The following is a 57,671-nucleotide window of genomic DNA, read 5'->3' as shown; positions in this document are numbered from 1 at the left end:
AAGGGAGACTTGTGGGCTATCACGGTCGTCGGCCTTCCGGCCGCCGTCGTCGGCGGACGCCTCGGACATCTGCTTTCGGCGCCGGAGACCTACTTCGGCCCCGACGGCAGTCCCCTGCGGGCGCTGGCGGTCTGGGACGGCGGATTCAGCTTCTGGGGAGCCACCATCCTCGGCTTCCTCTCCGTCTGGGTGCTCACCCGCATCCAAGGCATCAGGTTCCGACCGCTGCTCGACTCGGTCGCACCGGGGCTCATCCTCGGCCACGTCGCCGGAGCCTTCAGCGATTGGTTCGACGGTCGCCTCGAACTGGTCACTGTGCTCACCGAATCGGCGTGGAACCTCATCGCCTGTGTTGTGCTCATCATCGTGTCCAAACGCCTCCGCCTCGGCTACGGACAGGTCTTCGCCCTGTATCTGTGCCTGTTCGGCGTCGGCCGCATTCTGCTCGAGGCCCTGCGGATCGGCACCCCCGCGGCCGAGGACGCGCGCCTGCTCCTCGGACTGCCGTTCAACGTGTGGACGGCCATCCTCGCTCTGCTCCTCGGCCTCGGCTGGCTCATCGTCTCCCGACTGCGTCACCGCACCTATGAGACCGGTGTTTACATGCACGGGTCCCGGACCCTGCTGCGCCGCCATCGCCGCGGAAAGCACACCTTTGAGATCAATTCACCCAATATCGCCGAGGCGGCCGAGACCTCCGGAGCTCCGCTGCCATCCGTGGCGCGGGTGGCCGACCCCGATGACCGCGCGAGCGCGGACGTGCCCGTCGCCGCGGCTGACACCGAGGCTGACGATATGGAGATCGAGCGCGAATCAGACATCGATCTCAGTGGTCGCCACAGCTTCGGTTTCTTCGGAGCCGTGACCTCGGCGATCTCGATCGTGCCCGATGTGCGCGGAAAATCGGTGCCTGCCTCCCACGAAGAGAAGCCGCGAATGTCCAACAAATGAGACGAATTGGTTCGCTGTTCGTTCCTTTGTCTGCTTTTTCTGAAATTGCACATGGTGTAAGTTAGGACTCCGGCTGTGAGTGTGATCTCACAGCCGGGTTCGGAAACGCTGTTTTTCGGACTCGTCCACACCGCAAGGGACAGCGCCGTCTTTTCGGGAAGCACTCAACATCGAGAAGGCAGCATATGAACCACAGCGCTCAGTCGACCCCCAAGACTACGGCCCCACCTGGCCGCATCGGGCTCTACGATCCGGCGCTCGAACACGACAACTGCGGCCTCGCACTCATCGTCCGCTACCGCGGATCTGCCGACCACGAGGTCGTCGAACAGGCCCTGACCGCTCTGCGCAAGCTCGAGCACCGAGGCGGCATCGGCTCGGACGAGGGCACCGGCGACGGTGCGGGCATCACTCTCCAGGTGCCCCATGACTACTTCGCCGAGGTGCTCGCCGCCGACGGCATCGACCTGCCCGAGCCCGGCGCGTACGCCGTGGGCGTGGGATTCTTCGCCCAGGACTACGGCCGCGATCTCAAGGCCGCAACCCCGCCGCTGTCGGAGAACGTCTCCCCGGACTTAGGTGCCGGCGCCGCGGCCGGCGACGAAAGCCAGGACGACCTCGTCGCCCGGATCGCCGCCGAGGAGGGCCTGCGCGTCCTCGCGGTGCGGGATGTGCCCCACGATGACAGTGTGCTCGGCGAAATCGCCCGATCGACCATGCCGCGGATGCGCCAGGTCTTCCTCGCTTGCGACGAGCGCTACCCGGCCCGTGACGACGCGGACCTCACCCGTCGCGCATACATCGTGCGCAAGCGACTCGACCACGCGGGCATCTACTTTCCCTCGCTGTCCCCGGCGACCATCACCTATAAGGGGATGCTCTCGACCGGTCAGCTCGCCTCGTTCTACACAGAACTCCACGACGAGCGGCTGACGTCGCGGATCGCGCTGGTCCACTCGCGCTTTTCGACGAACACCTTCCCGTCGTGGCAACTGGCCCAGCCATTCGGCACGATCGCTCACAACGGCGAGATCAACACCGTGCGCGGCAACCGCAACTGGATGCAAGCCAGGGAATCGAAGCTCGCTTCCGAACTCCTCGTCTCTCCCGTGCCCGAGACCTCGCGCAGCCTCGACCGGCTGTGCCCGATCGTGCCGCCCGGTGCCTCCGACTCGGCGTCCTTCAATGCCGTCGTCGAGCTCATGGTCGCCTCCGGAAGATCGCTGCCGCAGGCGATGCTGATGATGATCCCCGAGGCCTGGGAGAACAATCCGGGCATGGGCGAGGAGCGTCGGGCCTTCTACGAATATCATTCGCTGCTCATGGAGCCCTGGGACGGTCCCGCCTGTGTGGCCTTCACCGACGGCCGGCTCGCCGGCGCCGTCCTCGACCGCAACGGCCTGCGCCCGGCCCGGTACGTGATGACCGAGGACACGGTGGTGCTCGCCAGCGAGGTCGGAGTCGTCGATCTGCCCGAGTCCGAGGTCGTCGCCCGCGGCCGTCTCACCCCGGGCCGCATGTTCCTCGTCGACACCGAGTCCGAGCGCATCATCTCCGACACGGAGATCAAGAACCAGCTCGCCACCGACCACCCCTATTCCGACTGGGTAGACAGCTGCTCGAAGCGATTGAAGGATCTGCCCACCCGCGTCCACGTCACTCACCCGCAGTCCTCAGTCAGGCGCCGCCAGCGCACCTTCGGCTACACCGAGGAGGAGCTGCGAATCCTCATCTCGCCGATGGCCGAGACCGGTGCCGAACCGCTGGGAGCGATGGGCACGGACACCGCGATCGCAGCGTTCAGTCAGCGACCTCGTCTGCTCTTCGACTACTTCCACCAGAACTTCGCTCAGGTGACGAATCCGCCGCTCGACTCGATCCGCGAGGACATCGTGACGAGCATGGCTGCCGGGATCGGCCGAGAGGGCAATCTGCTCGAGTTCTCGAAGCCCGACTCCGCGCACATCCTGCTCGACCAGCCGGTCATCGACAACGACGAGCTCACGGCGATCGCGCACGTCAAGGGCAGCCACCTCGGCGTGGAGAACGCACACCCCTCCGTGATCCTCTCCGGCCTCTACTCGGTCAACGGGGGAGAGGACGCGATGGCCGAGCGTCTCGAGGCGCTGTGCGCCGAGGCGAGCGCGGCGATCGAGGCCGGCGCCGTGTTCATCATCCTCTCCGATCGGGACTCGACGGCCGATCTCGCTCCGATCCCATCGCTGCTGCTCACCTCGGCGCTGCACCACCACCTTGTGCGCGAACGCTCGCGGACGAGGGCGAGCATCATCGTCGAGGCCGGTGACGTCCGCGAGGTCCACCACGTCGCGACCCTCGTGTCCTTCGGGGCATCCGCGGTCAATCCGTACCTCGTCATGGAATCCGCCGAGGCGCTCGTCCGCTCGGACCGGATCCGGGGCATCAGCGAAGAGGCCGCAGTTGCCAACGTGCTCACCGCGCTCAACAAGGGACTGCTCAAGATCATGTCGAAGATGGGCATCTCGACCGTGCAGTCCTACCACGGGGCCCAGACCTTCGAGGCTCTGGGGCTGTCCGAGACATTCATCGACAAGTACTTCACCTCGACGCCGCACCAGCTCGGCGGCAGGGGCATCAGGGAGATCACAGCGGAGACGAGTGCCCGCCACGGGGACTCCTACCGCGATGATCACCCCCGACCCTCGCACCGGAACCTCAACGTCGGCGGGGAGTACCAGTGGCGTCGCGAAGGGCCGGAGCATCTGTTCAACCCGGAGACGATCTTCAAGCTCCAGCACTCCACCGCCACGGGACGCTTCGACATCTTCGGCCAGTACACGGCACAGATCAACGAACAGTCGCGCGAACTCATGACGCTGCGCGGTCTCTTCGACCTCGTTCCACGCGAATCGGGCCCGATCGACATCTCCGAGGTCGAACCCGCCGAGGAGATCATGAAGCGGTTCTCGACCGGAGCGATGAGCTACGGTTCGCTGTCCCAAGAGGCCCACGAGACCCTGGCGATCGCGATGAACCGGATCGGCGGCAAGTCGAACACGGGAGAAGGCGGCGAGGACACCGAGCGGCTCATCGACCCCGAGCGCCGTTCGGCGATCAAGCAGATCGCCTCGGGACGCTTCGGCGTCACGAGCCACTACCTCACCGAAGCCGACGACCTGCAGATCAAGATGGCGCAGGGAGCCAAGCCCGGCGAGGGCGGGCAGCTGCCAGGGACGAAGGTCTACCCGTGGATAGCGAAGACTCGCCACGCGACTCCGGGCGTCGGGCTGATCTCGCCGCCGCCGCACCATGACATCTACTCGATCGAGGACTTGGCCCAGCTCATCCACGACCTCGGCCGCGCCAACGCCAAGGCCCGGGTCCACGTCAAACTCGTGTCCGCGATCGGCGTGGGCACGGTGGCTGCCGGAGTGGCGAAAGCCGGTGCCGACGTCGTCCTCATCTCCGGGCACGACGGCGGAACCGGAGCGAGTCCGCTCAATTCGCTCAAGCACGCGGGCACTCCCTGGGAGCTCGGCCTCGCCGAGGCCCAGCAGACCCTCGTGCTCAACGGTTTGCGCGAGAAGGTCAGCGTACAGGTCGACGGTCAGCTCAAGACCGGCCGGGATGTCATCATCGCAGCCCTGCTCGGCGCGGAGGAGTTCGGGTTCGCGACCACGGCCCTCGTCGTCTCCGGCTGCATCATGATGCGCGTGTGCCACAAGGACACATGCCCGGTGGGTGTGGCGACCCAGAACCCGAAGCTGCGCGAGCGCTTCCACGGTCAGGCCGATCACGTCGTCAACTTCTTCACCTTCATCGCCGAGGAGGTCCGCGCCTACCTGGCGGCGCTCGGCCTGCGCAGCCTCGATGAGGCCATCGGCGCGGTCGAGCGGCTGAGCATCGACGAGGAGCGGGCGGCCGCAACGGGGCTCGACCTCGATCTCGACTCGATCCTCAAGGTCCCTGTCGACCTCCACGGCAGCTCCGACGTCGCACGCAAATGCGGCGAACGCGTCGACCGCGGCTTCGCCGACGAGCTCGACCTCCGCCTGCTCGAGCAGGCCCGAGACGCCATCTCGGAGGGCACGGAGACGACGATCACCTCGGCGATCGAGAACACCGACCGCTCGGCGGGCACCTTGCTCGGCCATCACGTCACTCTCGCCCACGGGCAAGCGGGCCTGCCGGAGCACACGATCCGGCTCGAGCTGCGCGGAACTGCCGGACAGTCCCTCGGCGCCTACCTGCCGAAGGGTGTCAGCATCGAACTCCACGGTGATGCAAACGACTATGTCGGCAAGGGCCTGTCGGGAGGAATCGTCAGCGTTCGGCCGCATGCGGAGAACCCCACCCGACCTGAACACAACGTCATCGCCGGCAATGTGCTCGGCTATGGGGCGACGGCTGGCAAGCTGTTCGTCTCAGGACAGGTGGGGGAGCGGTTCCTCGTCCGCAACTCCGGCGCCGAGGCGGTCGTCGAGGGCATCGGCGACCACGGCCTCGAGTACATGACTGGAGGTGTGGCCGTCATCCTCGGCGGCACCGGCCGGAACTTCGCCGCAGGCATGTCCGGCGGCACCGCCTATGTGCTCGACTTCAATCCCGCCCGACTCAATCCGAAGGAGCGGGCGGCCGGCGTCTTCCGTTTCACCGGTGTCGGCGTGGACGATATGGAGATTCTCGAGCGGCTGCTGCGTGAGCATGTCGAATGGACTGCCTCACCGCTGGCCGGCGAGCTCCTCGACGGACTGCGCCGAGGTCAGGACGTCCTCTCCCGCTTCACGAAGATCATCCCCGTCGCCTACGCGACGGTCAAAGACATCCAGGACGAGTTCGCCGCGGCCGGCAAGGCCGTCGACTCGGACGAGGCCTGGCACACGATTCTGGAGGCCACCAATGGCTGATCCGCACGGATTCCTCACAATCGAACACCGGGAGCTGCCGAAGCGGCGCCCCGTCCCGATCCGTCTCATGGACTACAAGGAGGTCTACGAGGCGGGTGATCCCGAGCAGCTGCGACGGCAGGCATCACGCTGCATGGACTGCGGCATCCCCTTCTGCCATCAGGGCTGTCCGCTGGGCAACCTCATCCCGGAATTCAACGACGCGATGTACCGCGGCGAGCTCCCCCGCGCCGTCGAACTGCTTCACGCGACGAACAACTTCCCGGAGTTCACCGGGCGTGCCTGTCCGGCTCCGTGCGAGAACGCCTGCGTCCTCGGCATCAACCAGCCGGCAGTGACTATCAAACAGGTCGAGGTCACGATCGTCGATCAGGGCTTCGACGCCGGTCTCATCCAGCCGATCATCCCCGAGCGGATCACAGGCCACACGGTCGCCGTGATCGGATCCGGTCCCACCGGGCTCGCCGCAGCCCAGCAGCTGACCCGGGCCGGGCATACGGTCGTCGTCTACGAACGCGCCGACCGCCTCGGCGGACTCCTGCGCTACGGCATCCCGGACTTCAAGCTGGAGAAGCACCACATCGATCGTCGACTCGATCAGATGCGTGCGGAGGGCACCCGCTTCAAGACTTCGGTCGAAGTCGGACGCGATGTCACGCTCGAGTCCCTGCGTTCGAGCTTCGATGCCGTCATCGTGTGCACGGGTGCGACGGTTCCGCGCGACATGCCGATCCCCGGCCGCGATCTCGACGGGGTCGAATTCGCCATGGACTACCTTGTGCCCTCGAATCGGGATCAGGCGGGCGACCATCGCGGGCCCCAGGCCGACTCGTCGGAGTTCATCGACGCCGCGGGCAAACACGTCATCATCATCGGCGGCGGGGACACGGGCGCCGACTGCCTGGGCACGGCCCTGCGCCAGAAGGCGGCCTCTGTGACGACCCTGGCGATCGGCGCCCAGCCGCCCGCCGAACGCAGTGAGAGCGATCCGTGGCCGACAGTTCCTCGCATCTTCGAAGTCCAGTCCTCGCACGAGGAGGGCGGAACGCGGAAGTACCTCGCCTCGACCACGCGCTTCGTCGGCGACGACACCGGCCGCGTGAGCGGGATCGAGGTCGCCGAGACCCAGTTCGTCGACGGCCGCCGGATTCCGACACCGGGCACCGAACACGTCCTTGAGGCCGATCTCGTGCTGCTGGCACTGGGATTCTCCGGACCGGAGTCGGACTCGTTCGGTCTCGACGTCGACGATTCCGGAGCCTTCACCCGTGATGACTCCTACGCTTCGGAGACCCCCGGAGTCTTCGTCGCAGGCGATGCCGGACGCGGACAGTCGCTCATCGTGTGGGGCATCGCCGAGGGGCGCGCCGCGGCCGCCGAAGTCGACCGGTTCCTCACCGGGTCGACGCGGCTGCCGGCGCCCGTCCGACCTGCCGACGAAGGGTTCAAATGCTAAGATGATGCATGTCAGACAATGAGAAGCGGCGGTGGTGCGGCACAGCGAAGTGCCGCACCCGCACCGCTCGTGACCAGCGCAGAGCGGTGGAAACGCCGGCTGAGACTTTTAGGTAGGGTGGAGCGTATGAGGCGTGCAAAGATAGTCGCAACTTTAGGTCCGAACCAGAACTCCTATGAAGAGATCCGCGAGCTCGTCGATGAGGGCGTCGATGTCGCCCGATTCAATCTGAGCCACGGAAAGCGAGAAGAGCACGAAGAGAAGTTCGCCTGGGTCCGCCAGGCCGCACTCGACACCGGCCGCCCCGTCGCCGTCCTGCTGGACCTCCAGGGTCCGAAGATCCGCGTAGGCACCTTCGCAAACGGCAAGGAAGAGCTCGTCGAAGGCGCCACGTTCACCATCACCAGCCGTGACGTCCCCGGCACCGCAGAACTCGTATCCACGACCCTGCCGACCCTGGCAGAAGACGTCTCCGTCGGCGATCCGCTGCTCATCGACGACGGGCGCCTGCGCCTGCGCGCCACCGAGGTGACCGATACCGACGTGGTCACCGAGGTCGAGATCGGCGGCACCATCTCCAACCACAAGGGCATCAACCTCCCCGGGGTCCCGGTCTCCGTCCCCGCGCTGTCGGAGAAGGACGTCGACGATCTCAAGTGGGGGCTGCAGCTCGGCTTCGATTGGGTCGCCCTGTCCTTCGTCCGCAGTCCCGAGGACATGAACGATGTCCGTGCGGTCATGGACGAAGTCGGAATCACCGCTCCTGTCATCGCCAAGCTCGAGAAGCCGCAGGCCGTCGACCAGCTCGATGAGGTCATCGACGCCTTCGACGGAATCATGGTCGCCCGTGGCGACCTCGGCGTCGAACTGCCGCTCGAGCAGGTGCCGATCGTGCAGAAGCGGGCCGTCGAGATCGCACGCCAGCAGGCCAAGCCCGTGATCGTCGCCACGCAGATGCTCGAGACGATGATCGATGCACCGCGGCCCACCCGTGCCGAAGCCAGCGACTGCGCGAACGCCGTCCTCGACGGCACCGATGCGCTCATGCTCTCCGGTGAGACCTCGGTGGGTGCCCACTGGGTCGAGGCGATCCGGACCATGAGCCGGATCATCAGCTCCACCGAGGAGCACGGCCTCGAACGGATTCCGCCGCTGGGCACCGTCCCGCACACGAAGGGCGGAGCCGTCACCGCGGCGGCCGTGCAGATTGCTCAGCAGCTCGATATCGACCTGCTGTGCACCTTCTCGCAGACCGGCGACTCCGTGCGACGCATGTCCCGCCTGCGTCCGGCCTGGCCGATCCTCGGCTTCACACCCGACCCGCAGGTGCGCCACCAGCTGGCGCTGACCTGGGGAGTCCGGCCGTACCTCGTGAAGACCGTGCGCCACACCGACCAGATGGCACGACAGGTCGACGCTGTGCTCCTCGCCGACGGAACGGCCCGCGAAGGCGACCAGAGCATCCTCGTTGCCGGTTCGCCCCCCGGGATCCCTGGCTCGACGAACGCCCTGCGCATCCACACCATCGGTGATGCCGCCAAGGGTGTGACGGCCGCATACCAGGACGCCTCGGACTCGGAAGAGGATCCGCTGGCCGGATATGGAGTCGTCGCCGAAGCGCCGATCACCCGTGAGGTGCCGGTCGTGCGCGAGGGCCACTCACCCCGACACTGACCGCACCCAGGCTCAAACGCCGGCGGTGCCTGCCCCATGACCGCGGGGCGGGCGCCGTCGGCGTCTCTGTGTCCGGGACCGAGCGTGGACCGATTCCAAACTGCGAGACAGATCACAAGTGGCCAGGGAATTTTGCAAATTGCTCAACAGTTGTGCTCTCTGTTGCCTAATCCTCCCTGCGGATCCCAAAAGGGGAGGACCCGCTAGGAGAGGAATTCAATGAGACTGCCCGCGTGGAGCAAGTCCTTCGGAGTGCAGGTGACCATCGCACTCATCGCCGGTGTCATCCTCGGGCTCATCGCCCGCTCATGGGGACCGGTCAGCGAAACGACTGACAACTGGCTCGGCCAGACCCTGGACACCATCGGCTCGTCATACGTCACCCTGCTCAAAGCCGCCGTCGTCCCACTGGTCATCACCGCGATCATCGCGAGCATCGGCAACCTGCGCAAGGTCACCAATGCCGCCAGGCTGGCGATGTCGACGCTGCTGTGGTTCGCCCTCACCGCCCTCATCGCCGTCATCCTCGGACTCATCATCGGCGTCGTCATGCAGCCCGGCGCCCACGCCGATGCCGCTTCGCTCAACGCCGGTGCACCCGACTCCCAGGGCAGCTGGCTCGGCTTCCTCACCGGACTGATCCCGGTGAACTTCCTCGGGCTCGAGGTGGCCACCGGACCGGATGAGTCCGGAGCGGTCACCTCCGAGGTCAACTTCAACATCCTCCAGCTCATCATCGTCTCCGGGGCCATCGGCATCGCCGCGGTCAAGGTCGGTAAGGCCGCAGAGCCGTTCCTCCAGTTCACCGAGGCGGCCCTGGCCGTGGTGCAGAAGGTCGTCTGGTGGATCGTGCGCATCGCCCCGATCGGCACGCTCGGCCTCATCGGCAACGCCGTGAACTCCTACGGCTGGTCCACGATGGGATCGCTGCTGTGGTTCGTCGTCGCCGTCTACATCGGCCTCGCGATCGTGTTCTTCATCGTCTATCCGGCCCTGGCTCGCGCCAACGGACTGTCGGTGCGCCAGTACTTCTCCGGAGTCTGGCCGGCCACTCAGATGGGCTTCGTCTCCCGGTCCTCGATCGGCACCATGCCCGTGACGCAGAAGGTCGCCACCGACAACTTCGGGGTGCCCCACTCCTACGCCGCCTTCGCCGTGCCCTTCGGCGCGACGACGAAGATGGACGGCTGCGCCGCGATCTATCCGGCCATCGCCGCCGTGTTCGTCGCACAGTTCTTCGGCATCGATCTCTCCCTCATCCAGTACCTGCTCATCATCTTCGTCGCCGTCATCGGCTCGGCCGCAACGGCCGGCACGACAGGTGCGACCGTGATGCTCACCCTGACCCTGTCGACCCTTGGTCTGCCACTCGAAGGCGTCGGACTGCTGCTGGCCATCGAGCCGATCGTGGACATGGGCCGCACCGCGCTCAACGTCTCCGGTCAGGCACTCGTTCCGGCCATCGTTGCCAAGCGGCATGAGATCCTGGACGTCGAACGCTACGATGCCCCGCGCATCAACGGCTACGTTCCGACCGAGGAGGACGCAGATGTCGACGAGACCCGCACCGAGGACGTCCGCAGTCATAGTTGATCTTCTCTCAGCCGCGGGGGTGGCCGAGCACGATGTCCTGCAGGTGACATCGCTGCTCGGCCGCCTCGTCGATGCAGGTGCCGCTCTCGGTTGGGTCTCAGCTCCGTCTGTCGAGGAGATCGCGGATCTCGTCGGCTGCCTGGCTGCGGGCACTGACACCGGGGATTCCGCTGCCGCAATCGCTCGCACCGGAACCGAGATCACCGGCTTCGCGTACTGGAATCGGTACGCTCGACCGACGTTCCGCCCCCATGTCGACATCGAAAAGGTGGCCGTCGCCCCGGACGCTCAAGGTCAGGGCGCGGGCAGGAAGCTGATGGAGGCGCTCATTCGGGCGGCACGTCATCACGGCACGGAGGTGGTCACTCTCGACCTGCGTGGAGACAATGCGGCCGCTATCGGTCTCTATGAATCCCTCGGCTTCACCCGATACGGACGACTCCCGGACTTCGTGGCGGTGGGGGAGAGGCGATACGACACGCTGCTGTACTCCCTCGACCTGCGCGCAAGCGGGTGATTTCGCGTGAACTGAACCCGTCACCATCTCTCTGAGGGCAAATCCAGGTCACCATCGGATACATTCCGCCGCACGAAATGTCCGATTGCGACCTGGATTCGGGAGTTGGAGCCGCCGTCACCCGGGGAAATGCAGAAGGCACTGTCGACATCATGGTCGACAGTGCCTTCGTCTGTACCGGATGCGGGACTCGAACCCGCACGTCTTTCGACAATGCATTTTGAGTGCACCGCGTCTACCGATTCCGCCAATCCGGCTCGTTACGAGCTGTCCTTTCAGGACCGCCTGTGCAACGGGAACGATTCTACTGCGCGCGCGGACCGATTGCACAATCGCCACCCGCCGAGGATGCCCTCCGGTGGCCACCGTCACCGCCCGTGGCCACCCTCACAGAATAAACTTCCGGGTCCGCTGGCCATGACGCTGAGCGCCTGGTCTAGACTGGTGCCGTGCTTTCAAACAGCGAAGAATCAACTTCAGACGAGTCCGTGCCGGTCCGCCGCGTAGTCGTGGCCGAAGACGAGGCCGTGATTCGTCTCGATATCGTAGAAATGCTCCGCGAAGTCGGCTATGACGTCGTCGGTGAAGCTGCGGACGGCGAATCCGCCATCCGCCTGGCTGAGGAGCTGCGCCCGGACCTCGTCGTCATGGACATCAAGATGCCCATCCTCGACGGAATCTCCGCCGCCGAGCGCATCGCCAGGGCCCGCATCGCCCCCGTGGTGCTGCTCACTGCCTTCTCGCAGAAGGAGCTCGTCGAGCGGGCCCGCGATGCGGGTGCCATGGCCTATGTCGTCAAGCCGTTCACCTCGGCCGACCTCATTCCGGCCCTGGAGATCGCGCTCTCGCGTCATGCCGAGATCAGCTCGCTCGAGTCCGAGATCTCCGATCTCACCGAACGCTTCGAGACCCGCAAGCTCGTCGAGCGCGCCAAGAGCCTGCTGCAGACCTCCATGGGTCTGAGCGAGCCCGAAGCATTCCGCTGGATCCAGAAGACCTCGATGGACCGTCGCCTGACGATGCGCGAGGTCGCTGAGACCGTGCTCAAGCAGATCGGCACGAAGAAGTAATCACCTCCCGGACCAGGCAGGTCCGAACCCGGAATCAGAGAAGGCCGGCGAATCCGAAATGGGTTCGCCGGCCCTCTTCTTCTGTTGTGGGTCTGTCGTTCTGCTTTCGCTGTGGACTTTCGCCGAGGAGGAGCCGTGCCTCAGCCCTTCGGCTCGGTCTTCAGGATCATGTTCGTGATCCGCACGATCGAGAGCAGCTTTCCCGCCTCGTCGGTCATCTTCACCTCATGGGAGACGATCGTACGTCCCTGATGGAGCACCTCGGCGCGTCCGGTGACCACACCCTCACGAGCGGCACGCAGATGAGTGGCATTGAGATCGACCCCGACGACGTTCTTGCCGCCGGAGAGCAGATACGAGTGCATCGAGGCCAGCGATTCGGCGAGAACGACATGGCCGCCGCCGTGGAAGAGACCCATCGGCTGCCGATTGCCGACGACCGGAGCCGTGGCCGTGACATGGTCGTGGGCGAGCTCGACGAACTCGATTCCCATCCTCTCGGCCAGCTCACCCCCTGACCCCGGCGTGCGCAGCTGCCCGAGCAGCGTGTCGATCTCCTCGGGTGTGGTGTGAGCGGTCAGGGACACGTCGGGACGCAGCATCGGTTCTCCTTCAAGTCAGCTTCGAACGCTAGGCTATGCCATGTGAGTCACTCAAACGAATCCCTCCTGCTCATCGACGGACACTCCCTGGCCTACCGGGCATTCCACGCCCTTCCGGTGGAGAACTTCTCCACCAGCACCGGCCAGACGACGAACGCCATCTACGGCTTCATCTCCATGCTCATCAACGTCCTCCGCGACGAAGAGCCCAGCCATGTGGCCGTGGCCTTCGACCTCGGACGCCAGACCTTCCGACTCGAGGAATACCCCGAGTACAAGGCCGGCCGGGCGAAGACTCCGCCCGAGTTCCACCCGCAGATCGACCTCATCAAGGACATCGTCACGGCGATGGGCATCCGGGTCGTGACGAAGGAGGGCTTCGAGGCAGATGACATCCTGGCGACGATGGCGAGGATGGGCACCGAGGCGGGCTCGTCCGTCGCGGTGATGAGCGGTGACAAGGATTCGTTCCAGCTCGCCACCGACAACGTGACGATCCTCTACCCGAAGCGCGGAGTCAGCGATCTCAACCGGATGACTCCGGCCGCGGTCGAGGAGAAATACGGGGTCAGCCCCGCGAACTACCGAGGACTGGCCGCTCTCGTCGGCGAGAAGGCCGACAATCTGCCCGGCGTGCCCGGAGTCGGTGACAAGACCGCCGCCAAATGGCTCACCGCTCATGGCGACCTGCCCGGAGTGCTGGAGAACGCAGAGTCGATCGGCGGAAAGGTCGGGGAGAAGCTGCGCGACCACATCACCGAGGTGGAGCGGAACTATCGACTCAACCGCCTCCTCGACGACGTCGACCTGGGGCTGGAATTCGATGACCTGGCGTGGGGCGAAGGCGACCCGACCGAGCTGTCGAGCCTGTTCGATCAGCTCGAGTTCCAAGCCCTCGGCAAACGTCTGGCCGCGATCTTCCCCGAAGCCGGCACCGAATCCGAGCCGGCACCGGCACGGGAGACGACCATCGAGACCGTCGACATCGACGCTCTGCTGACGAAGATCTCCGACCACGATGTGCTGGCGCTCGATTCGGATGCCACCTTCGAACTCGGCCATGGTCAGGCACGGACCCTCGCGGTCTCCGCCGAACCCGGGCAGGCGTGGGTCGTCGACCTCGCCGAGGCGGGGCAGAAAGCCGTCGGCAAGCTCGGCTCCGCACTGGGCGGGCATTCGCTCATCCTCCACAGCTCTAAGCTGCAGATCAAAGCGTGGGAGTCGATGGGACTGTCCGTGACCGATATCGCCGGGGACACGGCTCTCGCCGCCTACCTCCTCGTCCCCGATGCCCGTGCGTACGAGCTCGGGCAGATCTCCGCCGATCGCGCCGGAATCGACCTCAGCGAACCCGAATCCGATTCCGGGCAGCTCGCCCTCGACCTCGACTCGGATGCCGCAGTGACCACGCACGGCCAGCGCGCCGCCGCCCTTCTCGAAGTCCATGAGGTGCTCGCGAAAGCCGTCGACGATGCGAACATGACGCAGGTGTACCGCGAGATCGAGCTGCCGCTCGTGCCCGTGCTCGCGCGCATGGAAGCGACGGGAATCGCTGTCGACGAGGCCGGACTGTCGAACCTCATCGACGAATTCACCAAGCAGGCCGAGGCCAGCGCTCAGGAGGCCTACGACGCAATCGGCCACGAGGTGAACCTCGGATCTCCCAAGCAGCTGCAGACCGTGCTCTTCGACGAGCTCGATATGCCCAAGACCAAGCGGACGAAGACCGGCTATACGACGGATGCCGAAGCCCTGGCCGAACTGTTCGTCAAGACCGAACACCCCTTCCTCCAGCACCTGCTGGCCTACCGGGATTCGACGAAGCTCAAGCAGACGGTCGTCGGACTGCTCAAGACCGTCGCCGACGACGGCCGCATCCACACCACCTACCAGCAGACCGTGGCCGCCACCGGTCGGCTCTCGTCATTGGACCCGAACCTGCAGAACATTCCGGTGCGGACCGAATCGGGTCGCCGCATCCGGGAGATCTTCATCGCCGACCCCGAGGTGTCGGGCGGGACTCTGCTCACCGCCGACTACTCGCAGATCGAAATGCGCATCATGGCTCACCTGTCCGGAGACGCCGCGCTAATCCAGGCGTTCAAGGACGGCGAGGACCTCCACTCCTATGTCGGCTCGAAGGTCTTCGGCGTCGGCATCGACGAGGTGAACTCGGAGATGCGTTCGAAGGTCAAGGCCATGTCATACGGGTTGGTCTACGGTCTCTCCGCCTACGGGCTCTCCCGGCAGCTGGCGATCGGCGTCGACGAAGCCAAGGGGCTGATGGACCAGTATTTCGAGCGCTTCGGAGCCGTCAAGGACTACCTCGACGACATCGTCGAACAGGCCCGGGCGAAGGGGTTCACGGAGACCATCATGGGCCGCCGCCGCTATCTGCCGGCTCTCCACAGCGACCGCCGGCAGCTGCGGGACATGGCCGAACGCGCCGCACTCAACGCACCGATCCAGGGCTCGGCCGCCGACATCATGAAGATCGCCATGCTCAAGGTCGCCGAGCGGCTTGACGACCTGCAGTCGCCGATGCTGCTGCAGGTCCATGACGAGATCATCGTCGACGTCCGTCCCGACGAGATCGATGAGGTGAAGAAGATCGTCACCGAGGAGATGGGTTCGGCATTCGAGCTCGATGTGCCCCTGGACGTCAACGTCGGCACCGGTCGCTCCTGGCACGCCGCCGCCCACTGACCGGCTGAGGGCTATAGCGTTCCTCGTTCAAGGGCCAGCGCAGAAATCGATGCTGCCCGTGATCGATCAAGGCCGCGCCCACTTATCGCGGCGTGTACCTATCGCAATGCGAGCTGGCGCTTGAATGAGGTTGCTGCGCGCGGCGCTGCTTGACCGAGCGTTCGCCTCAGTGCGCGGCTGGGCGGCGCCTCAGTCCTTGTTCAGAGTGGTGGAGAAGATCACGGTGCCGGGCATGAGCGCCCCGCGCAGCGGCGACCAGCCGCCCCAAGCGGTCCGATTCTCTTCCGGCCATTCGGGTTCGGTGACCGAATCGATCGTGAAGCCGGCGTCGACGAGGAGGCTGACCCAGTCGCTCATCGTCCGGTGATGCTCGGCGTAGACCGGCTGACCGTCCGAGGACAGCTCGACGTACGGAGTGCGATCGAAATACGAATACTCGACGGTCAGCCCGGCCTCACCGGGGACGTCGGGGAACATCCACCGCATCGGGTGCGTCGTCGAGAAGACCCACTGCCCGCCGCTGCGCAGCACTCTGGCCACCTCGGCGAAGACGACTTCGGCGTCCTTGACGAAGGGCAGGGCCCCATAGGAGGAGAACGCACCGTCGAAGCTGTTCGACGCGAACGGCAGCTGCCGGGCATCGGCGAGGAGGAATGTCGGGGGAGTCGCCTCGGTGCTCAGGGGATTTTCGCGCTGCAGACGTGAGGCCTGTTCGAGCATTCCGGCGGAGACGTCGACGCCCGTGGTGATCGCTCCCTGTTCGGCCAGCCACCGGGAGCACTGACCGGCACCGCAGCCGACCTCGAGCACCTGCTTCCGGTCGACGTCGCCGAGGAGGCGGACATCGGATTCGTGAATTCCCTCCGGACACCAGATGAAATCCGATGCGCCGAGGAACGTGCCGTGTTCGGCCAGATACTCCTCGGCAGAGTTGTCCCAATAGCTGCGATTGGCCCGGACTGAAGCCTCTTCGTCGATGGGGAGATAGCCACCGCTGATGACCTCGGCTCCGTCAGTTCCTTCGCTCATGGTTCCTCCGTGGCCCCAGGTGGTGATAATTCGACTCTTCGGCGTGCATTCACGCCTGAAAAGGTGCTAGCATTGACAACCGTATGCGCCTGTGCATACAAGTCCAAATTCGCAATCGAGACCGGATTCGGTTCTTGCGGCAACTTACACGACCTGCCGCCAGGGTACCGGATCTGGACCAATATTCCATCGGAGTCCCTACCTATATGACCACCACCACGCCGGAATCGGTGCAGCCGAAGCAGGTCGCTGTCAACGACATCGGAACCGCTGAGGATTTCCTCGCCGCCGTCGATGAGACCATCAAGTACTTCAACGATGGCGACATCGTTGAGGGCGAAGTCGTCAAGGTCGACCGTGACGAAGTCCTCGTCGACATCGGATACAAGACGGAAGGCGTCATCCTCGCACGTGAGCTTTCCATCAAGCATGATGTCGATCCCGGCGAAGTCGTCGAGGTCGGGGACGAAATCGAAGCCCTCGTTCTTCAGAAGGAAGACAAAGAGGGTCGTCTCATGCTGTCCAAGAAGCGTGCTCAGTACGAGCGCGCCTGGGGCGACATCGAGAAAATCAAGGAAGACGACGGAGTTGTCACCGGCACCGTCATCGAGGTTGTCAAGGGCGGCCTGATCGTCGACATCGGACTGCGCGGCTTCCTGCCCGCATCCCTGGTCGAGATGCGCCGCGTCCGCGATCTCGCTCCCTACATCGGCCAGCAGGTCGAAGCCAAGATCATCGAGCTCGACAAGAACCGCAACAACGTGGTCCTGTCGCGCCGCGCCTGGCTCGAGCAGACCCAGTCGGCCGTCCGCCACGACTTCCTGCAGACCCTGCAGAAGGGCCAGGTCCGTCCTGGTGTCGTGTCCTCCATCGTCAACTTCGGTGCGTTCGTCGACCTCGGTGGTGTCGACGGACTCGTCCACGTCTCCGAACTGTCCTGGAAGCACATCGATCACCCGGGTGAGGTCGTCACCGTGGGTGACGAGGTCACCGTCGAGGTCCTCGACGTCGACATGGACCGTGAGCGCGTTTCGCTGTCGCTCAAGGCCACCCAGGAAGATCCTTGGCAGCACTTCGCTCGCACGCACGTCATCGGACAGATCGTGCCGGGCAAGGTCACCAAGCTCGTTCCCTTCGGTGCGTTCGTGCGCGTCGAAGACGGCATCGAAGGCCTCGTCCACATCTCCGAGCTGGCCGTGCGCCACGTGGATCTGCCGGAGCAGGTCGTCTCGGTCGACGAGACCATCTACGTCAAGGTCATCGACATCGACCTCGAACGCCGCCGCATCTCGCTGTCGCTGAAGCAGGCGAACGAAGGCGTCGACCCCGAGGCCGAAGAGTTCCTCGACCCCGCTCTCTACGGCATGCCGCAGGAGTACGACGAGGACGGCAACTACAAGTACCCCGAGGGCTTCGACCCCGAGACCAACGAATGGGTCGAGGGCTACGAGGCTCAGCGCGAGACCTGGGAGCAGCAGTACGCTGCCGCTCAGGAACGCTGGGAAGAGCACAAGAAGCAGGTCGCCAAGGCCATCGCAGCGGACGCCGAGGCCTCCGCAGCCGATGCCGTCGGCTCTGCCGAAGCCGCTCCGGCCACCGGATCGTTCTCCTCCGAAGAGACGAACGACGAGGGCACCCTGGCCAGCGACGAAGCTCTCGCAGCTCTGCGTGAGAAGCTTGCAGGCAGCTGATAACAGCTCCCACAAGGGCTCCCGGTCGGAAGGCCGGGAGCCCTTTGTGTATGCCCCCACAATCCGAGCGCGCCTGCGCCCCTGGCTGTGGTACACCCTCATCCTCTGCGTCGGCAGCCTGACCGTCTTCGGCTCCGTCGCCGCCGATCCCGGCGGCAGCGTCGTCGCCTCCAACGATGACACCTCCCTGTTCATCTGGTGGCTGGGACACGGTGCACAGGTGCTCGCCGACGCCCTCGGATTCGGACCGGGGGAGACCGGGAGCCTGCTGTACACGGAATCGATGAACGCCCTCGGCGGGGGAGTCAACGGGGCGTGGAACACCTCCCTGGCCGGCTTCGCGATCCTGCTCGCTCCCGTGACGTGGGTGGCCGGCCCCATCGTGAGCTACAACCTGCTCATCCTCGCCTTCCCGGTGCTGGGCAGCCTGGCCGCAGCGGTGCTCTTCCGCCTCTTCCTCGACCGTGTGCCCGCATTCATCGCCGCCGGCGGAGTCGGCTTCTCCAGCTATGTCATCGCCCAACTCGGCGGCCACCCGAACCTCGCCTATATCGTCACGCCTCCCCTGACCGCGTGGGCGATCCTCGCTCTCCTCGACCTCGGACGGACCACGACCGAGCACGGTCGCTCACCGCTGCGCCGCCGTCGCCTCTGGCTGCTCGGCACCGGGTTCGGTCTCCTCCTCGGATTCCAGTTCTACGTCTCCACCGAAGTCCTGGCCGGAACATTCCTCGCCGCACTGTGCTTCCTGGCAAGCCTCGCTGTCTTCGGCCGACGGCTCTTCAGAGCCCGGTCCTGGCTGGCTCTCGGGCTCGGCTCCGCCGTCGCCGGGATCATCGCCCTGCTGTGCGCGATCCCGCTGCTGGTGACCATGGCGGGTCCGAACGCCCCATCCGGCGCCATCCGCCCGCACGGAGTGTGGAACACCGACCTGCTCGACCCGATCCTGCCCGCGGCGCCGGCCTGGCTGAGTTCCGGGGTCTCCCCGCTGCCACGGATCATGGACATCGACCCCGCCGAACTCGGTGCCTACGTCGGCGCACCCGCGCTGGTGGCTGCCGTGCTCATCGTCGCCTGCCTCGGACGCCGATCCGATCACGCTCTGCCGGTGCGCATCGCCGGCGCTACCGGCCTCCTCGTCTTCCTGTTGGCATTAGGCTCCCCGATCCTCCTCGGCGGTCGGGTATTCGTCGAAACCGGTCCGTTCGCCCTCATCGAAGCGATCCCCGTCCTCAACAACATCCTGCCGATGCGCCTCGTCCTCCACTCGACGATCGCGCTGTTCGCGGTGCTCGGAATCGGTCTCCAATGGGTGCTGAAGCACCGGAGGCTGCGTCGCGCCCGCGCTCTGCTCATCCTTCTCGTCCTCGCCGCCGTGGCCGTCCTCCCCGGTCCGCAGAACGCCCACGAAGTCAATGTCCCCGACTTCTTCACCGAATCCATCGCCGAGGTGGTCCCCGCCGGATCCGTCGTCAAGACCTTCCCGCGCCCTCTGGCGTGGGCCGAACCCCACGCCGACGAAGCCATGGTGTGGCAGTCGGTGAGCGGATTCCGCTACCGAGAGACCGGAGGCTATTTCATCGGGTCGAGTCCGGAATCGCCGGTGACCTATTCCTCCCCCGAGGATGCCCTCGACGAACTGCTGCACGGCTCCGTCTTCGACGGGGAACCCATGCCGGACGGAAACAGCCCGGAAGTCGCCTCGGCGATCGCGGAGCTGCGGGCAGCCGGGGTCGACTTCATCGTCCTCGCCCCCGACGCCCCGCTCCTGCCGGGAGACGATGGAGAGTACGCGGGCTTCCTCGACGCCGCCGTCGGCGATCCGATCTTCGCCGACGAGGGCGTGCGGGTCTACCGACTGGATCAGTAGGATGATCCCATGCTGAGAATCGGTCTCACCGGCGGAATCGGCGCCGGAAAGTCAACGGTGTCCGCGATGCTCGTCGACCACGGGGCAGTGCTCGTCGACGCCGACAAGATCGCCCGCGAAGTCGTCGAACCCGGCCAGCCTCTGCTCGAGAGGCTGGCCGAGACCTTCGGGGCCGAGGTGCTGCACCCCGACGGTTCGCTCAACCGACCGGCACTGGCAGCGGCCGCCTTCGTCGATTCCGACCGCACGGCACAGCTCAACGGACTCATGCACCCGGCGATCCGCGACCGCACTGCCGAACACTTCGCGAGTCACGCCGATGCCGAGATCGTCGTCCACGACGTGCCGCTGCTCGTCGAGAACTCCATGACACCTGCCTACCACCTCAACCTCCTCGTCGATGTGCCCGCCGAGGTGCGGCTGCGCAGACTCATGGACTCCCGCGGAATGGACCGAGACGACGCCGCCGCACGGATCTCCCGCCAAGCCGACGACGAAACCCGCCGTGCGGCCTGTGACGTCATCATCGACAACTCCGGTTCGGTCGAGGAGACGAAAGCTGCCGTCGGACGCCTCATCGAATCGCGGATCCGCCCTTTCGCCGCCAATCTCACGGCCGGCCGGCGGGCCCCGCGAACTGTTCTGGACCTCGTCGACCCCGCGGACGCGGACTGGTCCGGTGACGCACAGCGAGTGGTCGCAAAGCTGAGGCACGGCACCGGCGACGAATTCACCGTCGAGCACATCGGCTCCACCTCGGTGCCGGGACTGCCCGCCAAGGACGTCATCGACCTGCAGCTCCTCGTCCCCGATCTCATCGCCGCCCGGGAGCTGGAGCCTCGATTGGCCGAGCTCGGGTATCCGGGCACAGAGATGAGTGACCACCTCGGTGAGGGCGGAACCGAACCGAAGTGGTTCCACGCGAACACGGATCCTGGTCGGGCCGTCAACCTGCATGTGCGCACAGCCGACTCCGTCGGTGCGCACTTCGCCCGAGCATTCCGGGACCTGCTCACCGAGGATGCGGGGGAGCGGGAGAGGTACCTGCAGGTGAAGCGCGAACTCACCGCCGAAGCGAAGGCAGCAGGCGCGACGGACGCGCAGAGGACGCGAACCTATGCGGAGTCGAAGGAATTGTACTTCCTCGAGATGCGTCGCAGGCTCGTTCCCGACAGCTTCGACTGACGCGGTGACATACGGCACCAGGCATTCAGTCGGTGGCGTCGTTCCGGCTCCGGCCTGCCCAATGTCAGGGGCGGGGGCTAGGGTTGGACTATGAGCTCAGAACGCCCCCTGCCAGCGATCGGCCACCGTCCCGACGTCACCCGCGAGGTGGCGCCCTTCGAGGTCGTCTCAGAGTACTCGCCCTCCGGTGATCAGCCGACGGCGATCAAGGAGATCTCCGAACGCCTTGACGCGGGGGAGCGCGACATCGTCCTCCTCGGTGCCACCGGTACGGGCAAGTCGGCGACGACGGCATGGCTCATCGAGCAGGTGCAGAGACCGACACTGATCATGGCGCCGAACAAGACACTGGCAGCACAGCTGGCCAACGAATTCCGACAGCTGCTGCCCAACAATGCTGTCGAGTACTTCGTCTCCTACTACGACTACTACCAGCCGGAAGCCTATGTGCCGCAGACGGACACGTTCATCGAGAAGGACTCCTCGATCAACGACGAAGTCGAGCGTCTGCGCCACTCGGCTACGAACTCGCTGCTGACCAGGCGTGATGTCGTCGTCGTCTCGACGGTGTCGTGCATCTACGGTCTTGGCACTCCGGAGGAGTACGTCGACCGGATGGTCACCCTCCACAAGGGCGACGAATGCGACCGGGACGAACTGCTCAAACGCTTCGTGTCCATGCAGTACGCCCGCAATGATATGGCCTTCACCCGCGGCACCTTCCGGGTTCGCGGAGACACCGTCGAGATCATCCCGCAGTACGAGGAACTCGCTCTGCGCATCGAATTCTTCGGCGATGAGATCGAATCGCTGCAGACCCTCCACCCGCTGACGGGTGAGATCGTCCGCGACGAGGACACCATCCACGTGTTCCCGGCCAGCCACTATGTCGCCGGTGAGAACCGGATGGCGACGGCCATCAGCGGGATCGAGGAGGAGCTGCAGAAGCGCCTGAGCGAGTTCGAGTCGCAGAACAAGCTGCTCGAAGCGCAGCGGCTGAAGATGCGCACGACCTATGACCTCGAGATGATGGAGTCGATGGGCTTCACGTCCGGGATCGAGAACTACTCCCGGCACATCGACGGTCGCGATCCCGGTTCGGCACCGAACTGTCTGCTCGACTACTTCCCCGAGGACTTCCTCCTCGTCATCGACGAATCCCATGTCACGGTGCCGCAGATCGGCGGCATGTACGAAGGCGATATGTCGCGCAAGCGCACCCTCGTCGAACATGGGTTCCGCCTGCCCAGTGCCATGGACAACCGGCCGCTGAAGTTCGACGAGTTCCGGGAGCGGGTGGGACAGAGCGTGTACCTGTCCGCCACCCCCGGCAACTTCGAACTCGGCAATTCCAACGGCTACGTCCAGCAGATCATCCGTCCCACCGGCCTCGTCGACCCCGAGATCAAGGTCAAACCGACGAAGGGCCAGATCGACGATCTGCTCGATGAGATCAAGACGCGCGTCGACGCGAACGAGCGTGTGCTCGTGACGACGCTGACGAAGAAGATGGCCGAAGATCTCACCGACTATCTGCTCGAACACGACATCCGCGTCCAGTACCTCCACTCCGACGTCGACACCCTGCGCCGTGTGGAACTGCTCACAGAGCTGCGGGCCGGTGAGTTCGATGTGCTGGTCGGCATCAACCTGCTGCGTGAGGGCCTCGACCTTCCCGAAGTCTCCCTCGTGGCGATCCTCGACGCCGACAAGGAAGGCTTCCTCCGGTCATCGACCTCGCTCATCCAGACGATCGGTCGTGCCGCACGTAACCTCAACGGCCAGGTGCACATGTACGCCGATACGATCACGGATTCGATGCGCACCGCCATCGACGAGACCGACCGCAGGCGGGCCATTCAGATCGCCTACAACGAAGAGCACGGAATCGACCCGGCACCGCTGGTCAAGCGGATCGCAGACATCACCGAACGTCTGCAGCGCGAAGACGAGGACACGCGCGAGCTGCTCACCGAATTCGACTACGGAAAGGGCAGGCGCGGTTACAACTCGACGCTGACCGACGAACAGAGGGAAGCCGCCGGCAAGCCCGGTTCGCTGCGTCCGCCGGCTGCCGACCTCACCGAGCTCATCGAATCGCTGACCTCGCAGATGCATACGGCGGCCGCGGAGCTGCAGTTCGAGCTCGCCGCGCGACTGCGTGATGAGCTCTCCGATCTCAAGCAGGAGCTGCGTCAGATGAAGGAGGCCGGGCACGCCTGAGCCGCACCGGTGAAGAGCGAGTGATGCTTGCGTGTTTATACTGGTGTGCTGGCGAAAGGGAGTATCCCGTCCATCCGCGGTCGTCACCACGACCCCTCACGGGGTCCGGCCGCGGAGCGCACGCAGCTTCACCGCGTGGGAGAGACTTTCGACCTGGATACATCCTGTTCACCACGAAAGGCATCCATGGATATTCTGTCCTCCACGCTCGCGGCCGGCGGCAACGCCGCTGCAGCGAGCGAATCTCCGATTCCCGTCTGGTTCATGATCACCTCGGGAATCATCGTCGTTGCGATCCTCGTCTTCGACCTCCTGCTGGTCGTCAAGCGACCACACACCCCGTCGATGCGGGAAGCGAGCATCTGGGTCGCGTTCTACGTCGCCCTGGCTCTGATCTTCGCCGGCGCACTCTTCGCCATCGGCGATGCCCAGCACGGCAGCGAATTCCTCACCGGCTGGCTGCTCGAGTACTCATTGAGCATCGATAACCTGTTCGTCTTCATCATCATCATGGGCAGCTTCTCGGTACCGCGGAAGTACCAGCAGGAAGTGCTCATGGTCGGCATCATCATCGCCATCATCTTCCGCGGCATCTTCATTCTCGCGGGTGCGGCGATCATCAGCGCCTTCGTCGAAGTCTTCTTCATCTTCGGCATCTTCCTCCTCATCGTCGCCTACCGTCAGGCCTTCAGCTCCGAAGACGAGGGCGACGGCGAGAACGGCCTCATCCGGTTCCTGCGGAAGCGGATCAACGTCGTCGACGAATACCACGGCAACAAGCTGCGGGTGACCCTCGACGACAACAAGAAGTACTGGACCCCGATGTTCATCGTGTTCATCGCCATCGGCTCGACCGATGTGATGTTCGCACTCGACTCGATCCCCGCGATCTTCGGCGTCACGCAGAATGCGTTCCTCGTGTTCACCGCGAACGTGTTCGCCCTGATGGGACTGCGTCAGCTGTACTTCCTGCTCGGAGGGCTCGTCGACAAGCTCGTGTACCTCCACTACGGAATCGCTGCGATCCTCGGGTTCATCGGCATCAAGCTCATCATCCACGCTCTGCACTCGAGCGATTGGGAGTTCCTGGCGTGGGGACATTCGATCCCCGAGGTGCCGACGTGGCTGTCCCTGACCGTCATCGTCCTCGCCATGGCGGTCGCCACGATCGCCTCGCTGATGAAGATGAAGAAAGACGGAATCTCCTTCAAGGACGTCAGCGCCGACCAGTCGGACGAGTCCGAAGAGGCCTGAGCCGATCGGATTCGGTCGTGCCGACACCGCCTCGGTGTCGGCACAGAACGAGCGGGGTCCGTCTCGATCTCTCGAGACGGACCCCGCTCGTGTCTGCTCCGTCCGGGCAGACCCGAACCGGAAGGAGGCCGCTCAGCCCAGGGCGAAGGGCCCGAACACGGGAGTCCACTCGCGGATGTCCGTCGACTCGATGACACCGAGCGAGGCATAGGGATCGGCGGCCAGGTGCCCTTCGACCTCTGCACGGTCGGCGGCGCTGAGGATCAGCAGACCTCCCGGCTGCGGATCGTTGTCCAGGGGACCGGAGGCGAGGATCGTTCCGGCCTCATTCATCTCCGCCTGCCATTGACGGTGCGCGGGGCGGTGCTCCATCCGCGTATCGGTATCTGGACCGTAGTGATAGGTGACGGCGAAGACCGGCATATGTGACTCCTCGGTGTCGAGCAATAGGATGGAACCAGTCTAATCGGAAAGGTCTGTGCATCAGCGTGGCCAGATTGCAGGAGATCCCAGCGGAATTCGCGGACGACGACACGATCTATGAGTCCTTCGGCGAATACTGCCAAGCGATCGGAGTGGAGCCGTATCCGGCTCAGGACGAGGCGTTCCTCACGATCCTCGCCGGCGACAATACGATCATGGCGACCCCGACCGGTTCGGGGAAGTCACTTGTCGCTCTCTTCGCGCTCTACCAGTCCTTCACCCGGGGGATCCGGTCCTACTACACGGCCCCGCTCAAGGCCCTTGTGAGCGAGAAGTTCTTCTCCCTCATCAACGCCTTCGGCGCCGAGAACGTCGGCATGATCACCGGCGACTCCACGGTCAACCCCGACGCTCCCGTCATCTGCGCCACGGCAGAGATCCTGGCCAACCAGGCGCTGCGTGAGGGCGGAATGCTCGACGCCGGAATGGTCGTCATGGACGAGTTCCACTATGTCGCCGATCCCTCCCGGGGCTGGGCCTGGCAGGTGCCCCTCCTCGAGATGCCGCAGACCCAGTTCGTTCTCATGTCCGCCACCTTGGGCGACACGACCGACATCCGGTCGACCATGACGGAGACGACCGGACGCGGATCCTCCGTGGTCACCTCCGCGACCAGGCCCGTCCCGCTCGACTACGAATACTCGACGGAGACGCTCTCTGACACTCTGCGCGGACTCGTCCGCAACGACAAAGCCCCGGTCTACGTCGTCTCCTACTCCCAGAACGGAGCCATCGACCTCGCCACCAACCTGCTTTCGGTCGACCTCGCCTCCAAGGAGCAGAAAGCCGCGATCGCCGCAGCCATCAAGGGCTTCACCTTCGGCAAGGGATTCGGGCAGAGCCTGCGCAAACTGCTTCTGCACGGCGTCGGCGTCCATCACGCCGGAATGCTGCCGAAGTACCGCCGACTCATCGAACAGCTTGCGCTCAAGGGCCTGCTCCTCGTCATCTCCGGCACGGACACCCTCGGCGTGGGCATCAACGTGCCCATCCGCTCCGTGCTCCTGACCGGACTGACGAAGTTCGACGGACGGAAGATGCGCAGACTCAGCGTCCGCGAATTCCAACAGCTCGCCGGACGTGCCGGCCGCGCCGGATTCGACACCCGCGGCTACGTGATCGCCCAAGCCCCCGAACACGTCATCGACAACCTCAAGGCCGAAGCCAAGGCTGCGAACGATGACAAGAAGAAAAAGAAGAAGGTCAAGAAGAAAGCCGCCCCGGTGGGCTTCGTCGGCTGGTCCGAAGAGACCTTCACCAAACTCATCGAAGGCGAGTCCGAGACCCTGCGGCCCCGGATGAAGATCGACCATTCGACGATCCTCAACCTCGTCGCCCGCCCCGGCTCCGATGTCGCGACCATCAGCGACTTCATCGACAAGACGCATGAGACCCGGGAACGCCGACTCGACCTCAAACTGACCGCGATCAGCATCGGACGCTCCCTCATCGACGCCGGACTCATCGAGGTCCGGGGCAGCGAGCTCATCGCCACCCAGGACCTCGGCCCGCAGTTCGCGCTCAACCAGCCGCTGGCGCCCTTCGTCCTCGCCGCACTCGAGCTGCTCGACGAAGACGACGACACCTACGCCCTCGACGTCGTATCCATCGTCGAGGCGACCACCTCGGTTCCGTTCCAGATACTGAAGGGCCAACTCGACAGGATCAAGGGGGAGACCCTGGCCGAGCTCAAGGCCGACGGCGTCGAATACGCCGAACGCATGGCGATCCTCGACGAGATCGAAAGCCCCGCACCCCTGGCCGAGATGCTCGATCCGGCCTTCGACCATTTCGTCGAAACCCATCCCTGGCTGCACCGAGGCGGCTTCGAACCCAAATCCGTCGTCCGCGACATGATCGAGCAGGCGATGGGCTTCACCCAGTTCGTCGGCTACTACAGCCTCGCCCGGGCCGAAGGCAGCCTGCTGCGCTACCTCACCGACGTCTACCGAGCACTGCTCCACAACGTCCCCGCGGAGAACCGGACCGAGGAACTCGAGACCATCATCGAATGGCTCGGGGAGACCATCGCCCGGACGGATTCGTCGCTGCTCGACGAATGGCGGACCCTGCAGGGACTCGACCCCAGCGAACACGACGATGATCTGCCGGCACTCGATCGCCGGTTCTCCGAGAACACGAAGGTCTTCACCGCAGAGATCCGCAACGCCCTGTTCCACCGTGTGCTGCTGGCCGAACGCGCGAACTACACCGAGCTCGGCCGCCTCGACGCCGAATCGGGATTCGACTCCCGGACCTGGGAGGACGCAATCGAGGACTTCTACGACGAATACGGGGAGCTGCATGTCGACCAGAAGGCCCGCGGACGGGAATATATCGACATCACACCCGGTTCGCACACATGGAGCGTCCGACAGATCCTCGCCGATCCCGACGACAACAGGGACTGGGCCATCGACGCCGAGGTGGACGTGGCCGCCAGCGACGAATCCGGCGATATCGTCCTCCGCATCCTCTCCGTCGGAGAGATCGGCAGATGAGCCGGAAACCGCTGCGAATACAGCAATGTCAGTGCCGAGTAATACAGTGGTCAGGTGATGAAAACCAATAACGGTGAGCAAGTGACAGGCGTCTCCCATCTCGACACCCTGTGGGTGAAAGGCGCACGAGCACACAACCTCAAGAACGTCGAGATCGCGCTGCCGCGCGACTCGATGGTCGTGTTCACCGGCTTGTCCGGTTCCGGCAAATCCTCGCTGGCCTTCGACACGATCTTCGCCGAGGGGCAGCGACGCTACGTCGAGTCCCTGTCCTCCTATGCCCGGATGTTCCTCGGACAGATGGACAAACCCGACGTGGACTTCATCGAAGGACTGTCTCCTGCGGTGTCGATCGACCAGAAGTCGACCTCGCGCAACCCGCGTTCGACCGTCGGCACGATCACCGAGGTCTACGACTTCCTCCGCCTGCTGTGGGCGCGGATCGGCATCCCGCACTGCCCCGTCTGCGGCGAGGTCATCACGAAGCAGACCCCGCAGCAGATCGTCGATCAGCTCCTCGAACTCGAGGAGCGCACGAAGTTCCTCGTCCTCGCACCCGTGATCCGCTCCCGCAAGGGCGAATTCGTCGACCTCTTCACCGATCTGCAGTCCAAGGGCTTCTCCCGGGCCATCGTCGACGGTGAGCAGATCAGCCTGAGCGAACCGCCGACCCTGGAGAAGCAGTACAAGCACACGATCTCCGTCGTCGTCGACCGCCTCGTGGCGAAATCCGGAATGCGTCCGCGCCTGACCGACTCCGTCGAGACCGCGCTCGGGCTCGCCGACGGCCGCATCGACATCGAACTCGTCGACGAGGGCACGACCCGCACCTTCTCCGAGCACATGTCGTGCCCGAACGAGCACCCGCTGACGATCGACGAGATCGAACCCCGCTCGTTCTCCTTCAACTCGCCCTTCGGCGCCTGCCCCACCTGCGACGGCATCGGCACTCGTCTGCAGGTCGACGAAGACCTCGTCGTCCCCGACGAGGACCTCAGCCTCGGTTCCGGAGCCATCGCCCCCTGGTCGGGCGGCAAACAGGTTTCGAAGTACTTCAACCGTCTGCTCAAGGGCCTCGGCGACGAGCTCGGCTTCGATATGAAGACGCCGTGGAAGAAGCTGCCGAAGACCGCGAAGAGCGCGATTCTCACGGGCAAGGACTACAAAGTCCACGTCAAGTACAAGAACCGCTTCGGTCGTGAACGCACGTACTCGACGGGCTTCGAAGGCGTCTACCAGTACATTCAGCGCAAGCACGAGGAAACCGAATCCGACTGGTCGCGGGAACGCTACGAGTCCTATATGCGTGAGATCCCGTGCGCCAGCTGCCAGGGCACGCGCCTCAAGCCGGAGATCCTCGCCGTCAAGGTCGGCGAGAAATCCATCGCCGAGGTCTCCGAACTCGCCCTTGATGAAGCGGCCGACTTCCTCGGCTCGCTCGAACTGAGCACCCGCGATGCCGCCGTGGCTGCGCAGGTGATGAAGGAGATCAACGCCCGACTCGGATTCCTCCTCGACGTCGGCCTCGACTACCTCAGCCTCAACCGGGCCGCCGGAACTCTGTCCGGCGGCGAGGCCCAGCGCATCCGCCTGGCCACACAGATCGGCTCCGGTCTCGTCGGCGTCCTCTACGTCCTCGACGAGCCCTCGATCGGCCTGCACCAGCGCGACAACCGCCGACTCATCGAAACGCTCAACAAGCTCAAGGACCTCGGGAACACCCTCATCGTCGTCGAACACGATGAGGACACCATCGAATCCGCCGACTGGATCGTCGACATCGGCCCCGGCGCCGGCGAACACGGGGGAGAGGTCGTCTACTCCGGCCCCGTGCCCGGTCTCAAGGAGGCCGCAGGATCGGTCACCGGCGACTATCTCTCCGGCCGCCGTGCCATCCAGATTCCGCCGACCCGCCGCCCCGTCGACAAGGACCGAATGGTCACTGTCGAGAAGGCCGTGGAGAACAACCTCCGCGATGTCACGGTGTCCTTCCCCCTCGGCGTGCTCACCGCCGTCACCGGCGTCTCCGGTTCGGGCAAATCGACTCTGGTCAACGAGATCCTCTACACGCAGATGGCCAACGTCCTCAACGGCGCCTCCCGGGTCCCCGGACGGCACAAGCGCGTGACCGGTCTGGACAACCTCGACAAGGTCGTCCACGTCGACCAGTCGCCGATCGGCCGCACCCCGCGGTCGAACCCCGCCACCTACACCGGCGTCTTCGACCATGTGCGCCGACTGTTCGCCGAAACCGAATCGGCGAAGGTCCGCGGATATCTGCCCGGACGGTTCTCCTTCAACGTCAAGGGCGGGCGCTGCGAGAACTGCAGCGGCGACGGCACGATCAAAATCGAGATGAACTTCCTGCCCGACGTCTACGTCCCCTGCGAGGTCTGCCAGGGAGCCCGGTACAACCGGGAGACCCTGGAGGTCACGTTCAAGGGCAAGAACATCGCCGAAGTCCTCGACATGCCCATCGAGGAAGCCAACGATTTCTTCGCCGCGATCCCCGCGATCTCCAGGCACCTCAAGACCCTCGTCGAGGTCGGACTCGGCTACGTCCGACTCGGCCAGCCGGCCACGACTCTCTCCGGCGGCGAGGCCCAGCGTGTCAAGCTCGCCGCCGAACTGCAGAAGCGCTCCCGCGGGCGCACCGTCTACGTGCTCGACGAACCGACGACCGGCCTGCACTTCGAGGACATCTCGAAGCTGCTCATGGTCCTCCAGGGACTCGTCGACAAGGGCAACACGGTCATCGTCATCGAACACAACCTCGACGTCATCGGCAATGCCGATCACATCATCGACCTCGGCCCCGAGGGCGGTCGCGGAGGCGGGCAGATCATCGCCCAGGGCACTCCCGAAGAGGTCGCCGAGGTGGCCGAATCGCACACCGGACGGTTCCTCAAACCGATGCTCAAGTCCTGATCCGAATGCCTGAACCATCAACCTACCGTCCGGCCACCGGGGCGATCCCCACATCGGCCGGGGTCTACAAATTCCGTGACCCCGACCGACGGGTGATCTATGTCGGAAAGGCGAAGAACCTCCGCAACCGACTCAACTCGTACTTCGCCAACCCCGCGCAGCTGCATCCGCGCACCTCGACGATGGTCCACACCGCGAACTCGGTGGAATGGACCGTCGTCGACACCGAGGTCGAAGCGCTGCAGCTCGAGTGGACGTGGATCAACGAGTTCAACCCGCGGTTCAACGTCATGTTCCGCGACGACAAGTCCTACCCGTACCTCGCGATCACGATGAACGACGAGGTGCCGCGCGCCTTCATCACCCGGGGCAAGCGACGCAAGGGCGTGAAGTACTTCGGTCCCTTCGCGCAGGTGTGGGCGATCAAGGACACCCTCGACCTGCTGCTCAAGGCCTTCCCGATGCGCACCTGCACCGCGGGGGTCTACCGGCGGGCCGAACGCAGCGGCCGGCCCTGCCTGCTCGGCTACATCGACAAATGCGCGGCTCCATGCGTCGGTCAGATCAGCAAGGACGATCACAAGGACCTGGCCCGCAGCATCTCCGACTTCATGTCCGGCAACACCGGCCGCTTCATCAGCCACCGGCAGAAGGAGATGGCCAGCGCCGCAGCCGAACTCGACTACGAACGCGCGGCCGGTCTGCGCGACGAGATCTCCGCCCTGCAGAAGGTCCTCGACAAATCCGCCGTGGTCCTGTCGGTCAGCGCCGACTGCGATATCTTCGCCCTCGTCACCGAGGAGCTCGAGGCCTCCGTCCAGGTCTTCCATGTCCGCCAGGGCCGCATCCGCGGTCAGCGCGGCTGGATCATCGAACGCTCCGATGATCACACTCCCGCGGAACTGACCACCGACTACCTGCGGCAGGCCTATTCCGGACTCGACGCCGATGCCATTCCGAAGGAGATCCTCGTCGACACCCTGCCGGCGGACCTGGAGTCCCTGGAAGCCTGGCTGAGCGAACAGCGCGGCTCCCGCGTGACCGTGCGCGTGCCCGAACGCGGCGAGAAGAAGGCGGCTCTCGAGACCGTGGGGAAGAACGCGAAGGAAGCGCTCGTCCAGCACAAACTCAAACGCTCCTCCGATCTGACGACCCGCAGCCAGGCGCTCAAGGAGATCCAGGAACACCTCGACCTGCCCGAAGCCCCGCTGCGCATCGAATGCATCGACATCTCCCACACCCAGGGTTCGAACGTCGTCGCCTCCCTCGTCGTGTTCGAGGACGGAATGGCGAAGAAGCGCGACTACCGCCATTTCGCCATCCACGGTGAGGCCGCCGCCGATGACACGGCTTCGATGTACGACGTCGTCTCCCGTCGCTTCAGCCGCTACCTCGAACAGATGACGTCCGAGGAACCCGATGAGCGTTTCGGCTACCGGCCCAGCCTCCTCGTCGTCGACGGTGCAGGCCCGCAGGTCGCCGCCGCCACGCGGGCACTGACCGACCTCGGCATCGTCGACATCTCCGTCGTCGGTCTGGCCAAACGCCTCGAGGAGATCTGGGTTCCCGACGATCCGTTCCCCGTGATCCTCCCGCGCAACTCCGAAGGGCTCTTCCTCATGCAGCGCCTGCGTGATGAGGCTCATCGCTTCGCCATCACCTATCACCGGTCCAAGCGCGCGAAGGCGATGACGAGCTCGGTGCTCGACGACATCGCGGGCCTCGGGGAGTCGAAGCGCACTGCTCTGCTGCGCCATTTCGGATCCGTGAAGAAGGTCCGTGCGGCCACCGCCGAGGAGATCTGCGAGGTCAAGGGAATCGGTCCCTCACTCGCAGCGAAGATCGTCGCGGCTCTGGCCGACTGAGCTCGGCTATTCTGCCCTAGAGTAGTGCCGAGAGACACAGTGCCCACCGACCGGACGGGCACGAGCAGAGGAGGACGCGTGAGCACCCAGGCCGAATCGAACGGATCCGACCACCCCATCGAGGTTGTGCTCGTCGCCGGCATGTCGGGAGCGGGCCGCACCACCGTGGCCAATGTGCTCGAAGATATGGACTGGTACGTCGTCGACAATCTGCCGCCGCAGATGATGCGTCCGCTCGTCGAGCTCGTCGCCCGTGCCGACGGCGCGCTGCCGAAGATCGCGATCGTCATCGACGCGAAGGGTCGGACGAAGTACACCGAGCTGCAGCAGACGATCAGCGATTTCGTCGATCAGGGCCTGTCCCTGCGCATCGTCTTCCTCGACGCCTCCGACGAAGTCCTCGTCCGACGCTTCGAATCGACGCGGCGGCCCCACCCGCTGCAGGGGGAGGGGACCCTGCTCGAGGGCATCGAAGCCGAACGCGTCGAACTCGAGTCGCTGAGACATCGTGCCGACATCATCGTCGACACCTCCGACCTCAACGTGCACCAGCTCTCTGCAGAGGTGCGCAAACGCTTCAGCGACGACGACACACCACCGCTGCGTCTGACGGTGATGAGCTTCGGCTTCAAATACGGACTGCCGAAGGACGCCGACCACATCGCCGACGTCCGCTTCCTGCCGAACCCGTACTGGATTCCCCACCTGCGCGGACACAACGGACTCGATTCCGATGTTGCGGACTACGTCCTCGAGCAGAACGGCGCCGAGGAGTTCATCGAACGCTATGCGGCGACTCTGTCCACGGTCGCCGAGGGGTATCTGCACGAGGGACGGGGCTACGCAATGATCGGCATCGGCTGCACCGGCGGCAAACACCGTTCCGTGGCGATCAGCGAACGCGTCGGACGGCTGCTGTCGGCCCAGACAGGCATTCCCGTGACCGTGCGCCACCGCGATCTGGGAAGAGAATGACATGGAGACCGAAGATCTGCCCGTCATCACCACGGGCGCACAGAACGATGGTCCCAGCATCGTCTCCTTCGGCGGAGGCCACGGACTCTACGCGGCGCTGAGAGCATTCCGTCTGCTCACCGAGGACCTCACCGCCGTCGTCACCGTCGCCGATGACGGAGGCTCCTCCGGACGTCTGCGCGACGAACTGGGCGGACTGCCTCCCGGCGACCTGCGGATGGCACTGGCCGCCCTCTGCGACGACGGCACATGGGGCCAGACCTGGCGCGACGTCATCCAACACCGCTTCGAATCCGCCGGGGAGCTGCACGGCCATGCGGTGGGAAACCTGCTCATCGCCGCACTCTGGCAGATCCACGGCGATCATGTGGCCGGACTGGACTGGATGGCCCGCCTGCTGCGCGCCCACGGTCGCGTGCTGCCGATGTCCTCGGTGCCGCTGACGATCGAAGCCGATGTGAAGTTCCCCGGCTCCTTCCAAGTGGTGCGCGGTCAGTCAGTGCTCGCTTCGACGATCGGCCACGTCGAAACCGTGCGCCTCGACCCGGCAGCCCCACCGGCCCGCTACGAGACGATCGAAGCCGTGGAGGAAGCCGATGTCCTCAACCTCGGCCCCGGCTCCTGGTACACCTCGGTGATGCCGCATCTGCTCGTGCCCTCTCTGGCGGAGGCGATCGTAGCCTCGAAGGCGGTGAAATCCCTCACGCTCAACCTCAGCTCCACCGACGGTGAGACGAAGGATCTGAGCCTCGGCGAACACCTCGCCTCCCTGCACCGCCATGCCCGGTCGCTGACCTTGGACTACGTCCTCGTCGACGAGGCGGCCACCGAACTCGAACCCGACCTGTCGCAGCGGGCCGAAGACATGTTCGGGGCGAAACTCTGGGAACGTCCCCTGCGCTCACGGAGGCAGGGACAGCATGACAGCCTCAAGCTGGCGGCATGCTACCGTGACATGTTGTTGGACGCCGGGATCGGCGTCGCCGAGCAGTGGTAGCAATTCAGGTGCAGGAGGACGAGCTATGGCACTGACCGCTCAGGTCAAGGACGAATTGGCGCGAGTGAAGATCACACGCACCTCCGCCCGCAAGGCCGAGGTGTCCTCGATCTTCCGCTTCTCCTCCGCACTGCACCTCGTCAACGGCTCGATCGTTCTCGAAGCCGAACTCGACACCGCCCAGGCCGCCAAACGACTGCGCGCGGAGATCAAGGACCTCTACGGCCAGCATGCCGATATCGTCGTCATCAACGCCGCCGGGATCCGCCGCTCCAACCGCTACCTGCTGCGTGTCACTCGTGACGGGGGAGCCCTGGCCCGTCAGACCGGACTCGTCGACAACCGCGGTCGCCCCGTCCGCGGACTGCCCTCGGCCATCGTCAACGGCTCCGTCGCCGACGCCGAGGCCGCCTGGCGCGGAGCCTTCCTCGCCCACGGGTCCCTGACCGAACCGGGACGCTCCTCGGCTCTCGAAGTCACCTGCCCCGGCCCCGAGGCGGCTCTTGCCCTCGTCGGCGCCGCCCGCCGTCTGGGACTGAGCGCGAAGGCCCGCGAAGTCCGCGGAGTCGACCGTGTCGTCATCCGCGACGGCGACGATATCGCCGCGCTGCTCACCCGCATGGGCTCTCACAGTGCCGTGCTGGTGTGGGAGGAGCGGCGGATGCGCCGGGAAGTCCGAGCGACGGCGAACCGCCTGGCGAACTTCGACGATGCGAACCTGCGCCGCTCGGCCCGTGCCGCTGTGGCCGCCGGCGCGCGCGTCGAACGGGCACTGGAGATCCTCGGCGACGAGGTCCCCGAACACCTCCGCTACGCCGGTCAGCTGCGCGTGACCCACAAGCAGGCCTCCCTCGAAGAGCTCGGCCAGCTCGCCGACCCGCCGATGACGAAGGACGCGGTGGCCGGCCGGATCCGCAGGCTGCTGTCGACGGCGGACAAGCATGCGGAAGAACTGGGAATTCCCGGCACCGAAGCCAGTCTCACCCCGGAAATGCTCGAAGATCGCTAAGATCGAGGCATGAGACGAATCGCCATCAACGGCTTCGGCCGCATCGGCCGTGCCCTGTTCCGTCTGTCCCTCGAACCCGATACCGATTTCGAGGTCGTGGCCATCAACGATCTCACCGGTACGACGACCCTGGCCCATCTGCTCACCCACGACTCCGTGTGGCCGCGCTTCGACCATGACGTCGAGGCCGCCGACGAGGCGATCATCGTCGACGGACGAGAGATCGCCGTGACCAGCCGGGCCGACCCGTCCGCCATCGACTGGAGTGCGCACAATGTCGAACTCGTCGTCGAATCCACCGGACGCTTCACCCGCCAGGACCAGGCCGAGGCCCACCTCGGCGGCACCGTGCAGACCGTCGTGCTCTCCGCCCCCGGAAAGGATGTTGACGCGACCCTCGTCATGGGCGTGAACGAAGGCACCTTCGACCCGTCCGCACATTCCGTCGTCTCGAACGCCTCATGCACGACGAACTGCATGGCCACCGTCGTCAAGGCACTCGACGATGCCCTCGGCGTCGAATCCGGACTGCTCAACACCGTCCACGCCTACACGGGTGACCAGATGCTCGTCGACGGACCCCACCGAGATCTGCGTCGCGCCCGCGCGGCCGCCGTCAACATCGTGCCCACCACGACCGGAGCCGCACGGACGGTCGGCCGGGTTATGCCCCACCTCGAGGGCAAGCTCGACGGACTGGCCGTTCGCGTGCCCGTTCCGGCCGGATCGATCATCGACTTCACCTTCACCACGTCCAAGAGCGCCGACCGCGACGAGGTCAACGCGATCCTCGCCTCCGCAGCGGACGAATCGCCCTACCTCGACTTCTCCACCGACGAACTCGTCTCCAGCGACATCGTCGGCACCACCGCCTCGGCGATCGTCGATTCCAAGCTCACGATGGTGCTCGGAGACCAGATCAAGGTCGTGGCCTGGTACGACAACGAGTGGGGCTACACGAACCGACTCAAAGACATGGTCAGCTACATTCTCAGCGAAAGGGACTCATGAGAACATTCGACGATGCGGGCATCTTCGCCGGCCACACGGTGCTCGTCCGCAGCGATCTCAACGTGCCGATGGACGACGGCACGATCACGGACCGGGGCCGCATCCTGGCTTCGGCCGGTACCATCCGGTCCCTCGCCGAGGCGGGCGCCAAGGTCATCGTGATGTCGCATCTGGGTCGGCCCAAGGGAGAACCGGATCCGCAGTTCTCGCTGGCCCCGATCGTCCCCGAACTCGCCGACGCCATCGGCCGTCCGGTCGGGTTCGCCGCCGACACCGTCGGTGACGATGCGAAGACGAAGGCCGCAGCCCTGTCCGACGGCGACGTGCTGCTGCTGGAGAACCTGCGCTTCAATTCCGGCGAGACGTCGAAGGACGATGCACAGCGTCAGGAATTCGCCTCACAATTGGCCGCGCTGGCCGACGACTTCGTCTCCGACGGATTCGGCGTCGTCCACCGCAAGCAGGCATCGGTCTACGACATCGCCGCACTCCTCCCGCACTATGCCGGTTCGCTGGTGCGTGCGGAAGTCGAAGTCAGCGACAGACTGCTCAACGACCCGGCCCGACCTTTCACCGTCGTCCTCGGCGGATCGAAGGTCTCGGACAAACTTGGCGTCATCGACAACCTCATCGACCGTGCCGACAATCTGCTCATCGGCGGAGGAATGGTCTTCACCTTCCTCGCCGCCCTCGGACACGACATCGGATCGAGCCTGGTCGAGAAGGACCGCATCGACGACGTCAAGGCCTACCTCGAACGCGCCGAAGCCGGTGGAGCTCGCATCGTCCTGCCCACGGACATCGTCATGGCCGCCTCCTTCGCCGCTGATGCTGAGAACTGGGTCCGGCCCGTTGCCGAACTCGAAGACACCCCCGCAGGAGCCGACGGCCTCGGCCTCGACATCGGACCCGAATCGGCCGGCGCCTATGCCGAGATCATCGCCGGCTCGACCACCGTGTTCTGGAACGGACCGATGGGGGTCTTCGAATTCCCGGCCTTCGCCGCAGGCACCAAGGCCGTAGCCCAAGCACTGACCGTAGAAGGCACCGACGAAGGACAGCGGCTGACCGTCGTCGGCGGCGGCGATTCCGCGGCCGCCGTGCGCAGCCTCGGCTTCGCCGATGACGCCTTCGGCCATATCTCCACCGGCGGCGGCGCCAGCCTCGAATACCTCGAAGGCAAGACCCTGCCCGGACTCGACGCACTCGGATGAGGAAGGCGGACACCATGAGCGACCGCACCCTGCTGCTGGCAGGTAACTGGAAGATGAACCACGACCACCTCGAGGCGATCTCCGCCGTCCAGAAACTCGCCTGGGCACTCGAAGACGCCAAACTCGACGACAGCCACTGCGAAGTCGTCGTCATCCCGCCGTTCACCGACATCCGTTCGGTGCAGACCCTCGTCCAAGGCGACAAACTGTGGCTGAAGTACGGTGCTCAGGACGTCTCCCAGCACGCTCCCGGAGCGCATACCGGGGAGATCGCAGCATCGTTCCTCTCTCGCCTCGGCTGCAGCTTTGTGGTCATCGGCCACAGCGAACGCCGTGCTGACAACCATGAGACCAACGAGGTCGTGGCCGCGAAGATCAAGGCCGCACTTTCGGCCGAACTCACCCCGATCCTCTGCGTCGGGGAATCCCTGGAACAGCGTCAGGAGAAGAGCCATGTCGAGTTCACTCTCGGACAGCTCGACGAATCCCTGGCCGGATTCGAGGCCGCCGATCTTTCGGGACTCGTCATCGCCTATGAACCTGTGTGGGCGATCGGCACCGGTGAGACCGCCACCGCCGCCGATGCCGCAGAGATGGCCTCGGCCATCCGGGCGCGCATCGAAGAGAAGTACGGCGACAGCCTGGCCCAGACCACCCGGATCCTCTACGGCGGATCGGTCAAGGCCGACAATGTGGCCGAGATCGTCGCTTCTGCGGATGTCGACGGTGCACTGGTGGGAGGCGCGAGCCTGAGCGGCCCGGACTTCGCCGCTTTGTGCAAGGCCGCTGTCGCGAAGTAGACTGACAGACGCATCATTCGACGAAACACTCGACGAAACATAGGTTGAATCCGACGTGGAAATCCTGAACATCATTCTCATCGTGCTGCTCGTGCTCACGAGTATCTTCCTCACCCTGCTGATCCTCATGCACAAGGGCAAGGGCGGTGGCATGTCCGACATGTTCGGCGGCGGAATGTCCTCGTCGCTGGGATCCTCGGGTGTGGCCGAGCGCAACCTCAACCGGTTCACGACGCTGATGGCGATCATCTGGGCCGCCTGCATCATCCTGCTGGGCGTCCTCACCCGGTTCAACTCCTGAAGTCTCGTCGATTTCTGATGCCGAAACCGTGAAGCACCGCCACCGAGGCGACCGCCAGGTGGGCAGATGAGAAGGACCCCGACCGAATCGGTCGGGGTCCTTCTCTGTGCGCTTACCTCAGGCCAGTCGCCGTTTCGGCAGATCAGTCTTGACCGAAGTGGTGGCGCGGGCTGATCGACTCGATCGCCTCCCGCAGCTGCTCGAGCCCACGGGCACGATCAAGCAGATGCACACGCAGCACGGGCCGACCCTTCTCGACCAGCACTGCCGCATCACCGGCAGCCTGGGCGCGCTGCAGCTGAGCGAAGCCATAGCCGCGGCCGGGGACCAGCAGATCGGTGCGCGCCTCACCGGTGATCTGGAGGAAGACCCCGTTCGGATGACCGCCCTTGTGATACTGGCCGGTCGAATGCAGATAACGGGGACCGAAGCCGAACGTCGTCTGCACCCCTGCATGAGTGGACACGAGCGAACGCAGCTGCACCGCCTCGGCGTCGGCGATCCGATCGAGGTAAGCCTGGATTCCGACATACCCGTACTCGTCGACCTGGGAGAAGAGCTCCTGCAGAGCACCGACGAGATCGGTGGCTTCATCGACGACCTCGAGGACGTCGACGGCTCCCTCACGGAACTGCGGCTGCTCGGCCGTACCGGAATCCGGTCCGTCGAGCAGGTGCCTGGCCTGCGCCTTCGCCGCTTCCACATCGGGCTGGTCGAAGGGATTGACGCCGATGCCGTAACCGGCGATGGCCGTGGCGTATTCCCAGAACAGGAACAACTCACCCAAGCCGCCGGTGAGCGTGGCCTCGAAACCGGAGGGCGCACCCAACTCCGTGTCATCCGCCGAGGCACCGAGCAGGCACAGCAGGGCGTCCGCTCGTGCGTCGGAGAACCCGATGTCCGCGGGGGAGTCGACGACGACGGGAAGGATGCCCTGCCCGTCCTTGCCGAGGGATTCGGCGATGAGCTGCTCGACCCAGGCACCGAGCCCGGTCGCTGACTGGGAGGTCTCGGCGAGGACGAGCTTCTCCGTCGTCCTGGCGTGAGCGATGCTCAGCCACGCGCCGAACCGCAGCGCGGGGTTGTCCAGACTGTCGGCGGACAGGTCTCCGGCGGCCGCAGCGGCTCCATCGACGATTCCGCGCACATCGGCACCGGCCAGACCTGCGGGAACGAGTCCGAAGGCCGAGAGCGCACTGAAGCGTCCGCCGACAGTGGGCTCGGCGAGGAAGGTCGCAAGGAAGCCCTGATCGGCGGCCAGAGCCTCGAGCTCCGTCCCCGGATCGGTGATCGCGATCATCCGGGACGCGGGATCGACGCCGATCTCGTCGAAAGCCGCGGCGAAACTGCGCCGGATCGAATCCGTCTCCACGGTCGTTCCGGACTTCGACGCGATGACGAGAACCGTATGTTCGAGGTCTGTGCCGATGGCTTCGGCGACCTGATTCGGGTCTGTCGAATCGACGATCTCGAGGCGGACGCCGGCCGTCTGCGCCATCACCTCGGGGGCGAGTGACGAGCCGCCCATTCCGGCCAGGCTGATCGTGCGCAGACCCAGCTCCTGCAGGCGTGCCCGCAGGGACTCGATCTCGTCGAGCAGCTGCCCGGCCTGCTGCGGAAGATCCACCCAGCCCATCCGGTCCGCGGCATCCGCGGCGCCGTCGAACAGTTCGGCATCCTGAGCGCTCAGTCGGGAAGCGAGACCGGCGTCGATGAGACGCGCGGCCTCGGCGTCGAACTCTTCGCCGACCGGTACCGAGAGTGAGAGCTTCATGAGCGGTCCAGAGCCGTACGGATCGTCTCCTGGAGCTCGGTCCAACTGACGTCGAACTTCTCCAGTCCCTGCTCTTCGAGCACGGTCATGACCTCGGCGTAGTCGATGCCCAATCGTGCCAGGGCATCAAAGACCTCGTCGGCGGCACGGTAGTGCTCGGACGTGATCTCGCCGGTGACCTCACCGTGGTCGGCGAAGGCCTCCAGGGTGGGTTCGGGCATCGTGTTCACGGTGTTCGGAGCGACGAGGCCGGTGACGTACATCGTGTCGGCGTAGGCGGGATTCTTCACTCCGGTCGAGGCCCACAGCAGTCGCTGCGGGCGGGCTCCGGCGAGTTCGAGGACCCGGAAGCGCTCGGAGGCGAACAGCTGCGAGTGGATCTCGTGGGCGAGCACGCAGTTCGCGATGCCGGCCTTGCCCTTGAGATCTGTGGCCTTCGGATCCTCGCTGGCGTCGAGTCGGGAATCGATCTCCGAATCCACACGGGAAACGAACACCGAGGCCACCGACCGGATCGTCGAGAGATCGTGCCCGGCTGCCCGGGCCTTCTCCAGGCCCTGGAGGAAGGCTTCGACGACGTGACGGTATCGCGTCAGGGAGAACACGAGGGTGACGTTGACGCTGATCCCGGCCGCGATCGTCTCGGAGATGGCGGTCAGCCCCTCCTCGGTGGCGGGAATCTTGATCATCGCATTCGGCTCGCCCACACGTTCCCACAGTGCCTTCGCCGAGGCGACGGTCCCGGCGGCATCATGGGCCAGCGGGGGAGCGACCTCGATCGACACGCGACCGTCGTCACCGTCGGTCGAATCGAAGACCGGACGGAACAGGCGGGCCGCCTCGGCGACATCCGCAGTGGTCAGGGCCTCGATGGCCGAGTCGACATCGGCACCGGAGGCACCGAGTTCGGCGATCGCGGAATCGTAGTCGTTCGCTGCCGAGATCGCATTCGCGAAGATCGTCGGATTCGTCGTCACTCCCGTGACGGATGAGTCCTCGATGAGTCCGGCGAGATCCCCGGTTTCGAGTCGGGTGCGGGAGAGGTCGTCGAGCCAGATCGAGACTCCGGCTGCGCTGAGCTGCTGGAGACGTTCACTCATGCTTCCGCCTTTGCTGCGTTGATGGATTCCTGGGCTGCGTCGACGACGGCCGAGGCCGTGATGCCGAACTTCTCGTACAGGGTCTGGTAGTCCGCGGATGCACCGAAGTGTTCGATGGACACGGCACGACCTGCATCGCCGAGGTACTTGTGCCAGCTCATCGCCGAGGCGGCTTCGATGCTCACGCGCGCCTTCAGCGAGCGCGGCAGCACAGCGGCCCGGTAGTCCTCCGGCTGGGCGTCGAACCATTCCTGACACGGCATGGAGATCACGCGTGCAGCGGTGCCCGACGCCTGCAGAGCTTCGGCGGCCTCGAGGGCGATGGCGACCTCTGAACCGCTGGCGATGATGGCCACCTCGGGCTCGTCACCGGTATCGGTGAGGACGTAGCCGCCGCGTGCGGCTTCGGATGCGGGGGCGTACTTCTCACGGTCGAGGACCGGCACGGCCTGCCGGGTCAGCACGAGTCCGCTGGGCCCGTCGGTGCGATCGAGGATCTTCCGCCATGCGACAGCAGTCTCGTTCGCATCCGCCGGCCGGACCACGTCGAGGCCGGGGATGGCGCGCAGCGCGGAGAGGTGCTCGATCGGCTGGTGGGTCGGTCCGTCCTCGCCGAGGCCGATGGAGTCGTGGGTCCACACGAACAGGTTCGGCAGCTGCTGGAGGGCGGCCAGACGCACGGCGGGGCGCTGGTAGTCGCTGAAGACGAGGAACGTGCCGTTGTACGGGCGGGTTCCGCCGTGGAGGGCGATGCCGTTGCCGACGAGACCGGCGGAGAACTCACGGACGCCGAAGTGGATATTGCGTCCGTACTCGTGGCCGGAGAAGGCTCCGGTGGACCGGTGAGCGGGCAGGAAGCTCGGCTCACCCTTGATCAGGGTGTTGTTCGAACCCGCGAGGTCGGCGGAGCCGCCCCAGAGTTCGGGCATGGTCTCGGCGATCGCGTTGAGCACCTGACCGGAGGCTGCACGCGTGGCGATGCCCTTATCGCTGGCTTCGAAGACCGGGAAGGCCGCATCGAGGCCGGCGGGCAGTTCGCGCTTGGACAGACGGTCGAAGAGCGCCGCGTTCTCCGGGTTGGCACTGCGCCATTCGGCGAACGACTTGTCCCATTCGAGGTGAGCGGCACGACCGCGGTCGAGGGCCTGACGGGTGTGGGCAAGGACTTCGTCATCGACGGCGAAGGTCGACTCCGGATCGAAGCCGAGGACCTCCTTGGTCGCCCGGATCTCGTCCTCACCGAGGGCCGCACCATGGGACCCTCCGGTGTTCTGTGCGTTCGGCGCCGGCCAGGCGATGATCGTTGACAGACGGATGAACGAAGGACGGGAATCCGCACGAGCGGCCTCGACGGCGGCGTGGAAGGCTTCGATGTCCTCGTGGTAGTCATCGCCAGCGGTGAAGTCGACGTGCTGGACGTGCCAGCCGTAGGCGGCGTAGCGGGCGGCGGTGTCCTCACCGAAGGCGATCGCGGTGTCGTCTTCGATGGAGATCCTGTTGTCGTCCCAGATCACCAGCAGATTCGACAGCTCCTGTGTGCCGGCCAGCGAGGAGGCCTCACCGGACACGCCCTCTTCGAGGTCTCCGTCGGAGGCGAGCACGACGATCGAGTGATCGAACGGCGAAGTGCCGGGAGCCGCCTCGGGGTCGAAGAGTCCGCGTTCGCGGCGAGCGGCCATGGCCATGCCCACAGCCGAGGCCAATCCTGAGCCGAGCGGGCCCGTGGTGATCTCGACGCCGGCGGTGTGTCCGACCTCCGGATGGCCCGGTGTCAGCGAACCCCAGGTGCGCAGCGCCTTGAGGTCGTCGAGCTCGAGCCCGAACCCGGCCAGGTAGAGCTGGACGTACTGGGTGAGCGAACTGTGACCGCAGGAGAGGACGAAACGATCACGGCCGACCCAAGTCGGGTCGGCCGGGTCGTGAGTGAGTCCGTGCTGATACAGGTAATGGGCGATGGGCGCCAGGCTCATGGCGGTGCCCGGGTGCCCGTTCCCTGCCTTCTGCACCGCATCCGCGGCGAGGAGGCGGGCAGTGTCGACTGCGCGATTGTCGAGTTCAGTCCAGGACAGAGTTGTCATGTCGTCGAGCGATCCTTCGTTCGTCTGAGAGCGTGCATTCAAACTCTACCCGTCGGATGCCGGAAGCGCCGCCCCTGTTCACCTGCCGCAATATCGGGGTGCGCGACATTCAGGCTACCGACGGGTAGAGTGTGGTCTCGCGCACAGGTGTGGTTCGACATTCAACAACTGCTGTGTGCCGAACAGGCCGAGAAGAGATCGTGCTGCACAGGAGAGGTGACAGGGTGAGCGAAGGTGCTGATCCCGTGATCGATGCCGCCGCCCAAGACAGCGGAGACCGGCGACCCGAATGGCTGGCGGGCAAGAGGCCCGACCTCGCCGAGGTGGCCGAACAGACACGAGGTCTCCGTCGGCTGATCTCACGGATCGGCACGGCCTGCCCCGTGCTCTTCGCCGTGGCGACCGTCGCCGTGTCGTCGGCGATCGGGCAGCCGCTGCGCGGCGGCGTCGACCTCGGCGAGCTCGGTCTGTGGACGCTCGGCACACTGCTTCTGCTCGCGCCCTTCGCCGCCGCGTTGGCGGTGATGCTCAATGCACGGCGCGGCGGGCTGGTGTGGACGACCGCTCTCGTCTATTCCCTCATCGCCGGCACCATCGGACTGTGCGTCGATGTGAATCTCCTCGGCACGGATCCGCAGTCGGCCTCGCTGAGCTTCATCTCAGTGCTCATCGTCCAGGTCGTCGTGCTTGCTCCGGTGTGTGCGGCGGTGGCGTTCCTCGTCCGCATCGTCAGTGACTCGACTCGCCTGCGCGCGACTGGCAAAAACTTCGACAACAGGTAGAATCTAGGGCGTGAGCAAACTTCGTCAGAACCGGGAAGAGCAGAGTGAACGACCTCTGCAGAGGGCCATCGACGAGCAGAGTCTCGCTACCCGACCGCGTTCGATCATCAGCGCCTATATCGCGCTGACCAAGCCGCGGGTCATCGAGCTCCTCCTCGTCACGACCGCGCCCGTGATGTTCCTGGCCGCTCAGGGAATGCCGAACATCTGGCTGGTCATCAACACCCTCATCGGCGGAGCCGCCGCTGCGGCCTCGGCCTCGGTCTTCAACTGCTACGTCGACCGCGACATCGACGCGAAGATGGAGCGGACGAAGGACCGACCCCTCGTCACCGGTGAGATCAGTCCCCGCTCTGCGCTGACCTTCGCCTTCGTGCTGGGCATCGGCTCGATCTTCTGGCTCGGCGGATTCACGAACTGGGTCACCGCGGGACTCACCGCCTCGGCGATCCTGCTCTACGCCGTCTTCTACACCCTCGTGCTCAAGCGCCGCACGACCCAGAACATCGTCTGGGGCGGCGCCGCCGGCTGCATGCCCGTGCTCATCGGCTGGTCGGCCGTGACCGGGGGAGTCGCCTGGGAGCCCGTGCTGCTCTTCCTCGTCGTCTTCTTCTGGACCCCGCCGCACTACTGGCCGCTGGCGATCAAGTACAAGGCCGACTACGACGCCGCCGATGTGCCCATGCTGCCGTCGAAGGTTCCGCCGACATCCGTGGGCCGGCAGATGATCCTCTACACGTGGGCGATGATCGCCTGCTCGCTCGCACTCATTCCCGTCGCGCCGATGGGTCCGGTCTACACGATCGTGGCCGTGGGCGCCGGAGCCTGGTTCCTGTGGTCGTGCTACTCGCTGGTCTCCCGGGCCAAGCAGGGCAAGGACGGCACCTCACTCAAGGCGATGAAGGTCTTCCACGGATCGATCACCTACCTGTCGCTGCTTTTCCTGGCGGTGGCCATCGACCCGTTCGTGCCCACCCTGATCCCCGGGATCTGGTGACTCGCCGAAGAGCCCGCTGATCCAATCGGCCCAGTTTGAGCTGGATAGCACAGATTTGAAACAGTGCTATCCAGCTCAAACTGGGCCGTTGTACGTCTGTGCCTTGCGCTTCGTGTCGGAACGCAAATTCTCAGCCGGCGTTGACGAGGTCGTCGATGACGATCTTCTTCATCTGCATGAGCGCCTGAGTCTGTGCCGGACCGGTCATCAGCTCGCCGAGGTTCGCGGGAACGATCTGCCAGCTGACTCCGAAACGGTCCTTGAGCCAGCCGCACTGTTCGTGGTCGGGTGAAGCCGACAGATTGGACCAATAGTGGTCGATCTCGGCCTGGTCCGCGCATTCGACGGTCAGCGAGATCGCTTCGTTGAATGTGAACGCCGGTCCGCCGTCGAGGCAGATGAACTCTGTGCCGTCGAGAACGAACCGGCCGGTCAGGACCTTCCCGCTCATCCCCTTGAAATGTTCATCGAGGGACTCGTCGGGATAGCGTTCGATGGAGAGGATGCGCGAATCAGGGAAGACGGAGCAGTAGAACTCCATGGCCTCCTCGGCGCAATCAGGAAACCACAGGCACGGAACGATCGGTACTGACATCGGTGCTCCTCGGGTATGCGCTGTCGAGGACGGCAACACTTGCCGCAATCGTAGCCGACAGCCCGACCATGTGTAAGGCCACGAGCAGTTCGGGAACACCGAGGGCGTACTGGACGTAGCCGATGATTCCCTGGGCGATCTCGACGATGAGGAGCACGATCAGCGGCGCGACCATTGCCGTCTGCGCCTTCTTCCGTGCGATGACGAGCGCGGAGATCGTGGCGATGACGAGCAGCCAGACGGGTGCGGCATGCAGGCGAGTGATCCAGATGTTGTCGAGGTTGTTGCGGGTCGAGATCGTCGAACCCGAGTGTGGCCCGGCTCCCGTGGTGAGCACGCCGAAGATCACGATGATCGCGGTGAGGCCGAGGATGATCCAGCCCAATGTCGGCAGCGGAGCTGGGGCCTTGATGTTCAGACGGACGCCCGTGTCATAGGTACGGCGGACGAAGTAGGCGGCGACGCCGACGGCCACGGCCGAGGGGACGAAGTGTCCGGCGACGACCCAGGGGTTGAGCTTCGTCCACACGGTGATTCCGCCGACGACGGCCTGGACGGGGACGATGGCCAGCAGTCCGATGTTGAGCCAGAACAGATCCGGGCGCTGCTTCCGGCCCTTCCACAGCAGGAGCGCAATGCACACGCCGAGGATCGCCAGCGCCACGGCCAGGAGGCGGTTGCCGAACTCGATGGCGCCGTGGATGCCCATCTCGCTGGTGGCCACGAGCGAATCCGGGGTGCACTTCGGCCAGTCGGAGCAGCCGAGCCCCGAGCCGGTGAGCCGGACGATTCCGCCGGTCAGGATGATCCCTGCCTGGGCGATGAGCATGGCCCAAGCGGCGATGCGGATCTTCTTGGTGACCACTTCACTCCTCATTCGAAACGGAACCACCTGCGTGCTGCAAGCGTTCCCACAAGCCCCCAAACCAGGAGCACGATGATTGCTTTGATGTCTGTGCCGCCGTCTCCGATGGCGGACCGCATGGCGTCGCCGAGCGCACCGGAGGGCAGATAGCCCACAACTGTTCCCCATTCTCCCGGATGCGCGATGACGAGGCCACCGACGCCGGCCATGAGCACCCAGATGAGGTTCGTCGCCGCCAGAGTCGCCTCGGCGCGGACCGTGCCGGCCATGAGCAGTCCCAGCGACAGCAGAGCGGCGGTGCCGAACAGCGTGGCCAGGATGAGCCCGAGAGCGTCGACGGGTCCCCGGAATCCAAGCGCCGCCGCCAGAGCGAAGACGAGCGCGTACTGGATGAGGACGACAACGATGACGGCGCCGAGCTTGCCGAGGATAAGCCCGTTCGTGCCCAGCGGAGTCGTCGCGAGCTGCCGGAGCACTCCGTAGCGGCGGTCGAAGGCGGTTGCGATCGCCTGTCCGGTGAATGCGCTGGAGGCCAGGCTCAGGCTGAGCGCGCCGGGCACGGCGATGGACAGCGGATCGGCGCCTGCGTCGATGACTCCGAGGCCGGTGAGCAGGGGAGTCTTCGCGAGGAAGACGAGCAGGCCGAGGGGGAAGATGACCGAGAGCAGCAGCTGTTCGCCGTTGCGCAGAACGGACAGGGTTTCGAATTTCGTCTGGGAGATGATGCGCCTGAATGTCATCTCAGCGGCCTCCCGGTCAGTTCGAAGAACACATCGGACAGGGATTGCCTCTGCATTCCGATGTCCGTGATCTGCGCTCCCGCCTCGGCGATGGCCGTGCACGCGGCTGCGATCTGCTCAGTTGTCGGTGCTCCGTCGATGGTGATCAGTGAGCCCTGCGCCGAGGCGGGACCGAGCTCGGCGAGCCGAGCGACGAGAGCGGCGGGGACGGGGGAGGCCAGGCGGATCGTCAGCGAACGTGACCCGGCGGAGGCGCCGCGCAGCTCCTCGGGGGCTCCCTGGGCGATGATCCGTCCGCGATCGATGACGACGACTTCGTCGGAGAGTTCCTCGGCTTCGGCGAGATCGTGGGTGGTGAGGACGACCGCGACCCCGCGGTCGGCCAGGTCGCGGATGAAGCTGTGGACGACTTCGCGGGCCTGCGGGTCGAGGCCGGCACAGGGCTCATCGAGGAAGACGAGTCGCGGTCGGCCGATGAGGGCTGCGGCCAGTGCCACTCGCTGCTTCTGTCCGCCGGAGAGCCGGCGCATCGTGCGTCCGGCGAAGTCACGGAGTCCCAAGGGTTCGGCGAGTTCGTCGACCGACACGGGATTCTCATAGAGGGAGGAGAGATGGCGCAGCACCTGCAGGGGCTTCGAGCTCATCGGCAGTCCGCCGTCCTGGAGCATGACCCCGGCCAGCTGCGATGTCGTGGCGTGTTCGGTGACGGGGTCGTGTCCGAAGATCGCCACCGTCCCGGCATCGGGGCGGCGGGTGCCCACAGCCAGGGAGATGGTCGTGGATTTGCCCGCACCGTTGGGTCCGAGGACGCCGAGGACGGATCCGGTCTCGGCCGTGAGGTCGATTCCGTCGACGACACGGTGGGTGCCGTAGGAGTATTGGAGACCGCGAATGGTCAGGGCCGGAGATGACACCAGGCTATTCTACGACGCGTCGAAACAGGTGTCGAAACCGCAGGCGGCAGGCGTCGGATGGGGCCGTGGTTAGGCTCACCTAGTTTTACGAAACAAATTACGCAACAATAGTGTTGTGTTAGTCAAGGAGGTGGATTATGGCTGCAAACGACACGGAAGACCGCCGCACCCGGCAGAAGGTCTTCCAGTCGGTGCTCGACGAAGGGCCGATCACGGCTTCGTCTTTGGCCAAAGCCCTCGAGCTGACTCCCGCGGCGATCCGTCGTCACCTGGACGCGCTGGAGAGCGAGGGCCTCATCGAGGTCCGTGAACTCGCCGGCAAACAGGCGGGCAGGGGCCGACCGGCCCGACACTACGTGGTCACGACGGCCGGACACGATTCGGTCAGTCATTCCTACGACGAATTGGCCGTGAACATCCTGCGCTATATGGAGGACAAGCACGGCAAGTCGGCAGTCGAGGACTTCACCGAGGACCTCGTGGGCCGACTGCGGGACCGACTCGGACCGGAGCTCGACAAGCGGGGCGGCACCACCGTGGCGTCACGCTCGCGTGCACTCGCCGCTGCACTCACCCGGGAAGGGTACGCCGCCTCGTCGACACCGGTGGCGGCCGGAACCCCGTTGGAGGCGATGCAGCTGTGCCAGGGGCACTGCCCGATCCAGGCCGTGGCGGCGGAGTACCCGGAGATCTGCGAAGCAGAGCTCGCGATGTTCTCCGACTACCTCGGCGTCGATGTGCGCCGGCTGTCCTCGTTGGCCCAGGGAGACCATGTGTGCACCACCCACATTCCGACTTCGGAACTGACCAGACCACTCATCCACAGCAATGATCGACCTCAAGGAGGTTCACGATGACTGACACAGGAAATCGGATCATCGATGCGAATCCCGAGCTCAAAGACCTCGGGCAGTACGCATACGGTTGGCACGACGAGAACGACGCCGGAGCGACCGCGACTCGCGGTCTCAGCGAAGAGGTCGTGCGCAACATCTCGAAGCTCAAGGACGAACCGGAGTGGATGCTCAAGCGTCGGCTCAAGGCGCTGCGCCTGTTCGACAAGAAGCCGATGCCCAATTGGGGCGCCGACCTGACCGGAATCGACTTCGCCGACATCAAGTACTTCGTCCGCTCCACCGAGGGGCAGGCGACCTCATGGGAGGACCTCCCCGAGGACATCCGCAACACCTACGACAAGCTCGGCATCCCCGAGGCCGAGAAGCAGCGCCTCGTCGCCGGTGTCGCCGCTCAGTACGAGTCCGAGGTCGTCTACCACCAGATCAACGAGGAGCTCGAGGCTCAGGGTGTCATCTTCATGGACACCGACACCGGCCTGCGCGAGCACCCGGAGATCTTCGAAGAGTACTTCGGGTCGATCATCCCGTCCGGCGACAACAAGTTCGCCGCTCTGAACACCGCTGTCTGGTCCGGCGGTTCCTTCGTCTACGTCCCCAAAGGCGTCCACGTCGAGATCCCGCTGCAGGCCTACTTCCGCATCAACACGGAGAACATGGGCCAGTTCGAGCGCACGCTCATCATCGCCGACGAGGGTTCCTCGGTCCACTACGTCGAGGGCTGCACCGCTCCGATCTACAAGACCGACTCCCTGCACTCGGCCGTCGTCGAGATCATCGCGAAGAAAGATGCGAAGGTCCGCTACACGACGATCCAGAACTGGTCGAACAACGTGTACAACCTCGTGACCAAGCGCGCGATCGCAGAAGAGGGCGCTTCCATGGAATGGGTCGACGGCAACATCGGCTCGAAGGTGACCATGAAGTACCCGGCTATCTGGCTCACCGGTGAGCACGCTCGCGGAGAGACGCTGTCCGTGGCCTTCGCCGGCGAGGGGCAGCACCAGGACACCGGTGCGAAAATGGTCCACGCCGCTCCGCACACCCATTCGTCGATCGTGTCGAAGTCCGTGGCCCGCGGCGGCGGCCGTGCCGGCTACCGCGGACTCGTCCACGTGCATCCGGGCGCCGAAGGCTCGTCGAACAATGTCCTCTGCGACGCTCTGCTCGTTGACAACGTCTCCCGTTCGGACACGTACCCCTACATCGACATCCGCGAAGACGACGTCACACTCGGCCATGAGGCCACCGTGTCGAAGGTCAGCGAGGATCAGCTCTTCTACCTCATGTCCCGCGGCATGGAGGAGACCGAGGCGATGGCGATGATCGTGCGCGGCTTCGTCGAGCCCATCGCGCGCGAACTCCCCATGGAGTACGCCCTCGAACTCAACCGCCTCATCGAACTGCAGATGGAAGGCGCGGTCGGCTGAGACCCGATCCAGCGCCCACTGCACTCAAAGGAGTAAATCTGTGACTGATACCACCAACCCGCTTGGCATCTCGGAACACTCGCACGGTTCCGAGGTCCAGGTGCCCGATTCGAAGCGCGATGCGCGCACTCGCAGCTTCGACGTCGCCGACTTCCCCGTGCCCACCGGCCGGGAGGAGGAATGGCGCTTCTCTCCCGTGCGCAAGTTCAGCGAGTTCTTCGAGGACACCGCCACCGAGGCGAAGCTGAAGTTCGAGTCGGATCTGCCCGAGGGGCTGTCCGTCGAGGAGATCTCGCTCGAGTCGGCTCAGGAACTGGGCATCCTCGAACCCGAGGATCGCGCCGCGGCCGTCGCCGCCAACCGCGCCTCTGCGGTGACTCACTACTCGGTCCCCGCGGACACCGAACTCGATCGGGCCGCGATCATCCACGCCGACGGCACCGGTGAGGCCCTGGGCCACGGCCATGTCGTCGTCACCGTCGGAGCGAACTCGAAGGCGACCATCGTCGTCGAGCATGAGGGACTGGCCCGATACTCCGAGCTCGTCTCGCTGGTCATCGGCGATGGTGCGGACGTGACCTTCGTGTCGCTGCAGCTGTGGGACGACGGCTCCCAGCACCTCGGCCAGCACGATGCGATCGTGGGCAAGGATGCGAAGTTCAAGCACATCCACATCACTCTCGGCGGTGACGTCGTGCGTCTGAACACGAACGTGCGCTACTCAGCCGCCGGGGGAGAGGCCGAACTGCTCGGACTCTACTTCGCCGATGCCGGTCAGCACCTCGAGCACCGCACCTACATCGACCACAACACTCCGAAGGCCCAGTCCAACGTCCACTACAAGGGCGCTCTGCAGGGCAAGGACGCGCGCAGCGTGTGGATCGGCGATGTGCTCATCCGTCCCGAGGCACTCGACATCGACACCTACGAGCTCAACCGGAACCTCATCCTCACCGATGGCGCCCGTGCTGACTCCGTGCCGAACCTCGAGATCGAGACCGGCGATATCGCCGGTGCCGGTCACGCCTCCTCGGTGGGCCGTTTCGATGAGGAGCACCTGTTCTACCTGATGTCGCGCGGCATCCCCGAGGATGTCGCTCGTCAGCTCGTGGTCCGCGGATTCTTCAACGAAGTGATCCAGAAGATCCAGGTGCCCGAGATCGAAGACGTGCTCAATGCTCGCATCGAAGACGAACTGTCCCGGAGTGTGCTGTGACCATGATCGACGTGGCGGCCACCGACGAGGTGGCCCCCGGCGGCACCATGCGCATCGAGGTCGGCGAGTTCGAGATCTGCATCGCTCGCGACTCCGACGGCACGATCCATGCCATCGACGACCTGTGCACCCATGGTGAGGTGTCCTTGGCTGAAGGAGACGTCGAGGACTGCACCATCGAATGCTGGCTGCACGGCTCGCAGTTCGACCTGACGACGGGCAAGCCGGTGAATCCTCCGGCGTTCGAACCCGTCGCGGTCTATGACTGCAAAGAGATCGCAGGTCGCATCCTCGTCGACCCGAACACCACCCTGAACTGACCTCAAGACCGAAGAAGAAGGATCATTATGTCCACTCTCAAGATCGAAGACCTGCATGTCGGTGTCAACACCGAAACCGGTCTCAAGCCCATCCTCAACGGCATCAACCTCGTCATCAACACGAACGAGACCCACGCCATCATGGGCCCCAACGGCTCCGGCAAGTCGACCCTGGCCTACGCCCTGGCCGGCCACCCCAAGTATGAGGTGACCTCCGGTTCGGTCACCCTCGACGGTGAGGACGTCCTCGAAATGTCCGTCGACGAGCGTGCCAAGGCCGGCCTGTTCCTGGCCATGCAGTACCCCGTCGAGGTTCCCGGCGTGACCGTGACGAACTTCCTCCGTTCGGCCAAGACCGCCATCGACGGCGAAGCTCCGAAGCTGCGCAACTGGACCAAGGACCTCAAGCAGGCCATGGAGAACCTGCGTGTGGATCCCGCGTTCGCCTCGCGCAACGTCAACGAAGGCTTCTCCGGCGGCGAGAAGAAGCGTCACGAGATCCTGCAGCTCGAGATGCTCAAGCCGAAGTTCGCCGTCCTCGACGAGACCGACTCCGGCCTCGACGTCGACGCGCTGCGCATCGTGTCCGAAGGCGTCAACCGCGTCAAGGACGCCACCGACGTCGGCATCATGCTCATCACCCACTACACGCGCATCCTCAACTACATCAAGCCCGATCACGTCCACGTGATCATCAATGGCAAGGTGGCCGAGGAAGGCGGACCGGAGCTGGCCGAACGCCTCGAGAACGAAGGCTACGACCGCTTCTTCACCGCCGGCGTCTGATGTTCTCACGTCTGAGGGGCGACTTCCCGATTCTCGATGCGAGGGTCGGGGAGTCGCCGCTGTCGTATCTCGACTCGGGCGCGACATCCCAGAAGCCGCAGTGCGTCATCGATACCTTCGTCGAGTACTTCGGCCAGCGCAATGCCGCCGTCCACCGGGGCGCGCACTCCCTGGCCGTTGAGGCCACGGACGCGTTCGAGAACGGGCGGATCGCCGCTGCCGGACTCGTCGGCGGGTCCCCGGAGCAGGTGTGCTGGACGAAGAACGCCACCGAGGCGCTCAACGTCGTGGCACTCGGCATGGATCGGGCCAGCCACGGCTTCGGGGGAGAGGACGCGGCGCGCTTCGCCCTCGTTCCCGGCGATTCGATCGTCGTCACCGAGATGGAGCACCATGCGAATCTCGTGCCGTGGCAGCAGCTGGCTGCTTCTACGGGAGCGCAGCTGCGGTGGCTGCCCGTGACCGACTCGGGAGAGCTCGATCTTGCCGATCTCGACACGATCGTCGACGAATCGACGAAGGTGCTCGCGTTCACGCAAGTCTCCAATGTCCTCGGCACGATCAACCCGGTCGACCGCCTCGTGGATCGGGCTCGCGCCGTCGGTGCGTACGTCGTCCTCGACGCCTGCCAGTCCGTCCCGCATATGCCCGTGGACTTCGTCGACCTCGACATCGACTTCGCTGCGTTCTCCGCGCACAAGGCGCTCGGACCCACTGGTCTGGGTGCGCTGTGGGGCAAGTCCGAGCTGCTCGACGCTCTGCCGCCGGTGCTCACCGGCGGATCCATGATCACCACGGTGACCATGGAGGAGACCGAGTTCATGCCCGCTCCGCAGCGGTTCGAGGCCGGCACTCAGCCGGTCGCCGAGGTGGCGGCCTTCGCGACCGCGATCGGCTACCTCTCCGAGGTGGGGCTGGACAATGTGCTCGAGCATGAGAGGGAGCTCGCCCGAGTCCTCCTCGACGGGATCGCTGAGATCCCCGGGATCCGCATCCTCGGCGAGGCGAAAGACAGGATCGGGACCGTGGCTTTCGACGTCGACGGCGTGCACGCCCACGATGTCGGACAGTATCTCGACTCGCAGGGGATCGCCGTGCGAGTGGGCCACCACTGCGCCCAGCCTCTGCACCGCCGTTTCGGGGTCACCGCCTCGACGAGGGCGAGCACGTACCTGTACAACAATGTCGAAGACTGCACCCGCTTCATTTCTGCTCTGGCGGAAGTGCGGCCCTTCTTCGGAGTCGCATGAGAGGGGGAGAGAACCGATGAGCACACAGATGCAGCAGCTCTACCAGCAGGTCATCCTCGACCAGTCGCGGGCACGCATCGGCAACACCGAACTGCTCCGCGACGCCGCAGAGTCACCGCACGGTTATTCGCACCAGGTGAACCCCACCTGCGGTGATGAGATCGAGCTCGAGACCGAACTGCGTGAGGACGGCACGATCGCGGTGCGGTGGGCCGGTGACGGCTGTTCGATCTCGATGGCCTCGGCCTCGGTGCTCTCCGAACTGGCTGCCGATTCGTCCGTCGCACAGATGCTCGAGATCGAAGGAGCGTTCCACGAACTCATGCATTCTCGTGGGACAATGGAAGCGGATGAGTCGATACTCGGCGACGCGGCGGCGTTCACCGGAGTGTCGAAGTTCCCGGCCAGGATCAAATGCGCTCTCCTGGCGTGGGTGGCGTTCAAGGACGCACTCAACCAATCACAAGCAGCTCGTGAGGAGAAACACAATGCCTGAAGTCATTGACGCACCGCAGAATGCGAGCGTCGACGAAGTGCGCGAAGCGATGATGGACGTCGTCGATCCCGAGCTCGGTGTCAACATCGTCGATCTCGGACTCGTGTACGGACTCTCGGTCGAAGACGACGGCACCGCCGTGATCGAGATGACCCTGACCTCGGCGGCTTGCCCGCTGACCGACGTCATCGAAGATCAGACCGCACAGTCGCTCGAAGGAATCGTGCCGGCCTACCGGATCAACTGGGTCTGGATGCCGCCATGGGGCCCGGAGAAGATCACCGAGGACGGCCGAGAACAGATGCGTGCCCTCGGCTTCAACATCTGAGTAGTAAGGAAAGGCCCCCTGACCTGTATTATCGCAGGTCAGGGGGTGTTTCTTAGGTCCAGTCTTTTGCCTTCATAGGACTCCTTTCCGGCCCTCCAGATCGCTTCGTTATAGCTCCCAGGCCGAGGCCTCATTGTTGCGTTGGCGCAGCGAAATTTGTCGATTTTCTGTCCACTGTGCGGGGTTTTGTGCGTGTTTTGGCCATTCCCGGCGGTGATTGGGGATATATGGGGTGCTGGAAGGTGACCGTAGGGCCTTTACCAGGAAGATCACGGTGCGAGTATCTGGGTTCGTAAGGGTGCCTGAGGGTGATCACGGGTACTGAACGCATCAGTATCAGAGTGTTCTGGATGCCACTGTCGAAACCTTGACTTTGGTTTGACTGAGGTTGTGCCATTAGACGTTATTCACACGATCTCTCCATTGATGAGTCGCCCTCAACTCGGGATGGCAACGAGCCCGCAGTCAGAGCAAGATCATCCGTTTGGTGAACTTTCGAGTAAGAGTTCTGCGATATCAGGAGTTTCTGCGGGATAGCAGCAACTTTGGTCGTCGCAGGTGAGGAGTTCACTTAGCTATCGGGGGCTGTCTTTAGCTGTCAGTGAAAGTGCGGGATAGATGCGGGGTTTCGTTTCAGTCTGCACGTTGTCTACGGAAAAGCTTCAGTCCGCAGTTATGTAGCCCTCAAATTCGCTTGTGCGTTCTATTGTGTGTCTAGGCCCATCTCGACTCCATAACGAACTACAGGCGCAAGGTTGCTCCGCTGAGGCGGCCAGCGTTCGGCCAGTAGTATGCGAATGTGTTTGAAAATCTCATGAGTGCTGCGTGCGTTCGAACATTAACCTGCATGTGCGACACTAGGAATAAAGCGGTAGATAACGACAGCCAAGGGAGTAATAGTGAGTATCGCTCCGAACGATTTGCGAGCAACAGCCCCTATTCTTACCTTCCGCGAAGCTTCCCAGCTGATCGGCATGGACAGTCCCGAGAAGCTGAGATCTTGGACCCGCCAATCGGGTTCCAGGCCCCCATTGGTACATTCCCACAAGGCGCGCCGAAGGGGTTGGCCGACATTGCCGTTGGTTGGTCTCGCAGAAGGATTCTCTCTCAACGCCTTGCGCGAGATGGGTATGTCTATGCAGCAGGCGAGCATCGCGGCCCGCTACATCAAGGAAGAAAGTGGCGACCAGTTCGCTATGGCAAATCCACAGTTCGTGACCGATGGGACCGACGCATTCGTGCAAACGGGAGACGAACTGATGCGCATCCGCGATCGTCAAGGAGCGTTCAAGGAAGTATTGAAAGACCACCTTGCTCCCCTCATCTTTGGTTCGGATGGTTATGTGGAGCAGTTTGTCGTAGCCGAGTCGCCCAGAATCATTGTCGACCCGCGATACAACGGCGGTCGCCCCAGCTTTGCCAATACGATGGTGCCAGTGTTTCCGATTCTCGGTGCACTTCAGGCCGGCGACTCACGAGATTCGGTAGCATCCGACTTCGACCTCGACTTGGAGTTGGTCAGCTATGTCGATGAGCACAGAGGGCGATTTGCGCTTATCGCGTAGGACCCCGCTCCTTCTCGACCGGTGTATTTCTCCACCGATGGCCGAAGGTTTGCGGAAGTTCGGTTACACCGTCATTCCAATGCGCGATCATTACGGACAGCGCGATGCTCAGTTCGTCAGCGACGTCGAATGGATTCGGGATGCACATGAAAACGGCTGGGCAGTGCTGACCGCAAATCCTAAGATTCTTTCGACTCCCCATGAGATTGACCTCATCGAAGAGCTCGGAGTGAGAGTATTCTGTCTGGCCAGCGCACAGCACAATCGAGAAACTCGTGGCTTAGTTGTAGGGCGTCACCTTCTGACAATACAGCGACGATGGGTTCGAAATGGCCCAGTGTTCTGGCGGCTGGATCCGGCCCGTATCACGAAAGATATCGGATAGCATAGTCATGCTCGTGAGGCCAGTGTCCCGCTTCGGAAATATAACGCGTAATGGAAATTCAGGTGGGCGTTGTACAACGGCGCTTTTCCGACCTTGTTTCGCTGATTCCGTCGCTTGCCCGGTCGGTGCTGTTATTTCAGCCAGATCGAACATTGCGTCCGGCTTCGAAAGCTCGCCATCCTCACATGTCTCCTGAGTTGCTTCACTTTAGTGTCCCCACCCCGGGCCCGTAGTTTTCGACCTGGCTGACGAGCTCGGCAACAGCTGGCGGGATATCAGGGAGGAACACGAGTTCGTGCCCTTCGATCTCGCCCACAAACTCACGCAATGGCCGCAAGGTAGCGATGATCCCTTTCAATGAAAGTCCCGCCGCCTCCTGCATAAATCGGGCGACCGCCAACTCCG

At 64.6% G+C, this 57,671-nt stretch carries 45 protein-coding genes, 1 tRNA gene and 1 pseudogene (2 of these 47 only partly in view); 35 read left to right on the top strand and 12 right to left on the bottom strand.

Annotation, left to right across the window (positions count from 1 at the left end):
• From AC2W7L_RS04715 to AC2W7L_RS04690, 6 genes are all read left to right on the top strand, one after another.
• On the top strand, positions 1-951 hold the 3' portion of the coding sequence (locus tag AC2W7L_RS04715; RefSeq protein WP_486003470.1) for a prolipoprotein diacylglyceryl transferase. 96 nt of this gene lie to the left of the window's left edge; only the last 951 of its 1,047 coding nucleotides appear in the window; its start codon lies off the left edge, out of view; its stop codon occupies positions 949-951.
• Positions 952-1,136: 185 nt separating this feature from the next.
• Entirely contained in the window at positions 1,137-5,837 is a 4,701-nt protein-coding gene (gene gltB / locus AC2W7L_RS04710; RefSeq protein ID WP_486003469.1) for a glutamate synthase large subunit, read from the top strand.
• Entirely contained in the window at positions 5,830-7,293 is a 1,464-nt protein-coding gene (locus AC2W7L_RS04705) for a glutamate synthase subunit beta (protein ID WP_486003468.1), read from the top strand. Before gltB ends, AC2W7L_RS04705 begins: the two co-directional genes overlap by 8 nt.
• A 126-nt stretch (positions 7,294-7,419) precedes the next feature.
• A complete protein-coding gene (pyk, locus tag AC2W7L_RS04700) occupies positions 7,420-8,967 on the top strand; it encodes a pyruvate kinase (protein WP_486003467.1) in 1,548 nt (515 codons plus the stop codon).
• 219 nt (positions 8,968-9,186) lie between these two features.
• Complete coding sequence (locus AC2W7L_RS04695) at positions 9,187-10,560, top strand: dicarboxylate/amino acid:cation symporter (protein WP_486003466.1); 1,374 nt, start codon at positions 9,187-9,189, stop codon at positions 10,558-10,560.
• Positions 10,517-11,077, top strand: a complete 561-nt coding sequence (locus AC2W7L_RS04690; RefSeq protein ID WP_486003465.1) for a GNAT family N-acetyltransferase — start codon at positions 10,517-10,519, stop codon at positions 11,075-11,077. The genes AC2W7L_RS04695 and AC2W7L_RS04690 overlap by 44 nt, the downstream gene beginning before the upstream one ends.
• Positions 11,078-11,252: 175 nt before the next feature.
• Here AC2W7L_RS04690 and AC2W7L_RS04685 read toward each other — a convergent pair.
• Positions 11,253-11,334, bottom strand: a tRNA-Leu gene (locus tag AC2W7L_RS04685).
• A 192-nt stretch (positions 11,335-11,526) separates the two neighbouring features.
• Here AC2W7L_RS04685 and AC2W7L_RS04680 point away from each other — a divergent pair.
• Complete coding sequence (locus AC2W7L_RS04680) at positions 11,527-12,147, top strand: ANTAR domain-containing response regulator (RefSeq protein ID WP_373284070.1); 621 nt, start codon at positions 11,527-11,529, stop codon at positions 12,145-12,147.
• A 140-nt stretch (positions 12,148-12,287) separates the two neighbouring features.
• On the opposite strand, the gene AC2W7L_RS04675 is transcribed toward AC2W7L_RS04680, so the two are convergent.
• Positions 12,288-12,749 carry a PaaI family thioesterase gene (locus AC2W7L_RS04675; RefSeq protein ID WP_486003464.1) on the bottom strand — a complete coding sequence of 154 codons (462 nt, stop codon included), beginning with the start codon at positions 12,747-12,749 and terminating at the stop codon, positions 12,288-12,290.
• 42 nt (positions 12,750-12,791) lie between these two features.
• On the opposite strand from AC2W7L_RS04675, the gene polA reads away from it, so the two are divergent.
• Positions 12,792-15,455: a DNA polymerase I gene (gene polA, locus AC2W7L_RS04670; RefSeq protein WP_486003463.1), complete on the top strand. Its 2,664-nt coding sequence runs from the start codon at positions 12,792-12,794 to the stop codon at positions 15,453-15,455.
• A gap of 189 nt (positions 15,456-15,644) precedes the next feature.
• On the opposite strand, the gene AC2W7L_RS04665 is transcribed toward polA, so the two are convergent.
• Entirely contained in the window at positions 15,645-16,484 is an 840-nt protein-coding gene (locus tag AC2W7L_RS04665) for a class I SAM-dependent methyltransferase (protein WP_486003462.1), read from the bottom strand.
• A gap of 206 nt (positions 16,485-16,690) precedes the next feature.
• Between AC2W7L_RS04665 and rpsA the strand changes: the two genes are divergently transcribed.
• The 5 genes from rpsA to AC2W7L_RS04640 all read left to right on the top strand — a co-directional run bounded on the left by rpsA (position 16,691) and on the right by AC2W7L_RS04640 (position 24,707).
• Positions 16,691-18,175 (top strand): 30S ribosomal protein S1, encoded by a 1,485-nt coding sequence (rpsA, locus tag AC2W7L_RS04660; RefSeq protein ID WP_127364393.1) that lies wholly within the window; start codon positions 16,691-16,693, stop codon positions 18,173-18,175.
• 46 nt (positions 18,176-18,221) lie between these two features.
• Positions 18,222-20,045, top strand: coding sequence for a hypothetical protein (locus tag AC2W7L_RS04655; protein ID WP_486003461.1), 1,824 nt, complete (start codon positions 18,222-18,224; stop codon positions 20,043-20,045).
• 9 nt (positions 20,046-20,054) lie between these two features.
• On the top strand, positions 20,055-21,230 hold the full coding sequence (gene coaE, locus AC2W7L_RS04650) for a dephospho-CoA kinase (protein ID WP_486003460.1): 1,176 nt from the start codon (positions 20,055-20,057) through the stop codon (positions 21,228-21,230).
• Positions 21,231-21,320: 90 nt separating this feature from the next.
• Positions 21,321-23,453 carry an excinuclease ABC subunit UvrB gene (gene uvrB, locus AC2W7L_RS04645; protein WP_486003459.1) on the top strand — a complete coding sequence of 711 codons (2,133 nt, stop codon included), beginning with the start codon at positions 21,321-21,323 and terminating at the stop codon, positions 23,451-23,453.
• 186 nt (positions 23,454-23,639) lie between these two features.
• Positions 23,640-24,707, top strand: coding sequence for a TerC/Alx family metal homeostasis membrane protein (locus tag AC2W7L_RS04640; protein ID WP_410711393.1), 1,068 nt, complete (start codon positions 23,640-23,642; stop codon positions 24,705-24,707).
• A gap of 132 nt (positions 24,708-24,839) precedes the next feature.
• Here AC2W7L_RS04640 and AC2W7L_RS04635 read toward each other — a convergent pair whose 3' ends face one another.
• The gene (locus tag AC2W7L_RS04635; RefSeq protein WP_101553507.1) at positions 24,840-25,130 is read right to left on the bottom strand and encodes a YciI family protein; all 291 of its coding nucleotides are present in this window, start codon (positions 25,128-25,130) and stop codon (positions 24,840-24,842) included.
• A gap of 65 nt (positions 25,131-25,195) precedes the next feature.
• Between AC2W7L_RS04635 and AC2W7L_RS04630 the strand changes: the two genes are divergently transcribed.
• The 10 genes from AC2W7L_RS04630 to secG all read left to right on the top strand — a co-directional run bounded on the left by AC2W7L_RS04630 (position 25,196) and on the right by secG (position 38,791).
• Positions 25,196-27,691, top strand: coding sequence for a DEAD/DEAH box helicase (locus AC2W7L_RS04630; RefSeq protein WP_486003458.1), 2,496 nt, complete (start codon positions 25,196-25,198; stop codon positions 27,689-27,691).
• A 57-nt stretch (positions 27,692-27,748) separates the two neighbouring features.
• A complete protein-coding gene (gene uvrA, locus AC2W7L_RS04625; protein WP_486003490.1) occupies positions 27,749-30,619 on the top strand; it encodes an excinuclease ABC subunit UvrA in 2,871 nt (956 codons plus the stop codon).
• A 5-nt stretch (positions 30,620-30,624) separates the two neighbouring features.
• Positions 30,625-32,484 (top strand): excinuclease ABC subunit UvrC, encoded by a 1,860-nt coding sequence (uvrC, locus tag AC2W7L_RS04620; protein WP_486003457.1) that lies wholly within the window; start codon positions 30,625-30,627, stop codon positions 32,482-32,484.
• A 78-nt stretch (positions 32,485-32,562) separates the two neighbouring features.
• The gene (rapZ, locus tag AC2W7L_RS04615; RefSeq protein ID WP_486003456.1) at positions 32,563-33,459 is read left to right on the top strand and encodes an RNase adapter RapZ; all 897 of its coding nucleotides are present in this window, start codon (positions 32,563-32,565) and stop codon (positions 33,457-33,459) included.
• Position 33,460: 1 nt separating this feature from the next.
• The gene (locus AC2W7L_RS04610; RefSeq protein ID WP_486003455.1) at positions 33,461-34,456 is read left to right on the top strand and encodes a gluconeogenesis factor YvcK family protein; all 996 of its coding nucleotides are present in this window, start codon (positions 33,461-33,463) and stop codon (positions 34,454-34,456) included.
• Positions 34,457-34,481: 25 nt separating this feature from the next.
• Entirely contained in the window at positions 34,482-35,465 is a 984-nt protein-coding gene (gene whiA / locus AC2W7L_RS04605) for a DNA-binding protein WhiA (protein ID WP_039207494.1), read from the top strand.
• A 9-nt stretch (positions 35,466-35,474) separates the two neighbouring features.
• Positions 35,475-36,476 carry a type I glyceraldehyde-3-phosphate dehydrogenase gene (gap, locus tag AC2W7L_RS04600; RefSeq protein WP_486003454.1) on the top strand — a complete coding sequence of 334 codons (1,002 nt, stop codon included), beginning with the start codon at positions 35,475-35,477 and terminating at the stop codon, positions 36,474-36,476.
• Entirely contained in the window at positions 36,473-37,690 is a 1,218-nt protein-coding gene (locus tag AC2W7L_RS04595; protein ID WP_486003453.1) for a phosphoglycerate kinase, read from the top strand. Before gap ends, AC2W7L_RS04595 begins: the two co-directional genes overlap by 4 nt.
• A gap of 14 nt (positions 37,691-37,704) precedes the next feature.
• Positions 37,705-38,490 (top strand): triose-phosphate isomerase, encoded by a 786-nt coding sequence (gene tpiA / locus AC2W7L_RS04590; protein ID WP_167196451.1) that lies wholly within the window; start codon positions 37,705-37,707, stop codon positions 38,488-38,490.
• A 55-nt stretch (positions 38,491-38,545) separates the two neighbouring features.
• Complete coding sequence (gene secG / locus AC2W7L_RS04585; RefSeq protein ID WP_167196447.1) at positions 38,546-38,791, top strand: preprotein translocase subunit SecG; 246 nt, start codon at positions 38,546-38,548, stop codon at positions 38,789-38,791.
• Between the two features lie 142 nt (positions 38,792-38,933).
• On the opposite strand, the gene AC2W7L_RS04580 is transcribed toward secG, so the two are convergent.
• The 3 genes from AC2W7L_RS04580 to tkt are packed head-to-tail and all read right to left on the bottom strand — an operon-like array spanning position 38,934 to position 43,743.
• Positions 38,934-40,565 (bottom strand): glucose-6-phosphate isomerase, encoded by a 1,632-nt coding sequence (locus tag AC2W7L_RS04580; protein ID WP_486003452.1) that lies wholly within the window; start codon positions 40,563-40,565, stop codon positions 38,934-38,936.
• Positions 40,562-41,665 (bottom strand): transaldolase, encoded by a 1,104-nt coding sequence (tal, locus tag AC2W7L_RS04575; protein WP_486003451.1) that lies wholly within the window; start codon positions 41,663-41,665, stop codon positions 40,562-40,564. Before tal ends, AC2W7L_RS04580 begins: the two co-directional genes overlap by 4 nt.
• Positions 41,662-43,743: a transketolase gene (gene tkt / locus AC2W7L_RS04570; protein ID WP_486003450.1), complete on the bottom strand. Its 2,082-nt coding sequence runs from the start codon at positions 43,741-43,743 to the stop codon at positions 41,662-41,664. Before tkt ends, tal begins: the two co-directional genes overlap by 4 nt.
• A 224-nt stretch (positions 43,744-43,967) precedes the next feature.
• Here tkt and AC2W7L_RS04565 point away from each other — a divergent pair, with 224 nt between their 5' ends.
• Positions 43,968-44,525 (top strand): hypothetical protein, encoded by a 558-nt coding sequence (locus tag AC2W7L_RS04565; RefSeq protein WP_486003449.1) that lies wholly within the window; start codon positions 43,968-43,970, stop codon positions 44,523-44,525.
• A 10-nt stretch (positions 44,526-44,535) separates the two neighbouring features.
• Complete coding sequence (locus tag AC2W7L_RS04560) at positions 44,536-45,522, top strand: heme o synthase (protein ID WP_486003448.1); 987 nt, start codon at positions 44,536-44,538, stop codon at positions 45,520-45,522.
• 130 nt (positions 45,523-45,652) lie between these two features.
• On the opposite strand, the gene AC2W7L_RS04555 is transcribed toward AC2W7L_RS04560, so the two are convergent.
• The 4 genes from AC2W7L_RS04555 to AC2W7L_RS04540 are packed head-to-tail and all read right to left on the bottom strand — an operon-like array spanning position 45,653 to position 48,636.
• Positions 45,653-46,063, bottom strand: coding sequence for a VOC family protein (locus tag AC2W7L_RS04555; RefSeq protein WP_486003447.1), 411 nt, complete (start codon positions 46,061-46,063; stop codon positions 45,653-45,655).
• A 16-nt stretch (positions 46,064-46,079) separates the two neighbouring features.
• Positions 46,080-46,982 carry a COX15/CtaA family protein gene (locus tag AC2W7L_RS04550; protein ID WP_486003446.1) on the bottom strand — a complete coding sequence of 301 codons (903 nt, stop codon included), beginning with the start codon at positions 46,980-46,982 and terminating at the stop codon, positions 46,080-46,082.
• Positions 46,983-46,990: 8 nt separating this feature from the next.
• Positions 46,991-47,722, bottom strand: a complete 732-nt coding sequence (locus AC2W7L_RS04545; RefSeq protein ID WP_486003445.1) for an ABC transporter permease — start codon at positions 47,720-47,722, stop codon at positions 46,991-46,993.
• Positions 47,719-48,636: an ABC transporter ATP-binding protein gene (locus tag AC2W7L_RS04540; protein WP_486003444.1), complete on the bottom strand. Its 918-nt coding sequence runs from the start codon at positions 48,634-48,636 to the stop codon at positions 47,719-47,721. Before AC2W7L_RS04540 ends, AC2W7L_RS04545 begins: the two co-directional genes overlap by 4 nt.
• Before the next feature lie 137 nt (positions 48,637-48,773).
• Between AC2W7L_RS04540 and AC2W7L_RS04535 the strand changes: the two genes are divergently transcribed.
• The 10 genes from AC2W7L_RS04535 to AC2W7L_RS04490 all read left to right on the top strand — a co-directional run bounded on the left by AC2W7L_RS04535 (position 48,774) and on the right by AC2W7L_RS04490 (position 57,266).
• On the top strand, positions 48,774-49,493 hold the full coding sequence (locus AC2W7L_RS04535) for a helix-turn-helix transcriptional regulator (protein WP_167196420.1): 720 nt from the start codon (positions 48,774-48,776) through the stop codon (positions 49,491-49,493).
• On the top strand, positions 49,490-50,920 hold the full coding sequence (gene sufB / locus AC2W7L_RS04530) for a Fe-S cluster assembly protein SufB (RefSeq protein WP_039207512.1): 1,431 nt from the start codon (positions 49,490-49,492) through the stop codon (positions 50,918-50,920). The genes AC2W7L_RS04535 and sufB overlap by 4 nt, the downstream gene beginning before the upstream one ends.
• A 40-nt stretch (positions 50,921-50,960) precedes the next feature.
• Complete coding sequence (sufD, locus tag AC2W7L_RS04525) at positions 50,961-52,136, top strand: Fe-S cluster assembly protein SufD (RefSeq protein ID WP_167196417.1); 1,176 nt, start codon at positions 50,961-50,963, stop codon at positions 52,134-52,136.
• Positions 52,133-52,456, top strand: a complete 324-nt coding sequence (locus AC2W7L_RS04520; protein WP_407645271.1) for a non-heme iron oxygenase ferredoxin subunit — start codon at positions 52,133-52,135, stop codon at positions 52,454-52,456. The genes sufD and AC2W7L_RS04520 overlap by 4 nt, the downstream gene beginning before the upstream one ends.
• Positions 52,457-52,483: 27 nt before the next feature.
• On the top strand, positions 52,484-53,242 hold the full coding sequence (sufC, locus tag AC2W7L_RS04515; RefSeq protein WP_482400313.1) for a Fe-S cluster assembly ATPase SufC: 759 nt from the start codon (positions 52,484-52,486) through the stop codon (positions 53,240-53,242).
• Positions 53,242-54,492 carry a SufS family cysteine desulfurase gene (locus tag AC2W7L_RS04510; protein ID WP_167196411.1) on the top strand — a complete coding sequence of 417 codons (1,251 nt, stop codon included), beginning with the start codon at positions 53,242-53,244 and terminating at the stop codon, positions 54,490-54,492. The genes sufC and AC2W7L_RS04510 overlap by 1 nt, the downstream gene beginning before the upstream one ends.
• Before the next feature lie 16 nt (positions 54,493-54,508).
• Entirely contained in the window at positions 54,509-54,988 is a 480-nt protein-coding gene (gene sufU, locus AC2W7L_RS04505) for a Fe-S cluster assembly sulfur transfer protein SufU (protein WP_167196408.1), read from the top strand.
• Positions 54,981-55,316 (top strand): metal-sulfur cluster assembly factor, encoded by a 336-nt coding sequence (locus tag AC2W7L_RS04500; RefSeq protein ID WP_025778421.1) that lies wholly within the window; start codon positions 54,981-54,983, stop codon positions 55,314-55,316. The genes sufU and AC2W7L_RS04500 overlap by 8 nt, the downstream gene beginning before the upstream one ends.
• 899 nt (positions 55,317-56,215) lie before the next feature.
• Positions 56,216-56,881, top strand: coding sequence for a DUF433 domain-containing protein (locus AC2W7L_RS04495; protein WP_486003443.1), 666 nt, complete (start codon positions 56,216-56,218; stop codon positions 56,879-56,881).
• Complete coding sequence (locus AC2W7L_RS04490) at positions 56,841-57,266, top strand: PIN-like domain-containing protein (protein WP_486003442.1); 426 nt, start codon at positions 56,841-56,843, stop codon at positions 57,264-57,266. The genes AC2W7L_RS04495 and AC2W7L_RS04490 overlap by 41 nt, the downstream gene beginning before the upstream one ends.
• 202 nt (positions 57,267-57,468) lie before the next feature.
• On the opposite strand, the pseudogene AC2W7L_RS04485 reads toward AC2W7L_RS04490, so the two are convergent.
• Positions 57,469-57,671 (bottom strand): annotated as a pseudogene (locus tag AC2W7L_RS04485) (IS1634 family transposase); its annotated part runs 369 nt beyond the window's last position; the annotation flags it as partial.

The sequence above is a fragment of the Brevibacterium sp. LAARM3_SD1 genome, assembly GCF_057364765.1.
Note: the sequence above shows the minus strand (reverse complement) of the source record. Positions and strands in the feature narration are given on the sequence as shown.

Coding starts and splice junctions, on each gene's coding strand:
- tkt (WP_486003450.1), bottom strand. CDS start 43,743: ATGACAACTCTGTCCTGGACTGAACTCGACAATCGCGCAGTCGACACT.
- tpiA (WP_167196451.1), top strand. CDS start 37,705: ATGAGCGACCGCACCCTGCTGCTGGCAGGTAACTGGAAGATGAACCAC.
- sufU (WP_167196408.1), top strand. CDS start 54,509: ATGAGCACACAGATGCAGCAGCTCTACCAGCAGGTCATCCTCGACCAG.
- AC2W7L_RS04690 (WP_486003465.1), top strand. CDS start 10,517: ATGTCGACGAGACCCGCACCGAGGACGTCCGCAGTCATAGTTGATCTT.
- AC2W7L_RS04535 (WP_167196420.1), top strand. CDS start 48,774: ATGGCTGCAAACGACACGGAAGACCGCCGCACCCGGCAGAAGGTCTTC.
- AC2W7L_RS04665 (WP_486003462.1), bottom strand. CDS start 16,484: ATGAGCGAAGGAACTGACGGAGCCGAGGTCATCAGCGGTGGCTATCTC.
- AC2W7L_RS04555 (WP_486003447.1), bottom strand. CDS start 46,063: ATGGAGTTCTACTGCTCCGTCTTCCCTGATTCGCGCATCCTCTCCATC.
- sufC (WP_482400313.1), top strand. CDS start 52,484: ATGTCCACTCTCAAGATCGAAGACCTGCATGTCGGTGTCAACACCGAA.
- AC2W7L_RS04500 (WP_025778421.1), top strand. CDS start 54,981: ATGCCTGAAGTCATTGACGCACCGCAGAATGCGAGCGTCGACGAAGTG.
- uvrA (WP_486003490.1), top strand. CDS start 27,749: ATGAAAACCAATAACGGTGAGCAAGTGACAGGCGTCTCCCATCTCGAC.
- gltB (WP_486003469.1), top strand. CDS start 1,137: ATGAACCACAGCGCTCAGTCGACCCCCAAGACTACGGCCCCACCTGGC.
- sufB (WP_039207512.1), top strand. CDS start 49,490: ATGACTGACACAGGAAATCGGATCATCGATGCGAATCCCGAGCTCAAA.
- coaE (WP_486003460.1), top strand. CDS start 20,055: ATGCTGAGAATCGGTCTCACCGGCGGAATCGGCGCCGGAAAGTCAACG.
- AC2W7L_RS04490 (WP_486003442.1), top strand. CDS start 56,841: ATGTCGATGAGCACAGAGGGCGATTTGCGCTTATCGCGTAGGACCCCG.
- AC2W7L_RS04675 (WP_486003464.1), bottom strand. CDS start 12,749: ATGCTGCGTCCCGACGTGTCCCTGACCGCTCACACCACACCCGAGGAG.
- uvrC (WP_486003457.1), top strand. CDS start 30,625: ATGCCTGAACCATCAACCTACCGTCCGGCCACCGGGGCGATCCCCACA.
- AC2W7L_RS04635 (WP_101553507.1), bottom strand. CDS start 25,130: ATGCCGGTCTTCGCCGTCACCTATCACTACGGTCCAGATACCGATACG.
- rpsA (WP_127364393.1), top strand. CDS start 16,691: ATGACCACCACCACGCCGGAATCGGTGCAGCCGAAGCAGGTCGCTGTC.
- AC2W7L_RS04695 (WP_486003466.1), top strand. CDS start 9,187: ATGAGACTGCCCGCGTGGAGCAAGTCCTTCGGAGTGCAGGTGACCATC.
- whiA (WP_039207494.1), top strand. CDS start 34,482: ATGGCACTGACCGCTCAGGTCAAGGACGAATTGGCGCGAGTGAAGATC.
- AC2W7L_RS04595 (WP_486003453.1), top strand. CDS start 36,473: ATGAGAACATTCGACGATGCGGGCATCTTCGCCGGCCACACGGTGCTC.
- AC2W7L_RS04545 (WP_486003445.1), bottom strand. CDS start 47,722: ATGACATTCAGGCGCATCATCTCCCAGACGAAATTCGAAACCCTGTCC.
- AC2W7L_RS04705 (WP_486003468.1), top strand. CDS start 5,830: ATGGCTGATCCGCACGGATTCCTCACAATCGAACACCGGGAGCTGCCG.
- gap (WP_486003454.1), top strand. CDS start 35,475: ATGAGACGAATCGCCATCAACGGCTTCGGCCGCATCGGCCGTGCCCTG.
- AC2W7L_RS04580 (WP_486003452.1), bottom strand. CDS start 40,565: ATGAAGCTCTCACTCTCGGTACCGGTCGGCGAAGAGTTCGACGCCGAG.
- tal (WP_486003451.1), bottom strand. CDS start 41,665: ATGAGTGAACGTCTCCAGCAGCTCAGCGCAGCCGGAGTCTCGATCTGG.
- AC2W7L_RS04510 (WP_167196411.1), top strand. CDS start 53,242: ATGTTCTCACGTCTGAGGGGCGACTTCCCGATTCTCGATGCGAGGGTC.
- AC2W7L_RS04640 (WP_410711393.1), top strand. CDS start 23,640: ATGGATATTCTGTCCTCCACGCTCGCGGCCGGCGGCAACGCCGCTGCA.
- pyk (WP_486003467.1), top strand. CDS start 7,420: ATGAGGCGTGCAAAGATAGTCGCAACTTTAGGTCCGAACCAGAACTCC.
- AC2W7L_RS04610 (WP_486003455.1), top strand. CDS start 33,461: ATGGAGACCGAAGATCTGCCCGTCATCACCACGGGCGCACAGAACGAT.
- uvrB (WP_486003459.1), top strand. CDS start 21,321: ATGAGCTCAGAACGCCCCCTGCCAGCGATCGGCCACCGTCCCGACGTC.